The sequence below is a fragment of the Chryseobacterium sp. HNCC26DJ240 genome, from assembly GCF_057180485.1.
Genome location: NZ_JBXUGK010000003.1, coordinates 403,701 through 461,371, shown reverse-complemented (window position 1 = coordinate 461,371; position 57,671 = coordinate 403,701). Strand labels below are relative to the sequence as shown.

The following is a 57,671-nucleotide window of genomic DNA, read 5'->3' as shown; positions in this document are numbered from 1 at the left end:
CGATAAGAATAACATTTTTACCTTCTACATCCCCGATAAGGAACATTTCTTCTACAACATTTGCTTTTTTACGTTCTTTGTAAGCGATTACTACGTCTGCACCAAGGTGTCCTGCATAGTTTTTAGCTCTTTTGGCACCTCCCATATCCGGAGAAGCAATGGTAAGATTTTCTAAATTGAGATCTCTGATGTAATCTACAAAGATTGTAGAGGCATACAAATGATCTACAGGAATTTCAAAGAACCCTTGAATCTGGTCTGCGTGCAAGTCCATCGTCATAATTCTTGTTGCTCCGGCAGCTGTTAAAAGATTAGCAACCAGTTTTGCCCCAATTGGTGCTCTTGGCTTATCTTTTCTGTCCTGTCTTGCCAGACCAAAGTAAGGAAGAACAACAGTAATACTCTTAGCCGAAGCTCTTTTTGCAGCATCAATCATCAGAAGTAATTCTAAAAGATTGTCTGCCGGCGGAAATGTAGAAGCAATCAGAAAAACTCTTCCTCCTCTCACAGATTCGTCTAAAACGGGTTCAAATTCTCCGTCACTGAACTCCTGGATGATAATTTTTCCCAATTCCTGCCCGTAATGCTCGGCAATTTTTTCTGCCAGCTCCTTGCTGGTTCTTGTAGAAAATAGGTAACTTAACTGATCGGCCATTTTTACATTTTTATAGATTTGCAAATTTAAAAAAAAACCACAAGAATCAATCCTGTGGTTTTCATTTTTTATTTCTTCCTTTTTTTATGGGAATGTAACCCCTGAATACTTATTAACATCTACCTGTGGTAGCGTCGATCTGTATTTTTTGTTAATAGATTTAATAAACTCATTGGCAACAATAGCATACCCTCTACCTGTAAGGTGAACACCATCCAATGAGAACGCACCACCAGTTACAAATGTAGCTGTATATTTCACACCATTCCAGGAGATTCCTGATTTTGAATTTAATTCAATCATCTTTTCATTCATATCAACAAAAGCCAATTTATTAGCATCCGCTAAGCTTCTGATGGTCGTATTATAAGCGGCGGTTGCCGTTAAAACTTTCGCAGCTTCAGCTTCAGTTAATACCAATTTATCTTCCAAAGGCATCGAAGTACCACCTCCCGCCTGAGGAGTAAGCACAGTACTTGCTGTAAGAAGGATGAAATCTTTTGAAGTAGTTTGTCTGTATTTCGGAAGAGCTCCCGCCGCAGATAAATCTTTATCAACAATTACAGCTCCGTTGGCAACAGCTCCTGCTGTAAATTTAATCAATCTTCTTTGGTACTCTGCATCATTGATTGCTCCAGCAGCCTTTGCCTGAGCAAGACCAGCATTATATGTAGCGTATCCTCCGTTCAGTTGTGTAACCTGTGCATCTGTAAGATTGGTAAGTGGCATTGCTGGTACTCTTGTGAAGAAAGGAACATTGGTAACATTAGGAATATTAGCCACTACTCCTTTTCTGGTTGTGCCCGTAGGAAAAACTGTATTGATTAAGGCTGTATAAGTATTTGTAAAACCAACACCTACAGCACCATCCACAGGTGTAATAGGATTTGAACCATCACCACCTGTCGTTGCGTAACCTAATACATCATTATTTCCTATCCACAGAGAAACGAAAGTTGGATTTTGTGCTAATGCATCACCCACAACCGATGATGTCGCAGGCGATGCAGCAAATCTAAGGAAATAAGGATTTGCGGTACCTGTAAGCAGGTTTGCAGGATTTCCATAACCAGGAAATAACAAGTGAGAAACTTTCGCACCCGGAACCCCCATATTTTGATAAGGCCCACCAGATGCAACATTATCTAAAGCAGCAGCAGGCGCATTAGCAACTGGGCTTAACGCTCCACCTACCATTTTCAGCTCAAGTTTTCCAGGGAAACCAGGTAAATTATTAAAACCTCCTACATTATTTGGCATCAAAGGCTGCTTAAACTCACCTCCCCCTGCAAGCTTCATCTGCATCGCAATCATGCTCGGGAATGATTCATTTTGTCCTCCGGAATATAATGTTCCGTCACGGTAACCTGAAGTAAGTGAATTCCCTAAAGAGATAAATTTAGAAAAATCTGCTTCACCTTTCGAAACTACGATATCTTCTACATCGGTATCAAAATCTGTCTCGCAGCTTGTCATGAAAAGCAACGCCGAAACAGCAATTGTAGATATTATTATTTTTTTCATAATTAAATTTTAAAAAGCATTATAAGATAAACCTAAACCGAAATAGAATGCCTTAGCTTTCGCCTGACCATAAAAACCTAAAGTTTTATTTTTCACATCTCTGCTCTGTGGCATTACATATCCTCCCGCTAAGTCAACTCCGAATTTATTAAGTTTAAATCCTAAACCACCGGTAAATACATACGAATTAAATGAAGGTGTTTCCGGAATAAAGTTTTCATCTGAGTAAGGAGATTCATCATAATAAGCCCCTAAACGACCAAAAATCATATTTGAAAAAGCGTACTCAGTTCCTAATCTCACGGTTTTAGCATTTCTGAAATTCTTAGGAGCTACCAAAACTGTAGGATCTGCCTGATTTCCAATTGGTGCGTTCGCAAAATCTAAAGTCAGCTGGCTGTATCTTTCCCAACCGTGGTAATTGAAGTCAGCTGAAATCAACCATTTTGGTGTTACTTTATACGTTGCACCTAATGTAAATTCTGCTACAAGAGGCAGTGTTGCTGTAAAACCATCCTGGCCAGCCGAATTCAAGCCCAAAAGCGTATTAACCGTATTCTGCGAAGGTACTGTAAAGGTTGCTGTTCCTTTTTTAGCTTTCATATCAACAGGCGAACGGTAAGCAATACTCACGTCAAATTTAGGATCAGGTCTGAAATAAAAACCCAAACCAAAACCATGACCGCTGGCTTTATCATCATTGATATTAACGGTTCCTCCAAACTGTGTTACCGCTTTATCCCAATCTACGCTTCCTTTGGCATAAATATAACTCATACCGAATGACATCCAATCTGCCATTTTATAAGAAACCATTGGTTGAAAGTAGAAAGCTTTTAATTCTAATTTTTGTACCATTTCTCTACCTTCCCAATCGTAAGGATACTGAATTGTACTTCCGAAGGGTGTAGAAAAACTAAACCCTACAGATAATTTCTCAATAGGCTTGAAAGCGATTGCAGCATAGATTGGTGTTCCCAAAGGATTATCTGTTTCAGTACTCTTCAATGTATTTAAATTTTGAAAAGTAACCGTATTACTTGCTCCGAATCCTCCAGCTACGATACTGAGCTTGTTAGGAATAAATGACATCCCAGCAGGATTAAAGAATGTAACACTCGCATCTTCCGCATGGGCACTGGTATGTGCCATTGCCAATTGTCTTACTCCCTGTAGCGAAACCCTGAAGCCTCCAGCATAAGATAAGACCCCAGCCAGTAAAGCCGTTGATACTAATATTTTTTTCATAGGGGTATTATTATTAATTAAGTCAAATATAAAATTATTTTACTAACGCTTGTTAATAAAAGTATAATTTTTAAACATTATGTTAAAAGAAAACTATGTTTAAAATAACAATTCCACTTAAAGTAGAGTTAAGTAGTTATTAACAAAGCTTTTAAGATTTGGAAATAAAAATAATTGCGCCTCCGTTTAAACTTAAACATTTAACATCTATAATAATTGTTATTTTTGGAATTATGTAAAAATAAAAATCGATAAATTTGCAGATTAAATTAATATACAATATATGAGTTGTGGATGTAAAACGTCCGGCGATTCTACCCACTCTTGCGGACCTAAAAAAACCGCGAGTGGCTGCGAAAATGTAAATACCTGTGGTAATAGTTATAAATTAAGTGTTTTCGACTGGTTGTCTAATGTGCAAAATCCTACATCAGAACGATGTGATTATGTAGAAGTTAGATTCAAAAATGAGAGGAAAGCGTTTTTTAAAAATGTAAACAGTATTCCTTTACACATAGGTAGCGTAGTAACGGTAGAATCAAGCCCAGGGCATGATGTGGGTGTAGTAAGTCTCACCGGCGAATTGGTAAAAATTCAAATGAAAAAAAAGAGAGCTTCCGAAGATGTTGCTCTTAAAATATACAGACAGGCCAACCAAAAGGACCTTGAAGTATGGCAGGAAGCCAGAAAAAAAGAAGAACCGATAAAGGTTGAAGCCAGAAAAATCTCTCACAGACTTGGTCTTGAGATGAAAATTACTGATGTTGAATATCAGGGCGACTCTTCAAAGGTTACTTTTTACTACACCGCCGAGAGCAGAGTAGATTTCAGGCTTTTGATTAAAGAATACGCTTCTACTTTCCGTACGAAGATTGACATGAAGCAGATTGGCTTCCGTCAGGAAGCTGCGAAAGTGGGTGGTATCGGGTCTTGCGGTAGAGAATTATGCTGTTCGACATGGTTAACAGATTTTAGATCTGTGAATACCAACGTTGCGAGATACCAGCAATTGAGTATTAACCCTCAAAAACTCGCCGGACAGTGTGGAAAATTGAAGTGTTGTCTTAATTACGAGCTCGACAGTTATTTGGATGCGTTAAGCCACTTCCCTTCTTCTTCAACTACTTTAGATACTGAAAAAGGAAGAGCTTTCTGTATAAAAATCGATGTTTTCAAAAAGAAAATGTGGTTTGCCTACGTTGATAATTCAATGGCTTGGTATGATTTCGATATCGATTTAGTAAAAAAACTGATTGCTCAAAACAAAAAAGGTGAAAAAGCACCTCCTTTGGAAGATTTAAAAGTTCCGGATCTTGCGGTAGCTTCCGTAGATCTTATTCAGGAAAACAGTGTTGACCGTTTCGAAAAGAAAGGAAGAAACAACAGAAACCGTAATCAGAATCAGGGTCAAAACAACAATCAGAACAGAAATAACGGACCGAAAAATAAGCCTCGCGGTGAAAGACAAGACCGTCCGGAAAGAGCTGAACGACCTGAGAGAACGGAACGCACGGAACGCACGGAACGCTCTACAGATGAGCGAAATTCTGAAAGAAATTCTGGAAGAAATCAACAGAACAGGAACAATCAGAATCAAAACAATCCAAGACCTCCAAAAAATCAGCAACCAAAAGTTCATGCTGAAAAAACAGAACGTCCGGAAAGAGTTGAAAAGGTTGAAAATGCTGTAAATTCTGATAAACCAAAGCTTCAGAATCCGAATAAAAAGAATTTTAAGAAGAAATATCCTCCAAAAAAAGACAACAATAATAACAACAATAATGCATAAATTTTTAGGTTTATTAGTTTTTACCCTGTTCATCAGCTGTGGTTCTTCGTCTGAAGATATCATGATGAATCCCGTAAACGGAAAATGGAACAGAAAAACAGTGCAGAAATACAATGTGAATATTTCTGACAATCAAAATCCTAAAAATATTATATTTGTTGTGAGAAACAACGACAGTTATCCTTACAGCAACCTCAGGTTTATTGTTGATTTTAAGGATCTTCAGACCAAAAAAAGTAATGTTGACACTTTAAATTATATCCTTGCAAAGCCTAACGGTGAGTGGCTGGGAACTGGTTTTGGAGATACAAAAGAAACTTTGTTTCTGTATAAAGTAAACTACAGATTTCCGAAGAACGGAAAGTATGAAATCAATGTTACGCAGGCTATGCGAAATGATAATCTGCAGGGCATTGAAGATTTAGGAATAAAAGTAGAAACGGCAAAACCGTAATCATACATGGAAGAAAATAAAAACATTTCCGGAGGCAAAGGAAAAACTTTTCCGCTTCCGCCTAAAAAAAAGAAAGATACCGGCTGGAAAAGATGGGTAAAATTCGTCTGGATTGGTTTCTTAGCTGTTGTTTTAGGAATTTCAGGTTTATTCTTTGCAGTTTCCCAAGGATTTTTGGGAGAAATGCCGGATGTAAAAGAGCTTGAAAATCCCGATATTTTTGTTGCTTCAGAAATCATTTCCTCAGACGGTGTGGTTTTGGGCAAATTTGAAAAAGAAAAAACCAAGCCTATAACTTATCAGGACTTACCTCCTCATCTGATTTATGCTTTATACGCTAAAGAAGATGAAAGATTTACAGAGCATTCAGGGGTTGATTTACAATCTGTTTTGAGAGCAATTGCATACCGAGGTGAGAGAGGTGGTGGATCTACCATTACCCAACAGCTGGCAAAACTTTTGTTCACTAAAAAAGCTTCTCAGAATAAAATCGAAAGAGCTTTTCAGAAATTGAGAGAATGGGTCGTGGCTGTAAGTTTAGAAAAGAGATATACTAAGCAGGAGATTATTGAGCTTTATTTTAATAAATTCATATTTGGAAATAATGCCAGTGGAATCGAAATGGCCTCTAAAATTTACTTTAACAAAAGTGCTTCTCAGCTAACCTTGCCGGAATCAGCAATGTTTGTCGCAATGCTTGAAGCTCCAACAGCAAATAATCCACTTAGAAATCCTGAAAGAGCAAAAAGCAGAAGAAATGTTGTGCTAGATCAAATGTTAAAGACAAAATACATTGATCAGGCAACTTATGACAAAGCTTCTTCCTCTGAAATTTCTTTAGATTACCACCCAATTAAAGATGTAACCGAAGGATATTCTGCATATTTTAAAAATTATTTAAAGAAGGAAATCGGCAAATATCTTGATGATTACGAAAAAGAAACGGGCAAGAAGCTGAATCTTTACAAAGACGGATTAAAAATCTATGTTACTTTGGATTCTAAAATGCAGAAATACGCAGAAGAATCAATCAGAGAGCACCTTACAGATCTTCAGAAAAGATTTGACGCCGAGCAAAACAGAAGAAAAAACAGACCTTTCTATTACATTAACGATGAGCAGATAAACGACATCATGATGAAAGCTGTGAGAAACACCGGAAGATATAAACTTCTGAAAGCTGACAATGTGCCGGAAGATTCTATTATGATGGAATTCCACAAACCAATCAAAATGTCAAGATTCACATGGAATGGTGAAGAAGAAGTAGAAATGTCACCCTGGGATTCTATCAGATGGCACAAACAGGTAGCACAGGCAGGTTTAATGTCTGTAGTACCCGGAACAGGTGAAATTAAAGCCTGGGTAGGTGGTATCGACTGGCAACACTTCCAATACGACCATATTAAACAAGGGAAAAGACAGGTAGGATCTACCTTCAAGCCTTTCGTATATGCAACTGCAATTATGAAACTGGGAATGACCCCTTGCTCAACAGTATCAAATGCTACATTTACAAAGGGAAGCTACAGTGTACCAGGAAGAGGAGGAATGCTTACTTTAAAAGATGCATTGGCACATTCTCAAAACCCTGTTGCATTAAGACTGGCTGAAATGGCCGGAACGCAAAGCGTTATTCAAACAGCAAGAGATCTTGGTGTAACTCAGGATATTTCTACAAGTCTGCCAATGGCGTTAGGTGCATCAGACATTACTATTTATGAAATGGTGGGTGCTTACAGCACTTTTGCCAACTACGGAAACTACAACAAACCGGAGATGATCTGGAGGATTGAAGATGCCAACAACAGAGTAATTAAAGAAATTAATGCAGAACCTAAAGAAGTAATGAATCCTAATTATGCTTACACAATGATCGAATTGATGAAAGGTGTGGCACAATACGGAACAGCTTCTGGCGAATTGGGAAGAAAAGGAATTTCTAAAGCCGTAGAAATAGCCGGAAAAACAGGTACGACTCAAAATAACTCAGATGGTTGGTTTATGGGAATCACTCCTAAATTAGCTACTGGAGCATGGGTAGGATGGGAAGACAGAGCCGCACACTTCCTAGGAACAGGTGAGGGACAGGGCGCAAAAATGGCATTGCCAATTTGGGCCATCTATATGAAGAAAGTTTGGGCAGACAAATCTCTGAAAATTTCACCTGATGACAAATTCGTAAAACCATCAGAATGGAAAGACGGATGTACCAATCTTAAAGGCTTAAGTACTGGTTATGGCGATGAAGGGGGATTACAGACCATCGACGAGATCAAAAATCCAAGACCTGCCGAAAACAATAACAAACAGCCTGGCAGAAAAGAAGAAAATGTAAACGAGAATTTGAATAAGTCTGAAGAAATCGACTTTAATAAATAAGAATGCTCAACTATAAATATAGAGACCTTCCATATCGGGAGGTCTTTTTTTATGAAGTTTTTGGTTAATTTTGAACCATGAATCTCAATCAGATAAAACAACCTTTCACAGAACAGTTTCCGGGAGATTTTTCCGGAAACACCATGCAGCGACAGACACCAAAAATGCTTTTCTCCACCGTTGAACCTTCAGGTTTTGAGAATCCTGAAATGATTTTATTTAATCAAAAATTATCTGATGAAATCGGTTTGGGGCAGTTTAATGAAAAGTCTGATTTAAATTTTCTCGTAGGAACAGATTTGCCTCAAAATATAAAAAGCTACGCAACTGCCTATGCAGGACATCAGTTTGGAAACTGGGCAGGACAACTCGGTGACGGGCGTGCCATTTTTGCAGGAGAAATTGAAAATAATGAAGGTGAAAAATTTGAAATTCAATGGAAAGGAGCAGGCGCAACACCTTATTCAAGACATGCTGACGGAAGAGCTGTTTTGAGATCATCTGTTCGGGAATATCTGATGAGTGAAGCCATGTTTCATTTAAAAGTTCCAACAACGAGAGCTTTAAGTTTAGCTTTGTCGGGAGAAAATGTAGTTCGCGACATCATGTACAGCGGAAATCCTCAATACGAAAAGGGAGCAGTAGTCATCAGAACGGCCGAAAGTTTTTTGAGATTTGGGCATTTTGAACTTCTCGCAGCTCAAAAAGAAACGGAAACTTTAAAAAAACTTCTCGATTTTACCATTGAAAATTACTTTACTGAAATAAAATCTGAAGGTGAACAGAAATATCAGGAATTCTTTAAAACAGTTTGCACAAAAACGGCAGATTTGATGGTTGAATGGTATCGCGTAGGATTTGTACACGGTGTGATGAATACCGACAACATGTCAATTTTGGGTTTAAGTATTGACTTTGGACCTTATTCAATGTTGGATGAATATGATTTAAATTTCACTCCAAATACCACCGATTTACCCAGCAGAAGATATTCGTTTGGAAAGCAGGGACAGATTGCACAGTGGAATCTCTGGCAACTCGCCAATTCGTTGTTTCAGGTGATTGAAGATGAAAAATTTTTAGAGAAAACTTTAAACGAATTCGGAACTTATTTTTGGACAAAACACGATGAAATGTTGTGCAGAAAATTTGGGTTTGAAAAACTGATTTCCGGCGATGACGATTTCTTTTCTCAATGGCAAAGCCTGATGCAGGAACTTTCATTGGATTACACACTCTTTTTTAACCAACTTGAAAGTCATTTGAACCAAAAAATAACATCTGAAAAGCTTCAAAAAATTTCTTACGGATTGATTGATGACGAAAATCTTGAAAAATTCAATGTTTTTTTATCTGAATATGAAAAAAGAGTATCAAAAAACTCAATTTCTGCCGAGGAATCAAAAAAGCTTATGCAGGAAAACAATCCGAAGTTCACTTTAAGAAATTACCTTTTGTATCAATGCATCGAAGAACTGGAAGAAGGCAAAAAAAATTTACTAGAAAAACTGATTATCGCTTTGGAAAACCCTTACGAAGAAAAATTTCCTGAATTTTCGGTTAAGCGTCCGGATGGCTTTGAAGGCGTGGCGGGCTGTTCGATGCTTTCGTGCAGTTCATAATTTTAAATTTAAACCATCAGACTTCGTAAAACATTTTTGTAAATCTTACTTTTGCAGAAATATTACTGAATGTCTATTAAATCAAAAATCATTCATTTTTTTAAAATGATTTTCCCTTCTACATTTTTAGAACTGGGAATTTTCATTTTTTTCCTTGCAGCTTACGGGATTTTCGGAACTTTTTTGGCACAGCATTACAAAATTGTCTTCGACGGCAGAATTCCTTGGGATGCTTATTTTAGTTTTGACAACAAAGCAATTGTAATGACAGGCGGTAGTTTTGAAAGACACCCGCTTTCGTGGTATTTTTTTAACTGGATCAGAGAATTTATTTTCCTTTTCACCAATGGAAAAATGGGCATGGAATTCAGACTTTTTCTGGTTTGGATCAGCAATTTCATTGTGAGTTTAAGCATTGTTCAGGTCTATAAATATTTAAAAAATATTGTTCAGACTCCACTTTTAGTCAATTTACTTTTGGTGCTGTTTTTCAGTCTTTTTTCAACGTGTATTCTTTTATCATTCACTCCTGAAACTTACACATATACGTTGCTTTTGCTTACCGCATTCAATTATTATTCAGCAGTAAAACTAAAAAAAGATGGTAAAATCTCGGGGCTTTCACTTGTTTTAGGCTCAAGTATTGTCGGAGGCCTTACGGTTACGAATATTGTTAAAATTTTCATCCCTGTTTTATTTGAAAAAGGCCTTTTCAAAAACTGGAAAAAATTCGGATTTGCTGCTTTGAGGGTTGGGATTTCCAGTATAGTTTTTGTGTTGCTCTATTTAAACAGAATCAATTTTAAATACGAAAATATTCTTTCAAAATCGGGCGAGCAGTACGAAAAGTTCTCAAACGTAAATTCCACTCCGGTTTGGGATATGATTTATTCTTACTTTTTCGGTGGAAATATTTTATTTCCGAGCTTTTTTATCAGAGAAAAACACAATATGCAGGGTTTTTACTACAAAGCTTTGTTCATGGATGTTTATACTTCTGCTGTTCCGTATCTCTTCATCGGATTACTGCTTGTTTTTATATTTTGGAGCTATTTTAGGAATTTTAAAAACAAACTTGTGCAGTCCCTGATGATTTCCTTTGCTGTTGACATCGCAATTCACTGCATTTTCAGATTCGGACTTCACACTTCTTACATTTACGGTGGTCACTTTGTTTTCGTATATCCAATGTTGCTTGGGTGGCTGTTTTTCTCATACAAAAATCAACCGAAAATGCTTTCACTTTTAGGTTGTTCAATCGTTATAATGACTATTTATTTAGGCTTCAATAATTTCTATCGAATGACAGAATTTTTCGAATTTGTAAACCGATATTACTAATAAAAAAACGTCTGCAATTTTACACTGCAGACGTTTATATTTTCAGATAAATCTTTCTTATTTGGCTTCAGAACAGAAAATTCTGTACTGAACGGAATTCGCAGATTTGAAATATTCTCTTACTCTTGATAAATCACTTGATGCGCTTTGTTTTGAGAAATAACTTCCTGCTAAAATTTTATAGTTTGGTCTTAAAGAAGCATCAGTTTCCACTTTCAAATTAGGAAATCTTTTTCTGAAATAGGACTTTACTTCATTAGCTTCTTCATTCGATTTTACAGTAGTAATAAGAATTTTAAAACCTAAAATTCTTGGGTTTTTTGCACAGATTTCAGCTTTTGTCAGTTCACGGCTCGGAACATAAACTTTAGCCGGTTTTTTTACTTCACTATCGGAATCTTCAAAAGACTTCCCGTACGTAGTTTTCTCACAACGCTCTTCCAGATTAGCTAAAGCCTCATTAACTTTGGAATCCATCGTTAAGGTAAGCTCGGTTCCTGAGATTGTATCTTTCTTTACAACTTGCTGTGCATCAATATTGTTGATACCGCAGAATACAAGAATAGAAAGTGTAGCAATAATTTTTTTCATTGAAAACCTTGTTTCTGCAAAGTTATAAATAATAAAAAACATAGCAAGCATGGTTATTTAGAATAGTTACAAATTAAACTGAAATGACATTTTCCCTTTTACAGCAGTCGTTAAAATCTTCTTAAAAATCTTATTTTTGCGGAATTGATTACATATTCAATATTTACTAACATAAGATAATTTAAATGATTAGTTGGAGAAAGCATTATAAAAAAGGGCTGATTGCGATAGGTTTATTGCTATCAACAAGTGCTTCAATTTACGGGCAAGACGGCGATCCTAAAAATGGTGAGAAGCTTTTTAAGGCAAACTGTACAGCATGTCACGCGTTGGGAAAACAGGTTATCGGACCTGATTTGAAAGGCGTTGTAGACAGACTGAAAACTGAACAAGGTTTAGATACAGATTGGCTTCACAAGTGGATTAAAGACAACAAGGCACTTAGAGCTTCAGGCGACAAGTATGCTAATGAAGTTTTTGAAAAGTTTAACAAAACTGAAATGTTACAGTTTCCGAATCTTACAGATAAGGATATTGATGATATTTTAGCTTATACAACCAATCCTCCTGCAGAAGAGCCAAAAGCTGAAGCAGGTGCTGGCGCAGCCAATGCAAACGGAACAGCAGCTGCTGCCCCTGTTGACAAAAGCGTAACCACAATCATGATTATTTCTCTTTTGGCAATTGCCGGACTTTTAGTTTGGATCTTGCTTAAATTGAGACAGTTGGTAAAACTGGGTCAGTCTGACGAATTATCTGATTACAATCAGTCTAAAGTAAAATCTTTCAGCGAAATCTACGAAAAATACCACATGGTGGGTAAAGGACTTCTTGCAATTCTGGCAATCCTTGCTGCTTACGGTGTTTGGAACTGGGTAATGTGGATTGGTGTTTACAAAGGATACAAGCCGGAACAACCTATCTATTTCTCTCACAAAATTCACGCTGGAGAACAGAAAATCGACTGTCAGCTTTGTCACTCAAGTGCAAAATACGGTAAGGTTTCTGAAATCCCTTCAATGAACGTTTGTATGAACTGTCACAGAACTATTTCTGAGTACAACAAAGATCATTACATGGAGCCAGGAAAAGATAAAGCATTCTATGACGGAGAAATCCAGAAAATTTATGCTGCTACCGGTTGGGATCCTGCTACACAGCAATACACAGGTAAAACAACTCCTGTAGAATGGACGAGAATTCACAATATGCCGGATTTCGTTTACTTCAACCACTCTCAGCACGTTGTGGCTGGTGAAAAAGCAATCATCAATTCTTTCAACAAGAAAAATCCTGATAACAAAATCGATGTAGTCTGTAAAGCATGTCACGGTAAAATTGATACTATGAACGTCGTGCAGATGGCTAATGATTTCACAATGGGATGGTGTATCGAGTGTCACAGAACTACAGAAATAGATATGACCAACGGTTATAATAAAGATTACTTCAAAAATCTACACGATAAGTTGAAAAAGCAATATCCTCAGGATGGCGGTAAGATCACGGTAGATGCAATTGGAGGTCTTGAGTGCGGTAAATGTCATTATTAATAACTAAAAAATTAGAAGTATAAATGGCTTCAAATAAAATACAATTCAGAAGTATTCACGAACTTAAAGACCCTGCCTTAAACGGTAAGTTGGCTCTTAAAGAGTTCCAGGAAGAAATTCCGGTAGAAGATTTTCTCGACAAAGCGGAAACCAGCGATGCAAGTACAACCAGAAGAGATTTCTTAAAACTTTTAGGTTTCTCAACTGCAGCGGTTACGTTGGCAGCTTGTGAAGCTCCGGTAATCAAAACGATTCCTTATGTAGTCAAACCACACGATATTATTCCTGGGGTTCCAAATTACTACGCTTCAACCTATTTTGACGGTTTCGATTTCGCCAGCGTTTTAGTAAAAACAAGAGAAGGAAGACCAATCAAAATTGATCCAAACCCGGCAGCTGGCGATTTAGGTAAAACTAACGCAAGAGCTCAGGCAGCTGTACTTTCATTGTACGACAATGATAAAGTAAAGCAACCGAAACTTGACGGGAAAGACGAAACTTTCGATAAAGTTGATGATTTCGTTATTAAAGGATTAAACGAGGCTCAGGCTTCAGGTAAAAAGATTGTTCTTTTATCTCAGTCTTTCGCTTCGCCTACTTTCAAAAAATTATTTGCTGAATTTAAAGCTAAATATCCGACTGCAGAGTTGGTAACTTACGATGCTTTCCCTCACAATGCAGCATTAGATGCTGCTCAGGAAGTATTCGGAACAAGAGCTTTACCGGTTTATGACCTTAAAGGTTCAGAATTGGTAGTAGCTTTCCAGGCAGATTTCCTAGGAGATTTTAATGCTTCAAGCCTTGAAACTTCTTATGCTTCTGCTAGAACTCCTGGAGCAACAATGTTGAGACACATTCAGGTTGAATCTAATATGTCTTTGACTGGTGCTAACGCCGATTCAAGATACAGATTAAAGCCAAGTGCGGTAAACAAAACTTTGGTAGAAGTTTACAACGCTATCGTTGGAGGAACTGCTCCGGCTGATAAAACTGCGGCAGAAATCGTAAAAGAACTTCAGGCTAAAGGAAGCAAAGCTGTTGTATTTGCTGACGGTTCTAAAGCGGCTCAGGTTTTAGCTCACTTAATCAACCAAAAATTAGGTTCTGTTGCTTTCACTGGTAAGGCAAACTTCCTGAAAGAATTTGACAAAGCAAAATTTGAAGATTTCTTAGGATGGGTAAACGGTGGACAGGTTGGTGTTTTAATCACAAACAATGTAGATCCGATTTATTCTTACCACAAAGGTCAGGATTTCAAAAAATCTTTGGCAAAAGTACCGTATATCGTTGCTGTTGCCGACAAGAAAAACGAAATGTATAAAGCAGCGAAAGCTGTAATTCCTGTAGCCAACTGGTTGGAATCTTGGGGAGATATGGAACCTCAGACAGGTGCTTATACATTAATGCAGCCAACAATCCAGAAAATCTACAAATCAAGACAGATTGAAGAATCTTTATTGGTTTGGAAAAATGGAAAAAACAATGCTGCCAATAACTATTACGATTATTTAAAAGCAAATGCAGGTTCACTTTTAGGAGGAACTTCATTCAACAAAGCTTTATACAACGGTTTTGTAGCTTCTTCTAACGCAACAATGCTTTCTTACGCTGGCGGAAACGCTGGTCAGGCATTAGCTGAATTAGGAAACTTCAAACCTGCTGAATTAGAATTGGTATTGTATACCAAGACTGCGATGGGAGACGGAACTCAGGCAAACAACCCTTGGTTGCAGGAATTACCGGATCCTATTACAAGAATGTCTTGGGATAACTACCTTACTATTTCTCCTAAAGATGCTGACAAATTTGAGATTAAAAATGATCTTAATGCTAGAATGCAGCTGGACGGTTCTTTAGTAACCCTTACAGTAAACGGAGTAAAATTAGAAAACGTTCCTGTATTCGTACAGCCAGGTCAGGCAGAAGGATCTGTAGGTCTTGCGCTTGGTTACGGTAAGAAAAACTCAGGAGCAACTGCTGATACAGGAGTGAATGCTTACCCTTTATTCGACGGTTCAAACCTTGTTGTTTCAGGTATTAAAATTGAAAAGACAGGAGAAGACCACGAGTTTGCCGGAGTACAGCTTCAAAATACTTTAATGGGTCGTTACGAAATCGCAAAAGAAGTACCTTTGGCAGATTTCATCAATGTACCTTTCGATGATGAGCACAGTGGATGGAACAAGCCTTTGGAATATCACACGATCAGTGGAGCACTTCCAGCAGGTAAAATTGACCTTTGGGATGCTTTCGACGATACAGACGGACCTCACTTCAACTTATCTGTTGACTTGAACTCTTGTACGGGTTGTGGTGCATGTATCATCGCTTGTCAGGCTGAAAACAACGTTCCTGTAGTAGGAAAAGAAGAAATCAGAATGTCCAGAGATATGTATTGGTTGAGAATTGACCGTTACTATTCTTCAAAAGATACTTTAACTGTTTATGATGGTTTAGCTCAAGGAAAAGCTGTTCCTGAATTGTACGGAAGCAAAGTTCTTGGAATCGAAGGATCTTTAGAGAATCCAGCAGAAAATCCTGACGTAATCTTCCAGCCGGTAATGTGTCAGCACTGTAACCACGCACCTTGTGAAACTGTTTGTCCGGTAGCGGCGACTTCACACGGTAAGCAGGGACAAAACCACATGGCTTATAACAGATGTATCGGTACAAGATATTGTGCAAACAACTGTCCTTATAAAGTAAGACGTTTCAACTGGTTTACTTATAACTTAAATGACCGTTTTGATTTTAATCAAAACAATGATTTAGGAAGAATGGTATTGAACCCGGATGTTGTTGTAAGAACGAGAGGGGTAATGGAGAAATGTTCTATGTGTATCCAGGAAACTCAGGCTACAATTCTAGCTGCGAAGAGAGAGAACAGAAGAGTAACAGACACTGAATTTAAAAATTCTTGTGCTTGTGCTGCTGCTTGTTCTACCGGAGCAATGACGTTTGGAGACATGAATGACAAAGAGTCTGAAGTTAGAAAATTATATTCCAGCAACAGAAGATATCATTTACTTGAAGAGATCGGCACAAAACCAAACGTGTTCTATCATGCTAAAGTAAGAAACAGAGTAGAAAAATAAAGTTATAAATAATAAATAGGTAAAAAATGTCAGGACATTACGAAGCTCCGATAAGAGAACCTCTAATTATTGGTCACAAAACTTATCACGATATCACTGAAGATATTGCAAGACCTATAGAAGAAAGAGCAGGAAAACTATGGTGGGTATCACTATATGCAGCCTTAGTTCTATTCATCTACGGATTTGGCTGTATCGCATACACTATCGGAACAGGTATTGGGTCATGGGGGCTTAACAGAACTATTAACTGGGGTTGGGATATTACCAACTTCGTATGGTGGGTAGGTATTGGTCACGCCGGTACGCTGATCTCAGCAGTATTATTATTATTTAGACAGAGATGGAGAATGTCTGTAAACAGATCTGCAGAGGCGATGACGATCTTTGCGGTTGTACAGGCAGCTTTGTTCCCGGTAATTCACATGGGTAGAGTTTGGGTAGGATATTGGGTATTCCCTCTTCCTAACCAGTTTGGTACACTTTGGACCAACTTCAACTCACCTCTATTCTGGGATGTATTTGCAATCTCTACTTACTTCTCTGTATCTACAGTATTCTGGTTCATAGGTTTGATTCCTGACTTTGCAATGATCAGAGACAGAGCAAAAACGCCTTGGACTAAAAAAATCTATACATTACTATCTTTCGGATGGGGTGGAAAAGCAAAACACTGGCAGAGATTTGAAGAAGTATCTTTGGTTTTGGCAGGTTTGGCAACTCCACTTGTATTCTCGGTACACACTACGGTATCATTTGACTTCGCAACTTCAGTTATTAAAGGATGGCACTCTACGATCTATCCTCCTTACTTCGTTGCGGGTGCGATCTTCTCAGGATTTGCAATGGTACAGACGCTTTTGTTAATCGCAAGAAAAGTATGTCACCTTGAAGACTACATCACAATGTATCATATCGAAATTATGAACATCGTAATCGTATTGACAGGTGGTATGGTAACTGTAGCTTATGCAACTGAATATTTCATCGGATGGTATTCTGGTTCAAGATATGAAGACTTTACTTATCTTTCTCCGGGTGCTGCAGTAGGACCTTACTGGTGGGCATTCTGGGCATTGATTATCTGTAACCTTGTTGTTCCTGCATTATTCTGGTTCAAGAGAGTAAGAACAAACATTATTGCTACATTTATTATTGCTTTAATTATCAACATCGGTATGTGGTTTGAGCGTTTTGACATCATTGTAATCAACCTTTCGAGAGATTACCTTCCAGGATCTTGGACGATGTTTAAACCAACCATTATTGACGTTGGAGTATATTTAGGAACAATCGGATTCTTCTCTGTATTATTCTTATTATATGCAAGAACATTCCCTGTAATTGCACAGGCTGAATTGAAGAGTATCTTAAAAATTTCAGGTGAAACCTATAAAGTAAAAGAAGGAGATGAGCACCACTAAAATTGTATACGGACTTTATGCTGATGACGACGATTTAATGAACGGCGTTAAAGCATTCAACGATAAAGGGATCTCTATAAACGAAGTTTATACTCCTTTCCCTGTTCACGGCCTTGATAAAGCTTTGGGATTAAAGAAAACAAGAATTTCTGATGCCGCATTTATCTTCGCACTTTATGGTGTAACCATTGGTATTACTTTATCATGGTACATCATGAACCACGACTGGCCACAGAATATCGGTGGTAAGCCGGCATTCACATGGGTAAACAACTTCCCGGCTTTCATCGACCCGATGTTTGAATTGATGGTTTTCTGTACTGCTCACATGATGTCATTAACTTTCTTTGTAAGAAATAAAATGTATCCTGGAGCTCCGGCACAGAATCCTGATCCAAGAACTACTGATGATAAATTCTTAATGGAATTTGTAACAGACGATGTGGAATCTGTGAAACAGCTTCTTATTGAAACTGGTGTAGAAGAAATTACTGTAAAAAATCTTCATACTGAGACGGAAGAAAAAGAAATAACTGTAAAAGATGCTTAAGATGAAGAATAATATTTTAAAAATCACAGCCGTTTTGGGTCTTTCAGCAGTATTGTTTACTTCTTGTGGACCGAAAGATAATACACCTTTGGTATATTTCCCGGATATGTATTTTCCTGTGGCTTATGATCCTTTGATGAAGGCTCAGGATGCTTATTCAGATCATGAAAATGAAATTCCTGCTTTTGTAAAAAATAACGGTGCAACAGGTCTTTCTCCTGTAGAAGGTTCAGTTGCTCAGAATAAAGACGGTGTTTTCGCTGAAGGTAAACTTCCGAAAAATCCTGACGAATACAACGCTGGTTATGATGCTGCTAAAACAGTAAATGCATCACCTTTGAATCCTGCAAATGCTGAAAAGGATCTCGAAAGAGGAAAATTCTTATTTGAGCGTACCTGTGCTGCATGTCACGGCCCAGGTGGCGACGGGCAAGGGCCAATCGTTCAGAGCGGTGCTTATTCTGGTGTACCAAATTATGCAGACAGAGAAATCACTGTAGGATCTGTGCATTATGTATTAACAAACGGTAGAAATGCCATGGGATCTTATGCTGGACAGCTAAACCCTGGCGACAGATGGAGAGTGGCAATGTATGTGATGAATGCTTTCAAAAAAGGAGCACCGGCACCTGCAGCAACTCCGGCGGCTACACCAGCAGCAACTACTGAATCTACTGAAACTAAAAAATAAGAAAAGAAATGTATAGTTTTTCACCAAAATTAAAATCAACTTCTCTCATACTTCTTGTTGTAGGTTTGGTTCTTTTCGCAGCCGGTTATTTCATGAATAGCGGTTTATCTACTGAGAAAATAGAACACATGATGGAAGCAGTACATGCTTCAGGTCATGATGCACCTACGCATTCAAGTCAGCAGGTGGGTCCTCAGGATCACGAAGCTCACCTTGAGCATGCAACAATGCAGATTCACAACTCACCATTGGCATCTATTCATTTTGTAGCTGTATTTTTCTTCGGAATCAGTGCTGCAGTATTGTTTTTCTACTGTATTCAGCATGCAGCTCATGCAGGATGGCCAATTATCATCACGAGAGTAATGGAAGCTATTGCTTCATACATTCCTTACGGTGGAGCAATCCTAATCGTGATTATGCTATTAAACATCTTCCACCAAGGGCATTTATTCCACTGGATGGATCCGGATTTAACAGACCCAAAATCTGCACATTTTGATGTAATATTATTTGAAAAGAAAATTTTCCTTAATATTCCTTTCTACGCAGTAAGAACATTTATTTATGTTTTAGGAGCATCATTCTTTGCTTGGAAACTGAAAGCTCAGTCTAAAAAAGTAGACGATACAAAATCTTTGGTTGAGTATCAGTTCCTTTACAGATGGGCAGTTGGTTACATCGCATTCTTCGGATTTGCTTCTGCAGCGTGGGCTTGGGACTGGTTGATGTCTATTGACCCTCACTGGTATTCTACAATGTATATCTGGTATTCAATGGTAAGCTGTCTTTCAAGTGGTGTAGCGGTTATTATTTTACTAAGTGTTTATCTTAAGAAAAATGGTTTCCTTCCACAGTTTAATGACAATCACTTACATGATTTAGGGGTATTCCTTTTCGCAACAAGTTTACTTTGGACGTATACATGGTTTGCACAGTTCATGTTATACTGGTACGCAAACATTCCGGAAGAGGTAAATTACTTCTTCGGAAGATTCCAGCACTATTCTCCTACTTTCTTACCGATGTTGGTATTCAACTTCCTTTTACCTTTATTGGTATTGGTGAGCAGCAGCATCAAGAGAAATTACAAAGTGGTAACTACAATGGCTTGTATCGTAATCTTCGGTCACCTTTTGGATTATTTCAACATGGTAATGCCGGGAACAGTGGGTCCATTCTGGAAAACACCTGAATTGCTATTATTGGTAGCCGGAGCGGTATTATTTGTAGTTGGATTATTTATGTTTACAGTGCTTTCAGCATTATCTAAACTGAAATTAATTCCTACAGGTAACCCTTACCTACACGAATCTGAAATTTACGAATATCCTTTCTAAGGTTTCGTTACAGAATAAAATTACAAAAGACTGGTCTTCGGATCGGTCTTTTTTTGTTGGAAGATGGAATCTAGGAGATGAATACTGGAATTTGTGATGATTCAGTTCAATCTTTAAACCATCCTCACTGCCATAGAATTCAATTTTAAAAGCAACAAACGCACGACTTTTAAGTTTCTACACACAAAACTCATTTGGGCATTTGTGGCAAAAAAATAAAATAAGCGAACCGATTGTTTTTATTTTTATAAACTTGCCATTATTCGAAAATAAAAAAATCCCTTCAAAGTAAAACTCCGAAAGGATAAAATTGAAACAATATAAAAACTTTTAAAATCCTAATTGAAAAATCCTGAGTAATTCTGTCTGCAGCATTACTTCATTTTTACTATTGATTAAATTATAATTTGCCTGAAGCCATCCGTTTCGCACTACAAAAAAAGTGTAGGCATCCATCAGACCCTCTTTATACTTCTCTTCAGATTTTTGAAAAGACAACCTCTGATTATCAAAATTGACTTCCAAGAGATGATACTTTTCCTGAGCATTCATATACTGTGCTTTGATTGAATTGATGCTTTTCGTTAAATCATTTACAATCAAATCTTTTTCATAGGTTGCATTGATAGTATTCAATTTTGCAATTTCCACATTGGTTTTTACCTGTAATTTGTTGAAAACCGGAATATTTAAACCAAAATATAACTGCTGATTTTTATTTCTGTTAAACTGTTGCGGGAAAGAATCAGCAAATTGTCCCAACGTTTTGTTGTAGAAACTTGACCATGTGTATGATCCGTTTAAAGTTGGTAAGTAAGCGGATTTCGCAATATCAACATTTTTTTGCTGCGCTTTTATTTCATTTAAAACTGCCAGATAAGCCGGATTTTTTTCCAAAAGACTGGTCACGAAATTGGTTTCTTCAAAGCTGATTTCAGCCGGATTTTCTTCAGTCATTACAAATTCCAAAGTATCACTTGTAATCGCCAGTGCATTCAGAAGATTAATTTTGGAAAGATCTCTTGCGTTTTTTGCTGAAACCCATTGTTCCTGCATTGTTCCGAGATTTGCTTTGATGTCGTAAATATCACTTTTCGGCCGGTTTCCGATTTCAACTTCTTTTTCTGTCCGTTTAATCTGATCCTGAATTCCCGAAAGTTGGGTCTGCAGAACTTCCAGCCAACTTTTGTTGTTTTGATAGGAAAAAAACATCTGAATCACATTCATTTTAACCTCATTCTGTGTCTGTTTCAATCTGTAAGTAGAACTTTCTTTATTAATTTTAGATAAAGAAATATTGAGGAAATTTCTCCAGTTCAGTAACTCCCAATTAGCCTGAGCATAAAAATTGTCACTTTGTGTATTAATAGCCTCACGCTGGTTATTTTGAGGGTTAATACCGTTTCCAAAATTATAATTGTGACTTACACCGGCATCAATAGAGGGCAAAAGCATTCCTTTGGCAGCTAAAATCTGCTGGTCATTTTTTCTGATGTTGACTGTAGATTGCTTAATCAACGGATGGCTGGACGAAGCATAATCAAGACATTGCTGCAACGTCCATGTTTCCTGCGCCGGAAAAAGATTTATAATTAATATGAAGAATAGTTTTTTCATTGCTTTTTTATTGTTGAATGTTTAACTGATGAAGTTGCGGGTTTGTAAGCGAAAACACCCATCTTCCAACTCCCAGCTCCCACCTTCCAACTCCCAGCTCCCAGCTCCCACCTTCCAACTCCCAGCTCCCACCTTCCAGCTTCCATCTTCCACCTTCCATCTTCCCACTCTTACTCATATTTCAGATATTTAACCAAATTGATTTTTGTAGCACGGTAGGCTTTAAAACTCACCACTACAAAAGTTAAAATTAAAAGTAAAAACAAACTTAAAACGTAGGGCCAGACAGGCATATCAATTCTGTAGGCAAAGTCTTTCAGCCATTCATTCATTGCATAGTAACTCATCGGAATGCTTAAAACCACTGCAAGAAAGCAGATCAGCAAAAATCTTTTCGTCAGATCCCAGACAATGGCTTTCTCGTCTGCACCTAATGTTTTTTTGATGGCGACATCTTTTAGTTTTTGCTCGATTAATAACGAGGACAAAGCGAATAGTCCCAGCAAAGCGATGACCAAAACCACGATATTTAAAGTAGTGAACAAGGTCTGCTGTTTTGTGAATTTATCGAATGTTTTGGCAAACTGTTTATCTACAAATTCATATTCGTAAGGATAACCGGGCTCCACTTCTGTAAGCCAGAATTCTTTGATGCGTTCCAGAGTTCCGTTGATGTCATTGCCGGAAAGTTTTATCTGAAGATTCTGCACATTATTTTTAGACCAGTTTCTGTCGAAGTTAAACATCAGGATCGGACTTACAGGTTTATCTACACCAGTCACATAAAAGTCTTTTACAACTCCGATTATTTTATATTTTTTCTTCTCTTCCCAGCCAGGTAACACTTCTTTACCTAATGCCTGGGATGGATTCCAACCCATTTCTTTTACGAATGTTTCGTTGGCAATCGTACCCGAAATCGTATCGGAAGCATATCTTAAATCTAAATCCCTTCCGGCAACAAATTTCATTTTATAAAATCTGAAAAAATTATAATCTACACCGCCAACGCCTACAGAGCCAATGCTTTTGGTAGTATCCGTCGCTTTTTTTACAGATGACTGATTAACCAGGCCATTTCCAATATTAAAAACTGAGCCTGTAATCTCTTCTACACCTGCGATTTTTGAAACTTCATTTTTCAGTCTGATGTATTTCCTGAAATTATAGTCGTTGTTCCAATCACTTTTTTTGAATTGAAGTCTGATCACCTGATCGCCTTTAAATCCTAAATCTTTATTCATCATAAAATTAACCTGCGTGTGGATAATCATTGAGCAAATAATAAAGAATGAAGAAATGACCAGTTGCATGGCAAGGATAGAATTTCTCAGCCAGACACCGTGTCGGCTTCTTGCAAAATTACCTTTCAGGGTATTGATTGGTTTGAAATTGGAGAGATAAAGTGCCGGAATTAATCCTGAAACCAAAGAAAAGACAAGAAGCAATAATCCTGTGTAAACATAGAGACGCGGGTCGTTGAGTTTGATTTCCTTACCCAAAAACTTATTGTAAGTTGGTAACAGCAGCTCAACCATAGCGAAAGCAATGATATACGCCACAAAACATATCACAAAAGTCTCCAGCAGAAACTGCATAATCAATTTCGTTTTTGTGCTGCCAATTACTTTTCTTACCCCCACTTCTTTAGCTCTCTGGGAAGCCTGAGCTGTTTTTAAATTAATCAGATTGATTCCCGAAAGGAGTAAAATCAAAGCAGATAAACTCAATAAAATCACCAGCGATTTTTTGTCGCCTTTTTCTACGCCTTCACTTTTGGCATCGAGCTTCATTTTGCTGATGGGTGTGAGATGTACTACAGCACGGTTTTTCTCATCATATTTTTCTCCCCATTTCTCTGAAGCAATTTTTTCCTGTGCAGACTGTTGGTCTGAAAGTTTTTTCTCCAGATGGGCGACGTCAGTTCCCGGTTTCAGTTTAAAATATCCTACGTAGCTGTAGTTTGTCCATTGAAGATTAGATTCGCCGGGATTATCCAAAGCAGGATTCCGCATTACAAAACCTGGTTTAAAAACGCTGTTGCTTTCAGGATTTTTATAAACTGCCGTTACAATCATAGGCTGTGCATTCGATTCGTCGAGCGTTATGGTTTTGCCGATACAGTTTTTATACTCGTCCCCAAAAAGTGTTTTAGCGGTTTCTTCTGAAATTGCAATTTTTGACTTGTCGCTGATCGCATTTTTCAGGCTGCCTGCCACTTTTTCCATTGGGAAAAAATCAAAAAAAGAATCCGAAGCCCTGCAGGATGAAACAAATGCCGATTTGCCTTCCGACATCAGACGGATTTTGTAATTTCCCCAAAGGTTGGCGATGGCAAAATCTTCAATCTCCGAAAATTTTTCTTTAGAAACAGTGAGTTCGGGAAAGCTCGAAACGACCATCATTCCGAATGAAGCATTTCCGTTTTCCACAAGGTAGATATTGTCTTTATTGGGATTCCATTCTTCATAGGATTTTTCGTCCTGCCAGTGGATGAAAATTAACAGGAAAACACACAGACCAACACTCAATCCTAAAATATTGATGATGGTGGAAAGCCAGTTTTTTCTGTAATTGATGAATGCTATTTTGAGCCAGTTTTTGAGCATAATTGAAAGGTGATTTTTGGGTTGGAAGATGGAAGATGGATGATGGAAGTCTAAGTACAACGCTAAAAAACTTTCAGTTCCCCTGATCAAACTTCCATCTCTTCTCGTTTCAGATATTAATAAGATTCCATAGGTTTCACCTGCGGCTACTCACATTGAATCCTTCGAATTCTTTTATTCATACTTAAGATATTTAATCAGATTAACTTTGGTGGCCTGATAGGCTTTGATGCTTACGACCGCAAACGTTAAAACCAATAATAAAATCATACTTAACAGGAATGGGAGAACCGGCATATCAATTCGGTAAGCGAAATCTTTCAGCCATTCGTTCATCAGATAATAACTTATTGGAATACTAATGAGAACGGCAATCAATGTTAGCCATAGAAATTGTTTCGTCAAACCAACTATCAAAGTTTTGTCTGAAGCACCTAATGTTTTTCTGATAGCGACGTCTTTTAGTTTCTGTTCAATCATTAATGAAGACAAGGCGAATAATCCGAGCAATGCTACCATTAAAACCATTGCGTTAAGGATTGTGAAAAGGGTTTGCTGTTTTTGATATTTTTCAAAGGTTTTAGCAAATTCTTTATCTATGAAATAAGATTCAATAGGATAACCTACTTCTACATTAGTCTGCCAAAATTTTCTGATTCTTTTCACCGTGCCGTCAATATCATCCGGTTTTATTTTAAGTTGAATATTATAGACATTGTACCGTTTCCAGGATGTGGCCCGATAATGAAAGAAAATCATAGGTTCTACATTGGTTTTCAAACTTTGGATATTAAAATCTTTCACAATGCCTACAATTTTATACGGCTTTTGATCAAAACCCGGACGAAATTTATTTTTAAAAGCTTGCGTGTCATTCCAGCCAAGTTGTTTCACAAAAGTTTCATTTACTAAAACATTATCTATCGTATCAGAAGATAATTTTGGATTCAGCCATCGTCCTTTTTGAAGTTTAACGCCCATAAATTTCAGGTAGTCATAGTCCATCGAACCGTGTTGTGCGTAGATGGTTTTTTCCATATAATCCATATTAGAGTTGCTATAGCGATTTACTCCCGCGACTGCTTCTCCATAAGAAACATCTTCTACACCCTGTATTTTTCGCATTTCATTTTTAATACGCTCATATTTAAGCCAAGGCTGAGCTGTATTTTCACTGAAAACCACCATAAAAACCTGTTTCCCATTAAAACCAAGATCTTTATTCATCATGTACTTCACTTGAGAATTCACAATTAAACTTGCGATAATAAAGAATGACGAAATGACTAATTGTAAAGTCAAAATTCCATTTCTTAACCAAATTCCTTGTCTGCTTCTGGCAAAATTTCCCTTCAAAGTTTCTATAGCTTTAAAATTCGCCAAATAAGTTGCAGGAATCAAACCCGAAATCAGTGTAACTGCCACAACCATCGCAAATGAATAGAAGTAAATACGCCAGTCATTCATTACAATTTCTTTATCAAAGAACTTGTTGAAATTGGGTAGAAGTATTTCGGTTAACGCCAATGAAAGCAGATAAGAAACAAAACAAATGACGAAGGTTTCTAATAAAAATTGCAAAATCAACTTAGGTTTCGTACTTCCGATGGCTTTTCTTACGCCGATTTCTTTTGCTCTTTGGGAAGATTGTGCGGTTTTCAGATTGATAAAATTGATGGCTGATAAAACGACGATCAAAACAGAAAGTGTAAACAGAATCATCATTGTTTTAAAATCTCCTGTTCCAAACCAGTACGCTTCACCGTGAAGTTTCATTTTGTCTATTGGCGTCAATAAGCTTCCCTGCGGACCATACAGATCTAAGTATTTTTGAGGGGTAACACCTGCACCCTGTGCATTTATTTTTGCCCTGTACATAAAAACATCATTAAATAGTTTCTCCTGAACTATTTCTGTGTCTGCTTTTTTATCTAACAAGAACAGGCAACCATAATTGAAATTTCCCCATGCCTCTTTATCATTTTTCATTTGTTCATAAGGTAAAAGCACAAACTCCGGTTTGATGACGCTGTTTTCTCTTGGCATTTCGTAGACAGCAGTTACAACATAAGTTTTGTTGTCGAATTTTATACTTTCTCCTGCCACATTAGTCTTACCAAAGAGATTTTTTGCGGTATTGGTTGAGATAGCAAGAGCGTTTTCATTCTTTAAAGCATCCTCAAAACTTCCTGAAACGAGCTTGAAAGGAAAAAAGTTGAAAAAATTCTCAGAAACCGTCATTCCATCTTTTTGATAAGCAGTTTTGCTTTTGGTTTTCATTTTGAAACCCATCCCAGAACCGCTGAACAAAACATAGTCTTTAATTTCCGGGATCATTTTCACTGCACGTTCTGCAATTGGATATGAAATACTCGGACTATAAGTATTTTCCTTTTTATTGTGTTGCTGAAACGCATAGATTTGGTCTTTCTTCGGATTCCATTTTTCATAGGATTCTTCGTCATTCCAATGCATCAGGATGAGCATAAATCCGGTCAGACCAATCGTCAATCCAAATAAATTGATGACCGTGGAAAGCCAGTTCTTTTTATAATTAATGAAGGCAATTTTGAGCCAGTTGTTAAGCATAATTGTTGATTTTGTCCGAAGCCCGAAGCAGGAAATCGGAAGATTTGTAAGCAATATTTATTCGGTTTTGAGACTTCGGGCTTCCGTCTTCCATCTTCCAACCTTTTTATTCAAAATTCTTAGCATCCGCTTTTTCGAAAACATCTTTTCTTTGAGAAGAATGTTCTTCGCTGAAAATCTCCCCGTCTTTCATATTGACAATTCTTGAAGCATAACCTGCATCGTAAGAAGAGTGCGTTACCATTGCGATGGTAGAGCCTTCTCTGTGCAGTTCTGCGAGAAGATTCATTACTTCATTTCCGTTGGAAGAATCGAGGTTTCCTGTGGGCTCATCGGCAAGAATTAATTTTGGTTTTGTGACTAAAGCTCTTGCAACCGCTGCTCTTTGCTGCTGACCTCCGGACAGTTGTTGAGGATAGTGTTTTGCTCTGTGGGAAATATTGATTTTCTCCATAATTTCTTCCACTCGTTTTTTTCTTTCTGACGAGGAAATACCGTTGTAAATCAGAGGCAATTCGATATTTTCGTAAACCGTTAACTCATCAATCAGATTGAAATTCTGGAAAATGAAACCGATATTTTTCTTTCTGATATCAGATTTTTTTCTTTCACCTAAATTTATAGTTTCAGTATCTGAAAATTGATAAGAACCGGAAGAAGCATTGTCTAAAAGACCTAAAATATTAAGAAAAGTAGATTTCCCACAACCTGAAGGCCCCATTATCGCTATAAATTCACCTTCTTTGATGTTGAGACTTACATTATTTAAAGCGTTGGTTTGAACGTCCTCAGTCTTATATACTTTTGAAAGGTTTTGAATATTAATCATTATAATTTTGTTTAAAGTTTAGAATTTTATGTTTATATTTTTACACGTCTTTTTTATTTCAGAATTAAATTTCATTTGTGAATTTCTTTGAATTTATTTTTGAATATTTAAAATTTCATACTTTTTCAGTTCAGAATAATCTGAAGTAATCACGGTTTCGCCCTGTTTCAATCCGGAAACAACTTCGTAGTACAAGGGGTTTTCTCGTCCTAAAACGATATTTCGCTTTTCGGCTTTGTTATTTTTCATTACAAAAATCCATTTTCCGTTCGTGTCTTTGTAGAAATTCCCTTTCGGAATCATCATACTTTGTGTGTCGGCAGAAAGTTTCAGTTTTACCCCGAAAGTCATCCCTATTTTTAAAGTAGAAATTTTCGCATCAATGAAATTGAGTTCTACAGAAAACTGTCCGTCTTTTACTTCCGGAAGAATTTTCGTGATGATGACTTCGTATTCTTTTCCGTTGTTGTCCAGCGTACCTTTGATTCCGTTGGTCAGTTTATTAATGTAATATTCATCCACTTTTGCAATCAGTTTGTAGCCACCCATCAAATCGATTTTCCCAATACTTTCTCCGGTGGTTAAATTTTGTCCCAGCGAAATACTGAATGACGACAATCTTCCCGAAGCCGGCGACATGATGAGGAAATTATTTTTGTTGGAACGAAGAATATTCAGGCTTTTCTCCATTTGACTGATGGAATTATTGATTGCTGCAAACTGCGAATTTCTCGATGTTTTTTCGCTGTTTGCTCCTTTTTCAACAATTTGTTTTCTCTGTTTTTGATAATTTAAACTTTGAAGGGCAACATCATAATCAGTTTTTTTCCCAATTTCGGCATCGTAGAGCCTTTTTTGAAGATTAAAACTCTGCAAAGCGGTGTTATAATCATTTTGCGACTGCAATAATTCTTTGTCCTGATTGAATTCCTGATTTTTTAATTCCAAAAGTGAACTTCTCATCTGGCTGATTTGCTGCATAATTCCCGTTTCCTGATTCAGATAATTAAATTCAGTGTTGGGATTGTAAACCTGAGCAATCGGCTGACCTTTCGTCAACATTTGTCCGTCTTCTGCAAAGATTTCTTTTACTGCACCGCCTTCCAATACATTTACAAGTGATGAATTGAGAGATTGGGTCTGAGCCGTCAGCATCAACATATCTTCAAATTTCCCTTTTGTAACTTCATCAATTGTAATGTCTTCCCTTTTTACATTGTATGTTTTTTTCTGATTAATAAAATACCATCCAAAAACCGAAATCGCGATAGCAGAAACAATCACAATTGAGATTAATTTTATTTTAGAATTCTTTTTTACTATTTTCGTATCCATATTTAGATAACTATTTTATCTACAGTAAATTACACAACATAAATGCCGAGAATTTACAATTATATAACTCACTGTAAATGTGATTAAATATAATTTTATTAATTTTAAAACTGTTCATTATCGAACACTTTTTGTACAAAAATGAACATATTTTGGTTGATGGTTTTTACTTATCAGTTGGTGGTTAATCAATATTTGTAAGGCTACGCAGTGTCGAAGCCTTTTAATTAAGTCATTTTAGACTTCAAATTATAAAAATGCGAAAAAAAGAAGCCCATATTTTAATTGTAGATGACGACGAGGATGTTTTGTTTTCGGCGAGAGTCTGGCTCAAAAAGTTTTTTACGGAAGTGACTTGTCTTAATCAACCGAAAAATATTTTAAAGTTCTTATCTGAAAAGCAAGTCGACGCCATTCTTCTCGACATGAATTTCCGGAAAGGTTTTGAGAACGGACAAGACGGTTTGTACTGGATGCAGGAAATAAAAACGCTCGAACCTCAGCTTCCGATTATTCTCATGACCGCTTACGGCGAGGTGGAATTGGCAGTTGAAGCTTTGAAAAACGGTGCTTCCGATTTTATTTTAAAACCTTGGAATAACGAAAAACTATACGCTTCGGTAAATCTCGCTGTTGATATTTCAAGAAAAAACAAAAAGCTCAATCAGTGGGAAAATGTGAGCATTAAAACCAATCAATATCAGCTTGAAACACAGTCTTCTGCGATGCAGGAAGTGATGAATCAGATTGAAAAAGTAGCTCCGACCGATGCCAATGTTTTACTGTTAGGCGAAAACGGAACCGGAAAGTATGTTTTGGCGGAACATATTCACGAGCTGTCTGACAGAAAAAACCAGCCGTTTGTTCACATCGATTTGGGAAGTCTCTCTGAAAATTTGTTTGAAGCAGAATTGTTTGGTTACAAAAAAGGTGCTTTTACAGATGCTCATCAGGATTACGCCGGAAAAATTGAAAATGCACAGAACGGAACGGTATTTTTAGACGAAATCGGCAATCTTCCGCTTCATCTCCAAACCAAATTATTGAGTTTAATTCAAAACAGAAAATTGTCGAGAATTGGAGAAAGCAAAGAACGGATTTTAGATGTGAGATTCATTTTTGCCACCAATGAAAACCTTAAAAAAGCAGTTTCAGAAAACCGTTTCAGAAAAGATTTATATTACAGAATTAACACGGTGGAACTGCAAATTCCGGGTTTGAGAGAACGTTTGGAAGACATTTCAGATCTTGCCGGGTATTTTCTGGAAAAGTACAAACAGAAATATCACAAACCTGACTTGGTTTTAAATGAAATTTTAATTTCAGAACTAACCAACTATTCCTGGCCCGGAAATATCCGTGAACTGGATCATTCCATCGAACGCAGCGTAATTTTATCCAACGATAAAAATCTTAAACTGCTCATGCCTCAGGATGAAGAATCGGAAAACACGATTACAAATCTCAACATTGAGGAAATGAAAGAGATCCTGATCAAAAAAGCATTAAAAAAACACCGCGGAAATATTTCCTCAGCAGCCGAAGATTTGGGATTATCCAGAGCGGCTCTGTACAGAAGGATGGAGAAATTTAGTTTGTAGAAGACGGAAGTTGGAAGATGGAAGTCTGCAGTTAAAGTGTTATTAAGATTTATGATCAGTTCTAAAGGAACGATTTAATAAAGGATAGGATAAAATCATATCATAAAATTTAAATTGTAATGTACAAACAACGATTAATCTGGCTATTATTTATTCTTATGGCAATCGCCAGCGGAATTTTTGCCTACGATTTTTATGCTCAAAACAAATGGATTAACTGCATTTTATTTTCATCAATAAGCTTGGTTTGTATTATTTTGGCTCAAACTTCTGCCTTATCTTATGTTCAAAAAACAGAAAAACTGATTTTGGCAATTCAGAAAAAGGATTTTTCGCTTTTCCCGAGAAATGATGAAAACATCCTGGTAAATAATGCTGTGAAACTTTATTATCAAAGCAAAGAAGAACATCTTTCTTTCTCATCATACAAACTTTTGTATGAAGAAATTCTCAATCAACTGGAAATTGGTTTGATGATTCTTTCAGAAAAAAACAATAACTGGGAAGTTTTTTATGTGAATCCTAAATTTCTGGAAATTCTGCAAATTCCAAAGTATAATTTGTGGAATCTATACGAAAATAAAACACCGGATTTTTACAAAATCATTGAGCAAACCAAGTATGAAAACTCTCAGGAATTTTTTGATATTTCGATCAATGAAAATTCAAAACAGTCCTTTTCTCTAAGAACCAAAAAAGTTCAGAATCTTAAAAACCGTTTCTGCATTATCAGTTTAGAATCAGTTCAGAAAATTATTGAACAAAAAGAAAAACTGGCGTGGAACAATCTGATGAAAGTAATTTCGCATGAACTTCTGAATACTTTAACGCCTGTCAACAGCTTGATTCAAAACCTAGAATACATTGCCAATCAGGACATTATTGAAGAAGAAGATCAGCAGGACATGAAAGAAAGTCTGATGGTCATCAATTCAAAATCAAAGCAGTTGCTCAATTTCGTGGATGATTATCGGCAGGTTGCAGAATTACCGAAGCCTGTTTTTAAGAACATTTCATTAACTCAAATCGTGGAATCCGCCCTCCTTTTTCTGAAACCCGAATTTGAGAAAAATAGTATTATAATAATCAATTCTTTGGAAAATCAAACCATTTTCGCCGACGAAAAGATGCTTGAACGATGTTTAATCAACCTTTATCTCAATGCAATTCACGCCGTTTCAGAAAGTGCGGAAAAAGTAATCAAAACAGAAATCAAAACCCTTAATAACCGTGTTATTTTAAGTGTGGAAGACAGCGGAATTGGAATTTCAAATGAAATTAAAGACAAGATTTTTCTTCCGTTTTTTACTACAAGAATCAGCGGTTCCGGAATTGGTTTGACGCTGAGCAAAAGCATTGTGGAAGCACACAAAGGTTATCTCAATTACAAACCTCTGGAACGGGGAAGCCGTTTTGAGATTTGGTTTACGTAACGAAACCCATTCTTAAAAGACTGATTGTTTTTTAATGACGTCAGGCAACTATTTAAGGTTTCGGCCGTCTTTATTATAGATATTAAAAACAAATAAACTATGAATTTCAAAATTAAAACTTCTCTTCTGCTGCTTTTTGTACTGAATTTTTTCTTTGCCCAAACCATCACTTTCGTGTCTGAAAGAAGCGGGCAACCACTTACCAAAGTCTCTGTTTTCGGCAAAGATGGAAATATTGTTGGCTTTTCTGATATTGACGGTAAAATTGAAAAATCTGCAATTAAACCTGAACAGGAAAAGTTTAAACTTATCTATGACAATTTAGTACTGGCAGAGCTTTTTTATGCCGAGATCAATAAAGATGTTGTAAAACTGAATGATAAAGTAAGAGAAATAGAAACTGTTGTCATTAAAAAATCAAAGCCTGCAAAATATCTTTTCATCAAAGGAAATTTTAATGCTTATGTGACGGTCAACAATATGCTCAACTGTTATGTAGACGGTGTTGCTACCTATGTTTTTGATAATAAAACAAGAAAAGTAAAAGATATTCATGTTGAACAGTACCGAATCTTCCGTCTTGAAAGTGCTACAAATGAAAAGAAAGAAACCGGTTCGTGGGATTACAACTCATGGATGGAAATGCCAAAAATGAAGAATGTTGGAAATTATGAAGACTATCAAACCAGAAGATTTAAAATAAAAGAACTTAAAGGCACATTCAAAGACGAGATTGAAGTGACGGGAGAAGCCTTTCAGGAAAAAGAACTTGCTTTCTTAGGATACAGAATTTTTGATATGAAATCAATTATGAACCTTTCCTTTGAAAAAGAATCTAAAAAACAGCTGAGAGATTTTACGGAATACAACGAAATTATGTTCGTAAAACTTAAACACAAAACCGAAGCAGATTATAATCAGGTGATTGTTTACAAAAATTTTCATCCAACTGAATTGGATTTTGGAGATAAAGACAATGTGCAGGAAGTAAAATACAACAAAAACCAAAGCAATTACAGCGCAAAATACTGGGAAGATCCTTCATTCCCGAATATGCAGACCATTTTCAGCTCTTTCTTTAAAGATGATTTGAAGGAAAAACAAAACGCAAAATAAAAAAACGCTCATATAAAAGGTTTTATTTAAATTTGCAACAAACCACGGTTCTATGAAATCGCTGTGATTTGGAAACACAAACATCAATAAAATACAGCGATTGCATAACGTGTCCCGATTATTCGGGATGAATTTTAAAAAAAATAAATACCTACATATGAAAAAGGTTAGATTCTTTTTACTTATTGCCGGTCTCGCACTGTTTACAGCCTGTAAGAAAGACCATGTAGACGCAAGTTCCACACAGTCTTTGCAGTCGAGCATTAATGATATGACGTCGAGTCTCAATACACTGCAGCAGGTAAAATTCAATGAAGCTTTATATGTACTTAAAACTTTCGGTGTAGAAGCTGATGGTGATATTAACGAACTCAAAGCTCTGGGCAAACTGATCGACGGAAAAAAAGTACCGGAAATTCTTGCTCTCGCCGATCAGGTAGCGCAGAAAAACAACATGGATTGGTCAAGTACCGCTCCCCCATCTTTAGGCGAAATGGATATTTTCGGAGATCTGAATCCGAAAGAAGTTGACTCTAACGATGTACGTGCAGGTTCTATCAACCTTATAACAAAATATTCGGGAGATACGGGAAGTGGCCCTACTGCCGTACAAATCATCCCGAAACTGGTAGATGCATCAGGAAATCCCGTTTCTTTCAGTGGAGCAACTCTAGAGACTACTTTGGAAGTTTTTAATAATGGCGTGAAGCTTTCTACCGCAAAAAATATAATGGTAGATAATAATTTCAAAGGATTTTATCTAAAATTCTCTTCGCTTTCGGCAGAAAGGGTGACAGATGGTAAAATTGATATCACGGTATCGGTAAAAACCTCTGCGAAGACTTTAAAAATGACAAAAATCGGTCTGGAAATCAATCCATCTGCGTTGAGAATGCCAGAACCTCCAAAAATTGATTCAACAAGCGTTACAGATCCTACAATGGTGGATCCAAATATTCCAACCGGAACACCTACAGATCCGGCTACAACAGCGCCAACGACTCCAAAATCGCCATCGGCAGATCCAAAATCTACCGTGAGTAAATTTTTGAATAACGTAAGTTCACAAAACCTCAAAGCCGCATTTGATGCATCAAGCAACCCAAGCTGGGGAAGTTATGACGCATTTTCCAATACAACTTCCGGTTTTGGAGCGGTGAAAAATGTTTCAGTGAAAAATATCAGCACAAACGCTTCCACACCAAATTCGGCAAGTGTAAATGCTACTTACGATGTTACTGATAAAAGTGGAAAAACAACAGCCCTGAAAGTAACTTTCGGACTGAAAAACGTAAACGGAGACTGGAAAATTTCAAGCTACAAAATCAATCCTTAATGGCTTCTGAAGACCTGATCAAAAGATTAAATGAGACGATAGAAAACATTCCCGATTTTCCTATTGACGGAATTCAGTTTAAAGATATTTCGACTATTTTTCTCGATCATCAGCTTTACAAAGATGTGATTAAAGATTTTGTACAGTTCAGCAAAGGAAAAATCGATGCCGTCTGTGGAATTGAAAGCCGTGGCTATCTTTTCGGAATTGCGATCGCCTCAGCGTTGGAACTTCCTTTTATTTTAATCAGAAAAGCAGGAAAACTGCCGCCACCAGTCATTTCAGAAAGTTACAATCTCGAATACGGAAGTGCTGTGATTGAAACCAGAGAAGGACAGATCAAAAAAGGACAACGCATTCTGATTCACGACGATCTTTTGGCTACAGGCGGAACCACGGAAGCTGCTGCCAAATTAGTTGAAAAACAAGGAGCGACTATTTCGCAATTCAGTTTTCTGATTGGGTTAAAAGACCTTCGTGGAGATGAGAAATTAAAGAAATTTGATGCGGAAATTTACCGCATTTTAGAATATTAAAATTTAAAACTAATAATACTCGCAAAGTATTTTGTAAATCATTCAGAAACAATTAAATTTGCAGTTCAATTTTTAAGAATTTATGGCAAAATTGGGAAATAAGGCTCCGAACGAGCAGGAAGGTAAAGAAACAGTGGAATTCTTTAAAGACCTTGACAGAGAAGCTTTAAACACAGAAAGATTCCTTGAAAAATATTCAAAACCATTGGGTATCGCTTTTGGCGTGCTTGTTTTAGGTGTGTTAGGGTTTTTCGGATACCAGCAGTTTGTGGTAGCTCCAAAAAATGCTGAGGCGGTAAAAACATATCTTTCTGCACAGAAAAATCTTACAGAAGGTAAAGATAAAGAAGCTTTAGGTGGAAAATCTGCGGCTAACCCTGGATTTTTGGGAACTTACAATGAGTATTCTTCTACTAAAGTGGGCAAACTGGCTGGTTACAATGCAGCTCTTTTAAAATTCAAAGAAGGAAAATATCAGGAAGCTTATGATCTGATGGATAAATTCTCTTCAGACAACAAAACTTTAGAAGCAATGAAATATGGTGTGATGGCAGATGCACAGTCTGGTTTGAACAAAAACACTGAAGCTTTAAGCCTTTTAGATAAAGCAGTTTCTGCATCAAATGACCCTTATACAACGTATTATTTTACAAGAAAAGCAGGTATTTTGGCTTTAGGTCTAAAGAAAAATGCAGAAGCTAAAAAATATTTTACTACTATCGACGAAAAATATCAGGATTACGACAACGGAATGTCTGATTCTTACATTGAAATGTCTAAATATTTAAACTAAAACATGGCAACAGTTAATCTTTCAGATTACAAGCCACTTCATATATCCAATGCCGAAGATTTTTCTATCGGCATTGTTTTTTCTGAGTGGAATGACTTTGTAACCTACAATCTTCGTGATGCAGCACTTGAAATTCTTGAGAAAGAAGGTGTAAAAAAAGAAAACATCAGACTTTTTTCGGTTCCCGGAGCTTTTGAACTGAATTATGCGAGCATGCAGCTTTGCAAAGAACGTAAATACGATGCAGTGATATCAATAGGATGCGTTATCCGTGGGGAAACTCCTCATTTCGATTTTGTGTGTGACGCCGTAGCTCAGGGAATTAAAGACTGTAATATCTTAACCGATACACCAACTATTTTCTGCGTTCTGACAGACGACACCAAAGAACAGTCGATTGCAAGAAGCGGCGGAGACCTTGGAAATAAAGGCGTTGAAGCGGCGGTAACAGCTTTAAGAATGATTGATTTTAAAAAGAATCTTTCGGACAAAAAAGGAAATATTGGTTTTGGAAATTAATTCCTAAATCTTTAAAAATAAAAAAGGAGCTTTTTACAGCTCCTTTTCTTTTATATACAGTTTATTCTGATCAATTAAATGGGGCACAAACCGACTTTGATTATTCGTAATTAAATTGACACTTTCTCTGATGCCGATTCCGGCAGCTTCCTGACCGATGACCCAACTTCCGATTACAGGATGATTTCCGTCGAAGTTTGGAAGGTCAAACAACTGCTGATAGATGAAACCGTTTTTGCCATAATCGCCTTCATTTTTCTCCAACAGAACACTGTTTTTGTGAATACTTACATTCGCTCCTTCTCTTGAATAGATTGGTTTTTTTACGAAACTCGTTAGAGTTCTCTGTTCAAAATAACACTCCAAAAGATAGGGGTGATTTGGATACATTTCCCAGAGAATCGGCAGGATTGCTTTTGAAGAAAGAAGTATTTTCCATGAAGGCTCGATCCATTGAGATCTGAAATTGTTTTTAACCAGTTTTTCGCCAAAACCGTCATCCAGAATCCATTCATAAGGATAAAGTTTGAAAATATATTCCATTACACTTCGGTCAGCCGCAATAAATTCTCCCGCATCTTCCGCCCAGCCAATATCCTGAATTGGAATAAATTCAGTTTCAAAACCAGCCTGTGTAGCACAATCCCGCAGGTATTCCACATTGGTAACGTCTTCAATATTCGTTAGCGAAGCAAAATAAATATAATGTGGATCCATGTATTTTTTAAGATAAATCCAGTAATCCACCAGTTTTTCATGGATAGAATTAAACTGATCTTTCCCCGGAAACATTTCCTGCAACCAATACCATTGGATCACCGAACCTTCGTAAAGAGATGTCGGCGTATCAGCATTAAATTCAAGAAGTTTTAAATTTTTCCCATCAAAACCTAAATCAAATCTGCCGTAAATCGAAGGATGATCTTCTTCCCAGCTCGTCACGATATATTTTCTGAAATATTCAGGAATATTAAATCTGTCCCAAAGGTTTTTATCAATCACATAATCTACAGCTTCCAGACACATCTGCCACAATTCTGCAGTTGCCCTTTCGATGGTGTTCACTTCATCCATGGAAAGTTCGTAGTAATGACTTTCGTCCCAGTACAAATCTTCCATAGAATGATAGCCAAAACCTAAATTTTCAAGCTTGTGTTCCCAGTTTTTCCTGAAGGGTGATGCAATTCTTTTCATTTTTAAATTCTAAGATGATGCCCTGAAACCGCTTCTGCCCATTCCGCCTCTTACAACATTTCCTTTGTATGTGCTTCTCCCTATATTCGATTTTGAACTGATGGCATCGCTGTAATATCCTGATCTTTGGTATGCCCCGTTACTGTAAGCTCCATACGGTCTGAAAGCATGATACAGCAAGAGCCCCGTCATAAAACCATGCGACCTCGAATAGGAAGCAGTGGAATCTGAACGCATATACACCTTTTTTTCATTTTGTCCCTGCACTTTTGCTGGCTCCTGAGAACATGCAGCGAGAATTCCGGTCACAAAAAGCAGTTTTATAGATTTTGATTTTTTCATTACTGTACCGTGATATAAAATTCGTAATCTTTCTTCACTTTGGTATTGTGCTCATTTCCATTGGCATCTTCCACCATCTGCAGAGAATCGCCCAACGCAGGAATTGTATCTCTTTTGATAATTTCTTTGAAAAGTTTATTGTCTTTCCAGATTTTGTGTTTGGTAATCAAAACATCTGCAGAATCAATGTGCTGCACAGAAAGTTCTGTTTCTACAGACGCTTTTTTGTCTACATTTTGTACCTCATCTTCTTTCTCTTCGGTTTCTTCACAAGCTACAGTAGCCATCAAACCAAAAATCAGAAGACAGAATTTAAATTTTCTCACTTTCGTTATATTTTTCTACAAAAATATTATTTAAAATTTTAAATTTACCTAAAAAATTAACAGATATGAAATGGACAAACGACAGAAGTGACAATGTAGACGACCGAAGAGGTCTGGGCGGTGGAGGAATGGCCGTGGGCGGAGGTCTTGGAACCATTATCATTGCAGCAATTGTTTTCTTTCTGGGAGGTGATCCTTCCGCAATTCTTTCTTCAGGAGGAAGCTCTCAACAGCAGACCGAACAGCGTCAGCTTTCAAAAGAAGAACTTCATATAAGAGAATTCATCGAAATGCTTACTGCAGAGAACGAACAAACCTGGCAGAAAATTTTTGCAGAAAATAATATGCAGTATAAACCTGCAAAAGTGGTTTTATTTGAAAAGAATACTTCATCAGGTTGTGGAACGGCACAGGCTGCCATGGGACCTTTTTATTGCCCTGCCGATCAATCGGTTTATATGGATATGAGCTTCTTCAACGAACTTCAGTCGCAGTTTGGAGCCAAGGTTACAGAATTTACCATTGCCTACGTTATGGCTCACGAAATGGGACACCACGTACAAAATCTTCTCGGAGTTTTAAATGAAACCCATAACGCCAGACAAAGCGGCAAATATTCTGAATCTGATCTCAATAAAATATCTGTAGCCACAGAACTTCAGGCCGATTTCTATGCCGGGCTTTGGGCAAGATATTCTAACGAAAGAGAAAGTTTCTTAGAACCCGGCGATCTTGAATCTGCCGTGGAAGCCGCAGAAGCTGTGGGCGATGACAATATCCAGAAAAGATCTCAGGGATATGTGAATCAGGAGAGCTTTACACATGGTTCATCAGCACAGCGTAAAGAATGGTTTATGAAAGGCTACAATTCCGGAGACATCAGACAGGGAAACACTTTCCAGCAAGTAAAATAAATTTAGAACTTTGATTAAATAATAACCTGTGGAATTTTATGTTCTACAGGTTTTTTTGTGCTGCAAAAGTTCCTTGATTTTTATGAGTACAGCCTATCTGGCACTCTAAATTTATTTTTACAGTTGTAAATATCTCCCACTTCCACTTTGTTCATGGCAAATATCATTTATTTTTTTCTAAATTTTCTTCAGATAAATTTTAATGATATGAACTTCTGAAAATTTACTGTTTTTATCGTCTTCAAAATTTAAAAACTATCTTTTAAAATGTTCCCATTTTTGAGGAAAACTGTAATTTTCTAAAAATAACCTATTGGAATTTATAAAAAAAATAACACGTCAAGTTCTGTCGTCACCCTCCTCTACTTTTGCTCCATAAATAACAAATTTATGGACAAAGTAACATTACAAAGAATTGAAAAGCTTCACCCATCAGTAAGGGAAGAAGTAAAAATGATTATTAAAGAATGCGATGACGCATTAACGGGAAGAGCGAAAGTAAGAATCACGCAAGGTTTACGAACTTTTGAGGAACAGGAAAAACTCTACGCCATCGGAAGAATTACATCAGGAAATAAAGTCACCAACGCCAAAGCCGGACAAAGTATTCACAATTACGGATTAGCCGTTGACATCTGTATGATCATCGACGGAAAAACAGCAAGCTGGGATACCGTGAAAGACTGGGACAATGATAAAATTGCCGATTGGTATGAGTGTGTAAAAATATTCGCTAAATACGGCTGGGACTGGGGCGGAAACTGGAAAACATTTAAAGATCTTCCTCATTTTGAAAAGAAGAATTTACAAACAAAAAACAGTTTGATAAAAACGAGTTGGAGAATACTAGCGAAGTTGCATAGAGATAAAGAAGGGTATGTAATTTCTTAATCATCATTAGCATCTTACATATTTTTAAACACGTCAAGTTCTGTCGCCTACCCCATCTACCTTTGCTTTACCAAAGAAAAAAGCAATGAAAAAGATCGCAATATTAAGTTTAGACGGCGGGGGAATCCGAGGAATCATTACCTGTATTATTTTGCGCTATATAGAAGAGCAGTTACAGCTACACGATAAACCGGATGCAAAGCTTGGAGATTATTTTGACCTCATTGCCGGAAGCAGCACAGGAGCTTTAATAGCTTCAATTATATTATGTCCTGATGAACACCGGAAAGCAAAATATTCCATTCAGAAAGGTTTGGAATTGTATGCTGAAAAAGGAGGAGATATTTTTCAGGTTTCGTTTTGGGAAAGACTTGTAAATCCTTTCGGACTTTTAAATGAAAAAATATCTGAAGAATCTCTCAAGAAAAATCTGAACGACTTCTTTGGAAATCTGGAACTGAAAGAATTTATAAAACCCTGTCTCATTACGAGCTACGACATTGAAAACAGACGAGCAAAATTATTCAATTCTTATAACGCCAACAGCAAAGCGGACAATTTTTATGTCAAAGATATTTGCAGGGCCACTTCGGCAGCTCCTACTTATTTCAGTCCGGCTCAGATCAAATCGATGTACGGACAGATTTTCAGTCTGATTGACGGAGGAATGTTTGCCAATAATCCTGCTTTGTGCGCGTATGCTGAAGCGAGAAAAATTCCATTTGCTGAAGTTCTGAAAAATCATCAGAAGGCCAACTACCCTACAGTGAATGATATGATTATTGTTTCCGTAGGAACCGGAGTTGAAGCAAAACCTTATTCATACCGAAAAATGCAGAAATCCGGGAAAATCGGTTGGATTAATCCTATTATTGACATTCTGCTTTCTGCCAATGCTGAAACAGTAGATTATCAGCTTGCACAGATGTTCGAGACTCTGGGTCAGAGAAATCAGAAGAATTACTTCAGAATCAATCCTTCACTGAAAAATGCATCATCAGCAATGGATAATGTAAGAAGATCTAATATTGAAAATCTGATACAGGCAGGTATGAGCTATATTAATGATAATCGGGAAAACTTAAATCAGATTGTGCAGAAATTGATCAGAAATAAAATATAATCAAAAAAGCTTATAAACATAAATTATAAGCAAATTAGATTATATTTTAAACTCTCTGATAATTATTTATAATACGTCACGTTCTGTCGCTTTACGGGAATATCTTTAACAGAGAAAATAAAGCACAAATTAAATATTTAAACCTTAGAAAAGATGAAAAAATAAATTTAAAAAATAAAACACGCCAAGTTCTGTCGCCTTTCAGCTATACCTTTGAAGTATAAACAAAGTACAAAAAAGATTTCCAAAAACCTTTCTGATCGCCTTTGAATTCACCATTCACAAAATGCTGAACAGCCAGAATTATGTCAAAAAATTAAATAAAAGATCATGCAAATTAAAAATTAAGGTGGACATCCGAAGCCGGAAACCACCCTAAAAAATAAGGCTAAAATATGAATAAACTCTAATAAAAAGAGACTTCAAAATTTTAATCTTAAAAACCTTCAACAAAAATATGAATTAATGAAGACAGAAGAAAATAATAATAGCAATTTTAGCAGCGGAGGCTCTTCCTTTTGGGAGAAGATGGTTTCGTTCTGGCATAATAACAGAGATTTCGGGCAAACGGAACCTTTGTGGAAAAAGAAAGCCGATCTGGTAAACGGAACAGTACCTGCCACACAGCTTCCCAGCTACGTAGATGATGTTATCGAAAGCGATACATTACAAAACCTGCCTGCATTCGGTGAAAAAGGCAAAATATACATTGTAACATCCGACAGTACACAGTACAGATGGAGCGGATCGGCTTATATTCAGATTAACTCAACAGAGTTTCAAATGACTACCAATACCAATCAATCGGTCAATGGAAGAAAAACATTTTACACAATTGGTGGAAATGACTCCAATAACAATAAACTGAAGATTTATGCAGAAGATGGTTCTTTACCTGGAGTAACTTTTTCCAAGCACGGTAATTCAGAGGGACAATTGAGATTCGAAAGTGAAAATTTTCATTTTATTAACCAAGCTGGTTCAAACTATATTCCCATAAATGCATCAGGATTCAAAAAAGCATCTTCAAATAATGATCACATTTTACTAGGCGGCGGAGGTCATAAATCTGTGAAAGATTTTGCTAAAAATTATGAAAGACTAGGTAACACTGATTATAATTCTTACGCGTTTATGCCATTAGCCAAAAGTCAATACAATATACCTTTTGAAGAAGACACTTCAACAGTTTCCGGAGACTTCATTCTTTCAAGATATGCAGGAACCATTGATTTGGAAAGTATAGGCGTAGGCAATGCTTTCGAAGTTTTTGAATTAAATTTTAAAAATGGTTTATGGAATGGTGACCAAAATATGAATCAGTATCATGCTTCTATTTTATATAAAAATGGTAATAATCCTACAGGTGTAAAATTAGCGAGAGCAACAGTAAATGGTATAAATTACATAGGTTTAAAATTTACTCCAGATATAGACAAAAATGTATTTTTCAAAGGCTATGCCTCTAAAATAGATATGATGAAAGTTTATGTTTATTTCAATGTTGACGCGGGAACAATTAATTCAGAAATAGAAAATTCTATTGTTGAAATACCATTTAACTCATCTAATAACTCTTTATATTGGAATAATGAAAGATTAGCGTTGACGAGTGAAATTCCTGATGTTTCTGATGTTATTTTATCAAATACACCTCAACAAATTAATGCTAATAAAAATTTCGCACAAACTGCTGATGTTAGATTTTATGGTAACGAAAGCAATGAAGTTAGAGTTTGGAGAGACTCCACAAGTGCGGGTGTTGATGGTGTGGTATCAGGACATATTTTAAACTGGTATGGCACAAGATGGAAAGTAGGAAATGCGAGAGCTGGTGATAGTAGTAGCGCTGGGTATGGTTTTTATTTTTCTGATGATGATGGAAATACCTATAACAAAAAAGCTTTTATATATCGTGACGGAAATATTTATGGTACAGGCTTCATAGGCAGTCAATTAAGAACTTTACAAGGTTGGAACTTAGCTCAACTTACTGATGCAACCTATTTAGCAAATTCTGGACATAGTACTTATATTCAAAGTTCTGCCGGCTTGTTTCATAGTAGAGCTGGGGTAGGTTCTTATGTTATTTGGGACGGTTATAATTTGCCACAATCTAAAATTGATGAAATTTCAACAAAAGTAACTGCTTATAAGCAATTACCTCATCTACCAAATACATCGGTTGAAAATAAGTGGGTTTTTTATAAAGTTCAAGGAGGTACAGGTGTAGGAACTCCAAGAACTTACAAGAGATTTGATGAAAATAATATTATTTTTCAAGGAGTTGTTAATGAAGGAGTAAACTTAGTAACAGGCGATAACGGAAATAATTATACAGGTTTGTTAAGAACTGTCTTATACTCAGCAACAAACAAAACTATATCATTCAGTTTTACTCATGATGATGGATGTACAATTTACATCAATGGAGAGCAGGTTTATTCTAATGGAGGTTATAATTCGGGAGCAACTGCTACTTTTGACATTGATGCTGGTTATTCAACGATTGACTTCATTTGGGATGAAGGAGGCGGAGGTGACGGCGTAATGGATATTAACCCAACCATAGGTTCACAAGTAGATAATATTTATTTACCTCAAATTGTTGATTTGGTAAATAATAAAGTTCACGCTATTAATGGTGAAGAAGGTGACGGTACGTACTTTAATAATTTTGGAGGAAAAACACAAATAGGTTCAATTAAGGATGACGATAACGTATGGTGGAACGCAATAAATATTCAGCACAGAAATGGTTTAGGTGATGGTAATTTATGGGGTGGCCAATTAAGAATGGGAATGAATGGTAATTTAGAAAAATTACAATTCAGGCAAGAATATAATGGTAGTTATACCGAATGGAAAACAGTATGGAATTCAGAAAACTTGAATCCTGCGGATTACCAGCCTGCAGGTGACTACATCTCATTTAGTACCGATATCGGGACATTTTCAGATAGAATGTTTCAAACTTATTTTAGTTCTTACACGCCAGATGGTTTATTTTCGGCACCTGCAACGCCTTTAAAAACATGGACTCCAGGCGGTAAGAATATCCTTTTGGGATATAAAGACTATGGTAGTGGCCAATATTATCCAAGAATAGGTTTTAAATCTGAAACAAACTGGAGTTTAGGCCCGATTGCGGATTATTTTACCATTGGTATTAATAACGATGGCAATGAAATCTTTAAGATAACCAACTCATCGGCCTTTATCAATAATTCAGAAATCTGGCATGCAGGAAATTTCAATCCGGAAAGTTTATCAGATGCATTAAAATCAATTGATTTTATATTTGATGGAAGCCCAATAGATCTACATGACTTTACTACAGGAAAATATCAGTTTAATATCTTGGTAAACGCATCTGCGGATATTGATCTCAGCAATTTCAAAAGAGAAGACTCCATTATCGTTAGAAATCCTCATTCTTTTTCATTAGGTATTCAGATCAATAATTCGGGAAATTACATCGGGCTTAAAGAAAACTCTACTACTATGTTCTATATGAGCAATGATGGAAGAATTGTTATGACCATGATGGGGCATACTGAAATTGTAAACTAAATAATTAAAAAAAATAAAACACGTCAAGTTCTGTCGCTTTTCAGTCCTACTTTTGAAGTATAAATAAAGCCGGAAAGGAATCCCCAAAAACTTACTAAAATATTAAAAATTCATCATTCAAAGAATGCTGAACAGCCAGAACTATGTCAAAAAATAAATTTATGCTTAATAAAAATTCTGGTGGATATCGATAGTCTGACACCACTAAAAAAAATAAGACTTAACTGGAAAACCATTCTACTAAAAAGAACTTTCCAAAAATCTTAATCTTAAAAACAAAAACAATTTTAAAATGTCAACAAATTTAAACAACAACAATTCTTCACAGACTCTTTTTAGGTTTGCAGCAATGAGAAACCCTGAATTATCAGATCCTAAAAACAAAAACAGAAGATTTGTCTTCAGAAGCCCACAAGTGAAAAGCACAAGTAAGATTGATCCATTGGTAAATTCTACTACAAGCTTACAATCTTTATTCAAAAACCCTTCAGCAATTAATGGTTTTACTGTACATTCTGAAGATTCATTAAAAACTCTTTATCCTGATTTTTATGATTTCGCAATCTGGGTTGCGAGAAATAAATCAACCGCTACTAAAGAAGAGTTTGATAAACAAATTGAACTGTGCAAAACCCATGGCTCTTTAGCCGTTACTGAAGTTCTTTGGGATAACCTTACTTATCAAGTAGTAACTCAAAAAGATTTTTACGCAAAAGAACTGATCATGCAGTATCTTCATTTAGCTCACATTCTTGAAAATTATGATACTTCAGAAGAATCATATCAGGATATGATTAAAGCTAGAGTAGTTTTACCGAAAGAACTATTTAAAGTTTCACAATCAAATGCTCTTCAAACTGGTATCTCAACAACCCAGAAAACGGTCTATAATGACCAAGCAATGAAGTTTGCAGAAGCTACGATTAGTCTGAAAGAAAATCAGGATCTTGTAAATTCTTTGTCTAAATTAGAAAAGACGTACAAGAAACAATACGACGAGGCGTACAAATCGGCTTACACTGCATATGAAAGAGAAACAAAACCAGCTATTCAATCTATTCGAAGAGAAGCTGCTGAAGCAGACCGAAAAAAACAGATTTTAGAAAACAGAATCAATTATCTTACTCAATTAAGTGTTGCAGATCCTGAAAAATTCTATGCAAATGCAGAGTTAGATATGGAGTTACACCGTATCAAAGATGAGATTATGCACATCACTGTTGCAGAGACAGAAATTCCTGATTTTGAATTTAGTTTTAATACTTCGGAAATTGATGCTGCAAAATTAGGCAGAACAATGAGTATCCAGGATCAAAATGCTTTGAACAAATTATTTGGAACCTCTTCAGTTACAGAAGCTTTAGCCGGAATCACCACTTTTGACGAGCTGAATCAAACTATTGCTACAAATAATCAGGTTCTACAGCAGGCTGTACTTACGAATACAGTTGTCAATCAACAAGTATCCGCAATTGTAGGAGGAGTAGTTATTCCTGTAAACAGCCTAAATGTTAACAATCAGGTTATTCCATTTTTTGCAAGAACTTGGCGTGCAGGTATGAGCTTTAACACTTCTATGATTGTTACTAGCGATATTAATCAGCCTAAACATATTATTAGTGGAAACTATAAAATTACAGATCCTAATCAGCAAGTAGTTGCAAACGCTACTTTAGCTTATACTTATGGTGCGCCGAATGTAACAACATTATTTAGTGGTACAGAAAATCTTTCAAGTACAACATTAGATAAATATGAAATACTATCCTTAGAAGGCGAGGTTACATTAAACGATGGATTGGTTTATATCATGAAAGCAATACTAAATGTAACATCAAACAATACATATAAATTTGAAGGACCAGGAACATTTACACGCAAAGATCGAGGAAACGAAGAGCCAGAAAATCCAACTAATCCCGGAAATCCTCAAACGCCAGCGAATCCTGGAACGCCAGTTGAAACTGGAGCTTTTATCCCTTCAGGCTTTGGAATGAAAAACATTGGTGTAGCAGATTATCTTAAAGTAGAGCAAAGCACTTATTGCTATGTGGAAGGAGACGTTGCTCACATCGAAAACATTATGGCGCGTGAATACAAAGAACGCTCCACAAGAAGATTAAAAAGAAGTGAATCTCAAACTACAAAGTCTACAGAATCTGAAAAAGAAAAACTGACAGATACTACAACTACAGAAAGACATGAAATGCAGAGTGAGATTTCCAAAATTATGCAGGAATCTAGGGACTTTGCGGCATCTACAGGATTTAACGCAAACTACAAGGTTCCAAATGGAGGTCTCAGTTTTAATGTAGCAGCAAGTTATGCCACTCATAACTCCAAAGAAGAAAGCAACAGACAGGCTGTAACTGAAGCAAAAGATATTACAGCAAGAGCTTTAGACAGAATTGTTACAAAAGTAAAAGAAGAACGTATTGACAAAGTTTTAGAGGAATACGAAGAAAACAACAAACACGGTTTCGACAATACCAAAGGTAATAGTCATGTTGTGGGAGTGTACAGATGGGTAGATAAAGTAGTAAAAAACCAAATCTACAATTACGGTAAACGTATGATGTTTGAGTTTATGATTCCTGAGCCAGCAAAATTACATTCTTTAGGGGTAAAAATGATTGATGCTTCTACACAGATAGTAAAGCCAATTGATCCTAGAGAATCGTCTACGATGCAAACTAAAGATTATACAGCATTATTTGATGAAGCTAAGTTAAAATTTTGGCTCAGTAAGTATAATGTCGAAATTGATCAAAAGCCAGAAAATGAAATTAGAGTCACCAAAGCAATGAGTGTTTCCAGAGGAGAAACTAATGGCGAAATGGCTGCAAAATCAGATTCTATAGATATTCCTGAAGGTTATGTAGCTAGTGGTGGTTGGCTAAATGCAACCCACTTTTTCCAGCCATCTAAATATGAATGGACTCATATTGTAGTAACGGTTGGAGATGTTAGTAAAGGAATAGGATTACCACAATCCCATTTAATGATAAACGAATCATTTACTTTTCAGAAAAAATACACACAGAAAGTAGGCTTTGCATTTGAAAGTGCCGATACAGCAGGGGTTACAATAAGTGTATCTTTAGACTGTTTTCTTTCTAATGAAGTCAAAAATGCGTGGTTCCAAAAAGCTTTCAACAAAATTATCGAAGCTTATGAAATTGAATTAGAAAAATATAACCAAGCTTTAGCAGAAGCAAAAGCTTTAGGTGTACAAATTAAAGGTTCAAATCCAGGCTTCTACAGAAAAATTGAAAATACCATTTTAAGAAAAAACTGTATTTCTTATATGATTGATCAGAATACGAATGCCGCACTTACTTTTGGTAAAGGAAAATATCACAACAATGGTTATACTTCTGGAGATGAAACGTTCTTAAATACCGATATTAAAGTTGATTCTTCTTTAGATCAATACGCTGCTTTCGTTAAATTTATGGAACAGGCTTTCGAATGGGATATTATGAGCTACAATTTCTATCCTTTTTATTGGGGAGAAAGAAAAAGATGGTCAGAACTTTATCAGTTTGATGATAATGATCCTACATTCAGAGCCTTTATACAGTCTGGTATGGCTAGAGTGATTGTTACAGTAAGACCTGGCTTCGAAGAAGCAGTAAGACACTTCTTGTCAACCGGACAAATCTGGAATGGCGGTGAAGTTCCTGTAATCGATGATCCATTATTCTTATCTATTGTAGACGAAATGCGTTCTGCTGTAGGCGAAAAACAAGGTGAGCCTTGGAGAGAGAAAATTCCAACCTCATTGACAATTCTTCAGGCAGATTCTATCGGTTTAAAAGTAGAAAAAGCTTTGCCTTGCAACTGTGAACCGGGAGTGAAATTTGACGATCAGCTGGGAGAAATGTGCGGAAGCAATTTTGCGCTCAACAACAACCAGATTGGTCAGTCATCTGACAAATGGGTGCAGATTAGTTTTAATGAAATGGATAATGTGTCTTTTGCTACAGTAAAAGATCTTAGGGATAACCTTACTTTCCCCAGAACATATCAGTGTTTAGGAAATACCATTGAGGTAGATTATTCATCATCATGGGCAGAAGGAGATTCTTCAGTGAAATTTTATAAAGCTCTTGCTGAAGAAATTTCTCAGATTGAAGGTGTTGAAGCTTATCCTACAGGCGAAAACGGAATTACTTTCAAAGTAAATGCAAGACTTATCCCAAGTTTTGATTTCTCTGAAATAGGAGCAGATCCTGTACAGCAAAAACTGGCATTCTCTACAGATGCAGATACTTATGTAAAAGTAACTTCTCCTCATCTTGATTTTGGACTTTCAAGAGTCTTAGATAAAAACGGACAGGCACTTTCTTACGACGAGTATAAAAATCAGGCTCCATTAAGCAAATTTTTAGTCTAACACTAACTTTTTTTAAGTTAAAACCTGAGGTTATCGGGCAGCATGTGAAAGTGCTGCCCTGTAATCTTATGCTAAAAAAATAAAATATTAATGACTAAAAAACAAATAAAATGGAAAATTTTAACGACGAGTTCGGAGATTTATTCGGATATAAAATTCTTTCTTTTGAGGAAATAAGTAATGGCTTTGAAGGGAATAAAAATCCTTTGCAGGGAAAAATAAGGCGGTCTTTTGAAGAAATTTCGTATGATAAAAAATTTGTTGAAAAAGGAATTGGTTACAAGTGTACAGATACTCAAGGCGATTTTTATTCTGCCAATATGGAAGTGATTAAGCTTGTAAATGATTTGACAGATAGTACAAATGAAAAGTTCTTTTTCTACTATCAAAATTATACTTTAAATAACCCGAAAACTGAAGGAGGAATTAGTCCAACAGTAATTTCTTCAACATCAACCACATTTGTTCCAGAAAAGTATTTTTATTATACCAAAGGGAACGAGGAAAAGTCTGCTTTATTAACTGTGGAACTTAACAAAAGAGCCTGTTTTGTCAGCTTAAAAGACTATGGAAGGATATTTCATCTCAATCCTGAAGAAAAAGAAATGTATTTCCAACTCAGCTTTGTTTACACCGATTATTTGGATAAAAGAGATTTCAATGACACGACAGGCAAATATGAACTGGAAAAAGAGTATAATGCGGTTATTATCAGTACATCTGATGCTGATGGATACGTGGCTTTATCTCAAAAAATAAATCTTAGAAGCAATTCAAAAAATGAGATCATTACGCTTTTCACAGATAAAGTAAAAAAAACCTTGGATCCTGCAGCACTGAATTTCTTGTACAAAAACATGCCGGATTTTGTAATAGAAAGCTTACTTGCTAAACTGGATGGAAAGTTTGATAATGAAATGATTATTATCAAAGATAAAAAAACAGGAGAATCCAGAACGGTAAGTGCCTCTCAAATGCTTGTTTGGGAACATTTGGAAAAGCTGGTAAAGTATGATGATAAAGGTGCTTTTAGCTGGGCAAAAGACTCCAGTGGTGCATTAATTAATTTGTTGAAGGTCTTCAAAAACAGTCGGTTTCTTTTCGAGAGTTTTAAAAGTAACCAAACAATGGTAAAGCGAATCTTCAACAACATGAACAAAACCTCGGTAGTAGACGGCAAAGAATGGGGCAACAAAACCCTGTTTGCCAATTTTATTACAGCTCTCTGTATAGATAATTCTTTTGAAGGTTTAAGAATTCTTGATCAGGAATTTACCATAGGAGAAGATTATGCAGTCTCTTCGGGAAGTATGTTTCAGGATGAGAAAGACAATGAGTTTTTCTTACAGCAAATGAAAAAGAAAGCAGAAAAGAAAACAGTGTATACTCCGGGTATGATGCCAGGTATTCCGGGAAAGTCCGAGGAAATAACATCTTATTCTCTTGAGGAATCTGAAGAAGGAAATCTGTATCATCCTATGGATATTGTACACATTAAGTATCCCGATCTTAAAGAACCTCCTTTCCCATTTACATCTGCGATAGGCATTAAAGCCTTTGCCGAGGAGAGAGATCAGCAGCTGAGAGAAGATGCTGTAAGGATAGGTTTTGATGTATTGGCTATTGTTTTGGGAGTTGTATTTTTCCCGGCTGGAGGAGCGGTAGGAATAGCTGCAGAATCCATAGGTATCGGTCTTGCTTTAGCAGATATTGGCATTACTGCCAACAGAGAAGATATTGAACGAAATCCCGGCGGTAAAGAATTTTTAGATGCTTGGAACAACGTCTATTTAGTCGGAGGATTGGGTTTTGCATCTGTAGCAATTGTTGAACAGGTTTTTGCAAAAAGTGTATTCTGCTATCTGAAAGCACTGGAAAGCAAAAGTCTCCTTTTAGAGGCTTACGAGCAAAGTCTGGGTAAAATTTTGCTGCGAAGAGAAATTCTTACTTTTGCAGGGAACACACTGAAACCCAATACCGAAATAACCGTAAAGATTTTAGCTTACAACAGTGATAAAATCCCTAAAGCTACGGCTTTTGCCTTTGGTAGATTAGAAAGAAATCTGTTACCATTATATAAAGCTGGAGCAGTTGTTGTGGAAATAGGTGAGAAAGAATATGCATTGGTATATAAAGGTGAAAGGATTTTACAAGATTTTTATAATGAAAAATGGACAAGGAGTTTTTATAAGGAGCTGAAGAAGACGTTTAAATACCCCGAAAAATTGAAGGTGTTGTTGGAAGAAACCCTTATTAATAGAAAAACTTTATCTTTAGTAGACGAAACTCTTTTGGGGAAAACCCCAGAAAAAGGCATTAAAATGGTTTTTGATTTAAAAGATGGTTTTGAGAAAACAATTGGACAACTAATTAGAAACCAAGAAAAAGCTGATAAGCTGGTTTACAGCATAAGCATAAACGGCAGAACAGAAAAACTAAATTGTTTTACCCGTTTATTGGATGCAAATACTGCAAAAGCAAACCGTTTGCCTGTTTTTGGAGAAGAAAAAATGTTAATGGGTGATTTTAATATTCCAAAAACCATTACTGATAAATATTCAGGTTTAGGAGATTTGATGCTTTCCGATGCCGTGGCTTTCTATAAAACCAATAAAAAATTTGGTCAGATAGATGGTGTTATCGGTTGGTGGAAGAAGGCAAATATGTATGAAGACTACGGAGGACAATCTATTAATTTAACCAAGTTTTGGGAAGCGAGAAAAGCGGGCGAAAGTATAGAAGATGCCGCTTTATCTACTTTTACAGGTTCTAAAATGAAAAAATTAGGCTTTGGAAAGGTAAGGTATGATATAGGTAATGTTAAAGAAGATCAGGTAATTGTTAATTTTTTAAAAGATAAATAAAATGAAAATCACATTTAGCAATGCAATAAAATACAATCAGGATCATTTTGATTTTATTGCCAACAAAAATAATAAATACATTTATGGTTCGGAGTTTACATATTCGGATGAGGATTATTTGCAAGTAATTCGTAAATCTATACCGCAATATATTAAGGAAGAAGATTTTAAGGATGTTCCTTTAAGTGGAGAAGAAATTGTAGCATTTAATAAAGCAGTAGAGGAGCAAATAGAATATTGGCTGTCTTTAAGAGTTCATATTTCTATAAAGGAAGGCACAGATACTGTGGTTTACAAAGGAGAAACAATAGAATTGGATATTCGCCCAATAGATATTAATGATAATGACAAAGCAATACGAGATTTGTTAGAACTTCATGAAATCATAAAAGAGTGTTTGGCAAATGAAAAGCCTTTATATTTAAGTATTTTTAAAGAAGATTAAATTGTAACCCCCCCCCGCTGCCGCACGAATTGGTGAATTTGATCAGATTTTTCATAATAAACGAATTTTTATAGAAGATAAATCCTCGCTGCCGCACGAATCCTTTCGTGTGGCTTTTTCTTAAAAAAAACCAATTTCTAAAATTGTGTTATTTTTTATCTTTATAAAAACATAAAATGATGAGTAGAAATTACAAATTCCATAATCCCGAAGGTTTATATTTCATAAGCTTTGCTGTCGTAGGCTGGCTGGATGTATTTATTCGAAATGAATACAAAGACCTATTTCTGGAAAGTGTAAGATTCTGCCAAAAGAACAAAGGCTTAGAAATTCATGCGTGGTGTATCATGTCTAGCCATGTGCATTTAGTTTTCAGAAGTATAAATGGGCAGAAACCAGAACTTCTGATTGGCGATTTAAAAAGATTTACAAGCAGAGCAATTGTACAAGCCATCAAAGAAAATCCTAAAGAAAACAGAAAAGAATTCTTACTAGATTTCTTTCTTAAAGAAGGTTCAAAAACTTCAAATGTAAGCCAATATCAATTTTGGAGACATGAAAATAAGCCCCCCCTACCGCACGAATCCCTTCGTGTGGTAGCAGGGGATATCTTTGAATACCTAAATGATTTAATAAAAAATAAATAATATGAAACCTAAAATAGAAATAGTGGCTAAGACACTTCTTCGCCAAGAAAAAGAAATATTGAAAAATGCAATTAATAATATGGACGGGTGGGATGTGGATTCTTGTCGTTTAAATTTGGTGAAATGGCTATATGAAGTATATAATGACAAAAGAGCTATCAATACCGAATATTTTAAAGACCATTTTCTTTTGAACAATCATAAAAAAACTATCTATCCTATTTTTTTTAAATTCTGTCCTGAAGTTTCAGATGTTTTTAAGCTTATGGGGGATAAAATAGTTTTCAACCCTTTGTTATCTCAAGAAGAAATAAATGAACTTATGAAATATGTAGGAACTAGATACAAGCCTATGATATTATTTAAAGGTCCACGAAGGGATTAGAATTAAAATGAATATTAAAAAACTTAATATCCACTGCCGCACGAATCCCTTCGTGTGGCTTTTTTTTAAACCAACTTCTAAAATTGTATTATTTTTTATCTTTATAAAAAACATAAAGATGAGTAGAAATTACACGTTTCATAATCCTGAAAGGTTATATTTTATAAGTTTTGCTGTCTGAGCCCGGCAGCAGAAACGAATACAAAGGCACTTTTTTGAAAGCTTAATAATATTCAAAAATTTATCCACAAAAAATAAAACACGACACCTTTTGTCGCATTAAGCCAATATATTTGTGGTAGTAAATTTTAGTAATAAGATTGCAGACCAAAAAACAAATATCAGATGAAAAAAGATTTTTACCTGGCAAGATATGCTTTGATAATAAAGAAATTAGAAACCGCTCCGGCAGACTATTCCCAGCTTGAAGATTATCTGCTGACCTCTTTCGAGTTTCAGGATGCAGGCGTACAAAGCTATTCCATCCGTACTCTACAGAGAGATATCCGTGAGATTTCAAGACTTTTTAATCTAACCATTCACAACAAAAAGAAAGGCGACAAAAGATATTACATCGATGGCCGCCCTGATATGGAAGTTGATGAATACAACCAGAAATTATTAGAAACTTTTCAGGTAAACAATGCCATTAACCAACGACCGGATTTTGCAGGAACCGTCTTTTTTGAAAGCAGAAAACCATCGGGTGTAGATCATTTTTATGATCTCTTCTTTGCTATCCGCAACAAACGAATTGTTGAGTTTGAACATTACAATTACAAGAATAAAGTAATGACTTCAAGAAAGGTTCATCCATTGGCTTTAAAACAATCTAAAGACAGATGGTATCTCATTGCGGTAGACACCAATGATAAATCGCTGAAATCTTTCGGCTTAGACAGAATAAACTATCTTGGTGTTTCAGATAAAACCTTTAAAGAAAAGTATAAATTTGACCTGAGAGAGCATTTTCGCAATGCTTTCGGTGTGATGAATCTCTCAGAACAAAATCCGGAAAAAATAATACTGAGATGCAGCCGTCATCAGGGAGAATATATCAGAAGTTTTCCGCTTCATCATTCTCAGAAAGAGATCAGAGAAACGCCGGAAAAAATCGATTTTGAGTTTTTCCTGCATCCCACTTACGATTTTATGCAGGAAATACTTTCTTACGGCAAAGAAGCGACGGTCATTGAGCCAAAATCTTTTGCTAATCAAATTTTACAGCAGCTGCAGGAAACTATAAATGGATATTTAAAATGAAAATGAGCTGCTCCTACATATAAAATTCAATTTATTTTAATTAACATATATATTTAATTTTGTCGATTTTATTTAAAGTTTCATCAAGGCTCGTAAACACTACATTTTCACACAACAATAATCGCAAAAACCTGATTTACAGCACCTAATTTAAAATTTTAAACCCTTGCACTTAATAGGTTTTAAACTTTAAAAAGTATAATTTTGTTTCCACAAATAAGTTTTTTAAGCATATGTACGCTTTAGTAGATTGCAATAATTTCTTTGTTTCCTGTGAGAGAACGCTCGATCCGAAACTTGAAAATCAGCCCGTTGTTGTTTTGTCCAACAACGATGGATGCGTTGTGTCTCGGAGTAAAGAAGCAAAAGATTTGGGAATTCCGATGGGAGCTCCCGCATTCAAATATAAAGAGCTTTTTAAAAATCATGATGTAAAATGTTTTTCTGCAAAATTTGAACTATATAACTTTAAAAGTCAACAGGTTATTGCAATTGCAAGTTCTTACGTTTTAGAATTTGAAACCTACAGTATCGATGAATTATTTTTAAATCTCACAGGCTTTAAATATATCAATATACAGGATTATTGTCTTGAGATTCGAAAGAGAATCAAAGATGAAGCGAAAATCCCCGTTAGCATAGGTATAGCTCCTTCAAAAACATTATGCAAAGTTGCCAATAGAATTGTAAAAGAGTTTCCGGAACAATTCAGTGGTGGAGTATATATTTTAGATACTCCCGAAAAGATTGAAAAAGCCCTAAAATGGCTCAACATCGGCGATGTCTGGGGAATAGGTCGCAGATTAAGCGCAAAAATGATGGACCATGGCGTGCATAAAGCCTGGGATTTGCTTCAAAAACCTGAAATGTGGGTTCGTAAAATCATGGGAATTCATGGCGTAAGGATGATTAATGAACTGAAAGGAATCCGCCATCTCGAATTAGATTCGCCTTCACCAAAAAAATCTATTGCGGTAACGAGAAGCTTCATGCAGATGTTAACAAAAAAAGATGAAGTTCGGGAACGGGTAGAAACCTTCGGGATGTATTGCTCTGAAAGGCTAAGAAAGCAAAATACCTGCTGTAAAATGATAACGGTTTTTGTGCAGACTAACCGTTTCAGAAAAGATTTGCCGGAATATAGGAACGCCAAAACACTGATTCTTCCCAACCCTACCAATTCGTCAATCCTTATTGGCAGAGCAGTGAATGATCTGTTTGAATCTATTTTCGAGGAAGGATTTCACTACAAAAAAGCGGGAGTAATCGTCAATGATTTTGTTCCTGAAGATCAAAGATTGATTAATCTGTTTGAAGAAGATACTCAAAATCAGCATTTACCTGTGATGAGAGCGATGGATGCGATGAATAAAAAGTATGGTAAAGATAAAGTACGTCTCGGAAGCATGAGTGGACAAAACACCTGGGGAAGAGCAAAATTATCTCCGGAATATGAAGCTCTTTTAAAAAACAACACACTTCCTGAAGCAAATTTCAGGTTTCATTAAAATACTCTTGCTTTACTTCATCAGTCTTAAAAGAGACTCAGCTTTTGGTTTAAACCAGATAAAAGATGGGTAAGCATGACCTTCTGATGAGATCGGTTTGCCGAGAAATAAATTTTAAAAAAAAAAAATTACTTTGCTCTTAGAAAAAAAGCAAGTTTATATAAATCAAGATTTTTGATGCTTGGTTTCTTTGAAAAAAGATTTGATTCTATTTTCTTTTCGAATATTGAAAAAACGAAAAGAAATACCGATTTCATGCAGAATTTCTCAAGAATTGCCGCTGTTTTATACAATCTCATACTCTTTAAATATTTTAGATTGTTCTTATCTTTTGCAAGGATTGACAGCGATTTTGCCGCAAGTTTCAATTTATTCAAAAACACCGAATTTGGTGTATCATCGTAATGAAAAACCGGATTTTGAAAAGCTAAAAATTCTACAGCGTTTTCTTCAAGAAGTTTTGAAAAAATATAATCCTCATACCCGTACTGTTCAAGATTTTCATTGAATTTAAATTTACGGAATACATCTTTCTTAATAACAAAATTAACCGTTTTGAATACTGAAAAATCAGTGGATTTGTCTCCGAAGAAAATTTCTCTCTCCGCAGAATATTGGTTTCTTAAGGTTTGTGCAAATTGTTCTACAACGCAAAAACTTCCATACATCAGAGCTAACTCTGGATTTTGCTGTATCGTTTCTAAATATTTTCCAAGAAAATGATCAGACATCATTTTTACGTCACAGTCTAAAAAAAGAAGATATTCTCCCTGAGCATAATTCAAAAAAAGATTTCTGATTTTTGACCGTCCCACATTTTCACCAAGCGGAACAAACACATCCGTAATATTTTGAATTGCAGAATTTAAACTAAAAAACTGTTTATTAGAAAAATCATCAATTAAAATGATTTCGGCAGAGAGATTTTGCCTTTCGATTTCCTTTTTCAGTCCGTAAACCAATTCACGAACATCAAAATTATAAACAGGAATACAGACCGAAAGCTTTACCATTATTCTTAAATCTTTTCAACAATCTGCATTACTTTGAGCTCTTCAAGGCAGGCCCAGTCACCACGGTAGCATTCTTTGTCTCCAAAAACGGAGCACGGGCGACAGGTAAGATCTGAAACCTGCACTACATCGTTTTCACTTTGCCCGAAGCCCAAAAATCCCGCTAAAGGATGTGTAGAACCCCACACCGAGATGCATCGCGTTCCCACCAC

The 57,671-nt window shown here is 36.2% G+C and carries 44 protein-coding genes (2 of these 44 cut by a window edge); 29 read left to right on the top strand and 15 right to left on the bottom strand.

The annotated features are described in order from the left end of the window. The 3 genes from AC2A1G_RS08245 to AC2A1G_RS08235 form a co-directional block, all read right to left on the bottom strand. Window positions 1-655: the 5' portion of a ribose-phosphate pyrophosphokinase gene (locus AC2A1G_RS08245; protein WP_484046438.1), read on the bottom strand. 284 nt of this gene lie to the left of the window's left edge; only the first 655 of its 939 coding nucleotides appear in the window; it begins with the start codon at window positions 653-655; its stop codon lies beyond the left edge, outside the window. Window positions 656-739: 84 nt separating this feature from the next. Continuing rightward, on the bottom strand, window positions 740-2,179 hold the full coding sequence (locus tag AC2A1G_RS08240; protein WP_484046437.1) for a G-D-S-L family lipolytic protein: 1,440 nt from the start codon (window positions 2,177-2,179) through the stop codon (window positions 740-742). 9 nt (window positions 2,180-2,188) lie between these two features. Beyond that, window positions 2,189-3,427, bottom strand: coding sequence for an OmpP1/FadL family transporter (locus AC2A1G_RS08235; protein ID WP_484046436.1), 1,239 nt, complete (start codon window positions 3,425-3,427; stop codon window positions 2,189-2,191). 283 nt (window positions 3,428-3,710) lie between these two features. Between AC2A1G_RS08235 and AC2A1G_RS08230 the strand changes: the two genes are divergently transcribed. The 5 genes from AC2A1G_RS08230 (at window position 3,711) to AC2A1G_RS08210 (ending at window position 11,015) form a co-directional block, all read left to right on the top strand. Then, complete coding sequence (locus tag AC2A1G_RS08230; RefSeq protein ID WP_484046435.1) at window positions 3,711-5,216, top strand: PSP1 domain-containing protein; 1,506 nt, start codon at window positions 3,711-3,713, stop codon at window positions 5,214-5,216. Then, on the top strand, window positions 5,209-5,670 hold the full coding sequence (locus AC2A1G_RS08225; RefSeq protein ID WP_484046434.1) for a gliding motility lipoprotein GldH: 462 nt from the start codon (window positions 5,209-5,211) through the stop codon (window positions 5,668-5,670). Before AC2A1G_RS08230 ends, AC2A1G_RS08225 begins: the two co-directional genes overlap by 8 nt. Before the next feature lie 6 nt (window positions 5,671-5,676). Next, window positions 5,677-8,052: a penicillin-binding protein 1A gene (locus tag AC2A1G_RS08220; RefSeq protein ID WP_484046433.1), complete on the top strand. Its 2,376-nt coding sequence runs from the start codon at window positions 5,677-5,679 to the stop codon at window positions 8,050-8,052. 77 nt (window positions 8,053-8,129) lie between these two features. Continuing rightward, a complete protein-coding gene (locus tag AC2A1G_RS08215; RefSeq protein ID WP_484046432.1) occupies window positions 8,130-9,674 on the top strand; it encodes a protein adenylyltransferase SelO in 1,545 nt (514 codons plus the stop codon). Between the two features lie 69 nt (window positions 9,675-9,743). Beyond that, entirely contained in the window at window positions 9,744-11,015 is a 1,272-nt protein-coding gene (locus tag AC2A1G_RS08210; protein ID WP_484046431.1) for a DUF6080 domain-containing protein, read from the top strand. Window positions 11,016-11,072: 57 nt separating this feature from the next. Here the strand turns inward: AC2A1G_RS08210 and AC2A1G_RS08205 are convergent, their stop codons facing one another. Then, complete coding sequence (locus AC2A1G_RS08205; protein WP_484046430.1) at window positions 11,073-11,606, bottom strand: SPOR domain-containing protein; 534 nt, start codon at window positions 11,604-11,606, stop codon at window positions 11,073-11,075. A 185-nt stretch (window positions 11,607-11,791) separates the two neighbouring features. On the opposite strand from AC2A1G_RS08205, the gene AC2A1G_RS08200 reads away from it, so the two are divergent. The 6 genes from AC2A1G_RS08200 to AC2A1G_RS08175 are packed head-to-tail and all read left to right on the top strand — an operon-like array spanning window position 11,792 to window position 20,259. Continuing rightward, entirely contained in the window at window positions 11,792-13,159 is a 1,368-nt protein-coding gene (locus AC2A1G_RS08200; protein ID WP_484046429.1) for a c-type cytochrome, read from the top strand. A gap of 23 nt (window positions 13,160-13,182) precedes the next feature. After that, window positions 13,183-16,254 (top strand): TAT-variant-translocated molybdopterin oxidoreductase, encoded by a 3,072-nt coding sequence (locus tag AC2A1G_RS08195; RefSeq protein ID WP_484046428.1) that lies wholly within the window; start codon window positions 13,183-13,185, stop codon window positions 16,252-16,254. 26 nt (window positions 16,255-16,280) lie between these two features. Further along, window positions 16,281-17,678 carry an NrfD/PsrC family molybdoenzyme membrane anchor subunit gene (gene nrfD, locus AC2A1G_RS08190; protein WP_056027805.1) on the top strand — a complete coding sequence of 466 codons (1,398 nt, stop codon included), beginning with the start codon at window positions 16,281-16,283 and terminating at the stop codon, window positions 17,676-17,678. Continuing rightward, a complete protein-coding gene (locus AC2A1G_RS08185) occupies window positions 17,665-18,228 on the top strand; it encodes a DUF3341 domain-containing protein (RefSeq protein WP_484046427.1) in 564 nt (187 codons plus the stop codon). Before nrfD ends, AC2A1G_RS08185 begins: the two co-directional genes overlap by 14 nt. Continuing rightward, on the top strand, window positions 18,221-18,919 hold the full coding sequence (locus tag AC2A1G_RS08180) for a c-type cytochrome (protein ID WP_484046426.1): 699 nt from the start codon (window positions 18,221-18,223) through the stop codon (window positions 18,917-18,919). Before AC2A1G_RS08185 ends, AC2A1G_RS08180 begins: the two co-directional genes overlap by 8 nt. A gap of 8 nt (window positions 18,920-18,927) precedes the next feature. Next, on the top strand, window positions 18,928-20,259 hold the full coding sequence (locus tag AC2A1G_RS08175) for a quinol:cytochrome C oxidoreductase (protein ID WP_484046425.1): 1,332 nt from the start codon (window positions 18,928-18,930) through the stop codon (window positions 20,257-20,259). A 330-nt stretch (window positions 20,260-20,589) separates the two neighbouring features. On the opposite strand, the gene AC2A1G_RS08170 is transcribed toward AC2A1G_RS08175, so the two are convergent. The 6 genes from AC2A1G_RS08170 to AC2A1G_RS08145 all read right to left on the bottom strand — a co-directional run bounded on the left by AC2A1G_RS08170 (window position 20,590) and on the right by AC2A1G_RS08145 (window position 29,238). Beyond that, entirely contained in the window at window positions 20,590-21,876 is a 1,287-nt protein-coding gene (locus AC2A1G_RS08170; protein ID WP_484046424.1) for a TolC family protein, read from the bottom strand. Window positions 21,877-21,883: 7 nt separating this feature from the next. Further along, window positions 21,884-22,054, bottom strand: a complete 171-nt coding sequence (locus AC2A1G_RS08165) for a hypothetical protein (protein ID WP_484046423.1) — start codon at window positions 22,052-22,054, stop codon at window positions 21,884-21,886. Then, window positions 22,047-24,485 (bottom strand): ABC transporter permease, encoded by a 2,439-nt coding sequence (locus AC2A1G_RS08160; RefSeq protein WP_484046422.1) that lies wholly within the window; start codon window positions 24,483-24,485, stop codon window positions 22,047-22,049. The genes AC2A1G_RS08165 and AC2A1G_RS08160 overlap by 8 nt, the downstream gene beginning before the upstream one ends. A 174-nt stretch (window positions 24,486-24,659) precedes the next feature. Then, window positions 24,660-27,074: an ABC transporter permease gene (locus tag AC2A1G_RS08155; protein WP_484046421.1), complete on the bottom strand. Its 2,415-nt coding sequence runs from the start codon at window positions 27,072-27,074 to the stop codon at window positions 24,660-24,662. A 106-nt stretch (window positions 27,075-27,180) separates the two neighbouring features. Then, window positions 27,181-27,903, bottom strand: coding sequence for an ABC transporter ATP-binding protein (locus AC2A1G_RS08150; protein ID WP_484046420.1), 723 nt, complete (start codon window positions 27,901-27,903; stop codon window positions 27,181-27,183). A 93-nt stretch (window positions 27,904-27,996) separates the two neighbouring features. After that, a complete protein-coding gene (locus tag AC2A1G_RS08145; protein WP_484046419.1) occupies window positions 27,997-29,238 on the bottom strand; it encodes an efflux RND transporter periplasmic adaptor subunit in 1,242 nt (413 codons plus the stop codon). 257 nt (window positions 29,239-29,495) lie between these two features. On the opposite strand from AC2A1G_RS08145, the gene AC2A1G_RS08140 reads away from it, so the two are divergent. From AC2A1G_RS08140 to ribH, 7 genes are all read left to right on the top strand, one after another. After that, window positions 29,496-30,839, top strand: a complete 1,344-nt coding sequence (locus tag AC2A1G_RS08140; protein ID WP_484046418.1) for a sigma-54-dependent transcriptional regulator — start codon at window positions 29,496-29,498, stop codon at window positions 30,837-30,839. Between the two features lie 119 nt (window positions 30,840-30,958). After that, window positions 30,959-32,272, top strand: a complete 1,314-nt coding sequence (locus AC2A1G_RS08135; RefSeq protein WP_484046417.1) for a sensor histidine kinase — start codon at window positions 30,959-30,961, stop codon at window positions 32,270-32,272. Between the two features lie 99 nt (window positions 32,273-32,371). Then, on the top strand, window positions 32,372-33,388 hold the full coding sequence (locus AC2A1G_RS08130; RefSeq protein ID WP_484046416.1) for a hypothetical protein: 1,017 nt from the start codon (window positions 32,372-32,374) through the stop codon (window positions 33,386-33,388). 157 nt (window positions 33,389-33,545) lie between these two features. Next, on the top strand, window positions 33,546-34,724 hold the full coding sequence (locus AC2A1G_RS08125) for a hypothetical protein (RefSeq protein WP_484046415.1): 1,179 nt from the start codon (window positions 33,546-33,548) through the stop codon (window positions 34,722-34,724). Further along, complete coding sequence (locus tag AC2A1G_RS08120; RefSeq protein ID WP_484046414.1) at window positions 34,724-35,260, top strand: adenine phosphoribosyltransferase; 537 nt, start codon at window positions 34,724-34,726, stop codon at window positions 35,258-35,260. Before AC2A1G_RS08125 ends, AC2A1G_RS08120 begins: the two co-directional genes overlap by 1 nt. Before the next feature lie 82 nt (window positions 35,261-35,342). Beyond that, the gene (locus tag AC2A1G_RS08115) at window positions 35,343-36,053 is read left to right on the top strand and encodes a YfgM family protein (protein WP_484046413.1); all 711 of its coding nucleotides are present in this window, start codon (window positions 35,343-35,345) and stop codon (window positions 36,051-36,053) included. A 3-nt stretch (window positions 36,054-36,056) separates the two neighbouring features. After that, window positions 36,057-36,572 (top strand): 6,7-dimethyl-8-ribityllumazine synthase, encoded by a 516-nt coding sequence (gene ribH, locus AC2A1G_RS08110; RefSeq protein ID WP_484046412.1) that lies wholly within the window; start codon window positions 36,057-36,059, stop codon window positions 36,570-36,572. 33 nt (window positions 36,573-36,605) lie between these two features. Here ribH and AC2A1G_RS08105 read toward each other — a convergent pair whose 3' ends face one another. Genes AC2A1G_RS08105 through AC2A1G_RS08095 form a run of 3 tightly spaced genes read right to left on the bottom strand, consistent with a single transcriptional unit; the run spans window position 36,606 to window position 38,434 of the window. Then, window positions 36,606-37,766 (bottom strand): glutathionylspermidine synthase family protein, encoded by a 1,161-nt coding sequence (locus AC2A1G_RS08105; protein ID WP_484046411.1) that lies wholly within the window; start codon window positions 37,764-37,766, stop codon window positions 36,606-36,608. Between the two features lie 9 nt (window positions 37,767-37,775). Continuing rightward, window positions 37,776-38,108, bottom strand: a complete 333-nt coding sequence (locus AC2A1G_RS08100; RefSeq protein ID WP_484046410.1) for a hypothetical protein — start codon at window positions 38,106-38,108, stop codon at window positions 37,776-37,778. After that, complete coding sequence (locus tag AC2A1G_RS08095; RefSeq protein ID WP_484046409.1) at window positions 38,108-38,434, bottom strand: hypothetical protein; 327 nt, start codon at window positions 38,432-38,434, stop codon at window positions 38,108-38,110. The genes AC2A1G_RS08100 and AC2A1G_RS08095 overlap by 1 nt, the downstream gene beginning before the upstream one ends. Window positions 38,435-38,499: 65 nt before the next feature. Here AC2A1G_RS08095 and ypfJ point away from each other — a divergent pair, with 65 nt between their 5' ends. The 11 genes from ypfJ (at window position 38,500) to AC2A1G_RS08040 (ending at window position 56,446) form a co-directional block, all read left to right on the top strand. Beyond that, window positions 38,500-39,348, top strand: coding sequence for a KPN_02809 family neutral zinc metallopeptidase (gene ypfJ / locus AC2A1G_RS08090; protein ID WP_484046408.1), 849 nt, complete (start codon window positions 38,500-38,502; stop codon window positions 39,346-39,348). A gap of 390 nt (window positions 39,349-39,738) precedes the next feature. After that, window positions 39,739-40,239: a M15 family metallopeptidase gene (locus AC2A1G_RS08085; protein WP_484046407.1), complete on the top strand. Its 501-nt coding sequence runs from the start codon at window positions 39,739-39,741 to the stop codon at window positions 40,237-40,239. An 85-nt stretch (window positions 40,240-40,324) separates the two neighbouring features. Further along, window positions 40,325-41,362, top strand: a complete 1,038-nt coding sequence (locus AC2A1G_RS08080) for a patatin-like phospholipase family protein (RefSeq protein ID WP_484046406.1) — start codon at window positions 40,325-40,327, stop codon at window positions 41,360-41,362. A gap of 465 nt (window positions 41,363-41,827) precedes the next feature. After that, complete coding sequence (locus tag AC2A1G_RS08075) at window positions 41,828-44,935, top strand: hypothetical protein (RefSeq protein WP_484046405.1); 3,108 nt, start codon at window positions 41,828-41,830, stop codon at window positions 44,933-44,935. Window positions 44,936-45,227: 292 nt separating this feature from the next. After that, window positions 45,228-49,334 (top strand): hypothetical protein, encoded by a 4,107-nt coding sequence (locus AC2A1G_RS08070; protein ID WP_484046404.1) that lies wholly within the window; start codon window positions 45,228-45,230, stop codon window positions 49,332-49,334. A gap of 110 nt (window positions 49,335-49,444) precedes the next feature. Next, complete coding sequence (locus tag AC2A1G_RS08065) at window positions 49,445-52,198, top strand: hypothetical protein (RefSeq protein ID WP_484046403.1); 2,754 nt, start codon at window positions 49,445-49,447, stop codon at window positions 52,196-52,198. 1 nt (window position 52,199) lies between these two features. Next, window positions 52,200-52,643, top strand: coding sequence for a hypothetical protein (locus AC2A1G_RS08060; RefSeq protein ID WP_484046402.1), 444 nt, complete (start codon window positions 52,200-52,202; stop codon window positions 52,641-52,643). A 179-nt stretch (window positions 52,644-52,822) separates the two neighbouring features. Further along, window positions 52,823-53,290 (top strand): transposase, encoded by a 468-nt coding sequence (locus tag AC2A1G_RS08055; RefSeq protein ID WP_484046401.1) that lies wholly within the window; start codon window positions 52,823-52,825, stop codon window positions 53,288-53,290. Window position 53,291: 1 nt separating this feature from the next. Continuing rightward, entirely contained in the window at window positions 53,292-53,675 is a 384-nt protein-coding gene (locus AC2A1G_RS08050) for a hypothetical protein (RefSeq protein ID WP_484046400.1), read from the top strand. Between the two features lie 345 nt (window positions 53,676-54,020). Continuing rightward, complete coding sequence (locus tag AC2A1G_RS08045) at window positions 54,021-54,938, top strand: helix-turn-helix transcriptional regulator (RefSeq protein WP_484046399.1); 918 nt, start codon at window positions 54,021-54,023, stop codon at window positions 54,936-54,938. 233 nt (window positions 54,939-55,171) lie between these two features. Beyond that, the gene (locus AC2A1G_RS08040) at window positions 55,172-56,446 is read left to right on the top strand and encodes a Y-family DNA polymerase (RefSeq protein ID WP_484046398.1); all 1,275 of its coding nucleotides are present in this window, start codon (window positions 55,172-55,174) and stop codon (window positions 56,444-56,446) included. Window positions 56,447-56,574: 128 nt separating this feature from the next. Here the strand turns inward: AC2A1G_RS08040 and AC2A1G_RS08035 are convergent, their stop codons facing one another. Next, the gene (locus tag AC2A1G_RS08035; RefSeq protein ID WP_484046397.1) at window positions 56,575-57,459 is read right to left on the bottom strand and encodes a glycosyltransferase family 2 protein; all 885 of its coding nucleotides are present in this window, start codon (window positions 57,457-57,459) and stop codon (window positions 56,575-56,577) included. A 5-nt stretch (window positions 57,460-57,464) separates the two neighbouring features. Next, window positions 57,465-57,671: the final stretch of a glycosyltransferase family 9 protein gene (locus tag AC2A1G_RS08030; protein WP_484046396.1), read on the bottom strand. 759 nt of this gene lie beyond the right edge of the window; the window shows 207 of its 966 coding nt (coding positions 760-966); the start codon falls outside the window, past its right edge; the stop codon is at window positions 57,465-57,467.

What these genes read in the sequence shown, in the direction of transcription:
- AC2A1G_RS08210 (WP_484046431.1), top strand. Translation starts at nt 9,744, where the DNA reads ATGTCTATTAAATCAAAAATCATTCATTTTTTTAAAATGATTTTCCCT.
- AC2A1G_RS08205 (WP_484046430.1), bottom strand. Translation starts at nt 11,606, where the DNA reads ATGAAAAAAATTATTGCTACACTTTCTATTCTTGTATTCTGCGGTATC.
- AC2A1G_RS08220 (WP_484046433.1), top strand. Translation starts at nt 5,677, where the DNA reads ATGGAAGAAAATAAAAACATTTCCGGAGGCAAAGGAAAAACTTTTCCG.
- AC2A1G_RS08100 (WP_484046410.1), bottom strand. Translation starts at nt 38,108, where the DNA reads ATGAAAAAATCAAAATCTATAAAACTGCTTTTTGTGACCGGAATTCTC.
- AC2A1G_RS08075 (WP_484046405.1), top strand. Translation starts at nt 41,828, where the DNA reads ATGAAGACAGAAGAAAATAATAATAGCAATTTTAGCAGCGGAGGCTCT.
- AC2A1G_RS08105 (WP_484046411.1), bottom strand. Translation starts at nt 37,766, where the DNA reads ATGAAAAGAATTGCATCACCCTTCAGGAAAAACTGGGAACACAAGCTT.
- AC2A1G_RS08230 (WP_484046435.1), top strand. Translation starts at nt 3,711, where the DNA reads ATGAGTTGTGGATGTAAAACGTCCGGCGATTCTACCCACTCTTGCGGA.
- AC2A1G_RS08125 (WP_484046415.1), top strand. Translation starts at nt 33,546, where the DNA reads ATGAAAAAGGTTAGATTCTTTTTACTTATTGCCGGTCTCGCACTGTTT.
- AC2A1G_RS08035 (WP_484046397.1), bottom strand. Translation starts at nt 57,459, where the DNA reads ATGGTAAAGCTTTCGGTCTGTATTCCTGTTTATAATTTTGATGTTCGT.
- AC2A1G_RS08055 (WP_484046401.1), top strand. Translation starts at nt 52,823, where the DNA reads ATGAGTAGAAATTACAAATTCCATAATCCCGAAGGTTTATATTTCATA.
- AC2A1G_RS08160 (WP_484046422.1), bottom strand. Translation starts at nt 24,485, where the DNA reads ATGCTCAAAAACTGGCTCAAAATAGCATTCATCAATTACAGAAAAAAC.
- AC2A1G_RS08195 (WP_484046428.1), top strand. Translation starts at nt 13,183, where the DNA reads ATGGCTTCAAATAAAATACAATTCAGAAGTATTCACGAACTTAAAGAC.
- AC2A1G_RS08185 (WP_484046427.1), top strand. Translation starts at nt 17,665, where the DNA reads ATGAGCACCACTAAAATTGTATACGGACTTTATGCTGATGACGACGAT.
- AC2A1G_RS08145 (WP_484046419.1), bottom strand. Translation starts at nt 29,238, where the DNA reads ATGGATACGAAAATAGTAAAAAAGAATTCTAAAATAAAATTAATCTCA.
- AC2A1G_RS08150 (WP_484046420.1), bottom strand. Translation starts at nt 27,903, where the DNA reads ATGATTAATATTCAAAACCTTTCAAAAGTATATAAGACTGAGGACGTT.
- AC2A1G_RS08080 (WP_484046406.1), top strand. Translation starts at nt 40,325, where the DNA reads ATGAAAAAGATCGCAATATTAAGTTTAGACGGCGGGGGAATCCGAGGA.
- AC2A1G_RS08170 (WP_484046424.1), bottom strand. Translation starts at nt 21,876, where the DNA reads ATGAAAAAACTATTCTTCATATTAATTATAAATCTTTTTCCGGCGCAG.
- AC2A1G_RS08175 (WP_484046425.1), top strand. Translation starts at nt 18,928, where the DNA reads ATGTATAGTTTTTCACCAAAATTAAAATCAACTTCTCTCATACTTCTT.
- AC2A1G_RS08135 (WP_484046417.1), top strand. Translation starts at nt 30,959, where the DNA reads ATGTACAAACAACGATTAATCTGGCTATTATTTATTCTTATGGCAATC.
- AC2A1G_RS08060 (WP_484046402.1), top strand. Translation starts at nt 52,200, where the DNA reads ATGAAAATCACATTTAGCAATGCAATAAAATACAATCAGGATCATTTT.
- ypfJ (WP_484046408.1), top strand. Translation starts at nt 38,500, where the DNA reads ATGAAATGGACAAACGACAGAAGTGACAATGTAGACGACCGAAGAGGT.
- AC2A1G_RS08070 (WP_484046404.1), top strand. Translation starts at nt 45,228, where the DNA reads ATGTCAACAAATTTAAACAACAACAATTCTTCACAGACTCTTTTTAGG.
- AC2A1G_RS08225 (WP_484046434.1), top strand. Translation starts at nt 5,209, where the DNA reads ATGCATAAATTTTTAGGTTTATTAGTTTTTACCCTGTTCATCAGCTGT.
- AC2A1G_RS08200 (WP_484046429.1), top strand. Translation starts at nt 11,792, where the DNA reads ATGATTAGTTGGAGAAAGCATTATAAAAAAGGGCTGATTGCGATAGGT.
- nrfD (WP_056027805.1), top strand. Translation starts at nt 16,281, where the DNA reads ATGTCAGGACATTACGAAGCTCCGATAAGAGAACCTCTAATTATTGGT.
- AC2A1G_RS08130 (WP_484046416.1), top strand. Translation starts at nt 32,372, where the DNA reads ATGAATTTCAAAATTAAAACTTCTCTTCTGCTGCTTTTTGTACTGAAT.
- AC2A1G_RS08040 (WP_484046398.1), top strand. Translation starts at nt 55,172, where the DNA reads ATGTACGCTTTAGTAGATTGCAATAATTTCTTTGTTTCCTGTGAGAGA.
- AC2A1G_RS08140 (WP_484046418.1), top strand. Translation starts at nt 29,496, where the DNA reads ATGCGAAAAAAAGAAGCCCATATTTTAATTGTAGATGACGACGAGGAT.
- AC2A1G_RS08045 (WP_484046399.1), top strand. Translation starts at nt 54,021, where the DNA reads ATGAAAAAAGATTTTTACCTGGCAAGATATGCTTTGATAATAAAGAAA.
- AC2A1G_RS08085 (WP_484046407.1), top strand. Translation starts at nt 39,739, where the DNA reads ATGGACAAAGTAACATTACAAAGAATTGAAAAGCTTCACCCATCAGTA.
- AC2A1G_RS08215 (WP_484046432.1), top strand. Translation starts at nt 8,130, where the DNA reads ATGAATCTCAATCAGATAAAACAACCTTTCACAGAACAGTTTCCGGGA.
- AC2A1G_RS08240 (WP_484046437.1), bottom strand. Translation starts at nt 2,179, where the DNA reads ATGAAAAAAATAATAATATCTACAATTGCTGTTTCGGCGTTGCTTTTC.
- ribH (WP_484046412.1), top strand. Translation starts at nt 36,057, where the DNA reads ATGGCAACAGTTAATCTTTCAGATTACAAGCCACTTCATATATCCAAT.
- AC2A1G_RS08180 (WP_484046426.1), top strand. Translation starts at nt 18,221, where the DNA reads ATGCTTAAGATGAAGAATAATATTTTAAAAATCACAGCCGTTTTGGGT.
- AC2A1G_RS08165 (WP_484046423.1), bottom strand. Translation starts at nt 22,054, where the DNA reads ATGAGTAAGAGTGGGAAGATGGAAGGTGGAAGATGGAAGCTGGAAGGT.
- AC2A1G_RS08065 (WP_484046403.1), top strand. Translation starts at nt 49,445, where the DNA reads ATGGAAAATTTTAACGACGAGTTCGGAGATTTATTCGGATATAAAATT.
- AC2A1G_RS08120 (WP_484046414.1), top strand. Translation starts at nt 34,724, where the DNA reads ATGGCTTCTGAAGACCTGATCAAAAGATTAAATGAGACGATAGAAAAC.
- AC2A1G_RS08050 (WP_484046400.1), top strand. Translation starts at nt 53,292, where the DNA reads ATGAAACCTAAAATAGAAATAGTGGCTAAGACACTTCTTCGCCAAGAA.
- AC2A1G_RS08115 (WP_484046413.1), top strand. Translation starts at nt 35,343, where the DNA reads ATGGCAAAATTGGGAAATAAGGCTCCGAACGAGCAGGAAGGTAAAGAA.
- AC2A1G_RS08235 (WP_484046436.1), bottom strand. Translation starts at nt 3,427, where the DNA reads ATGAAAAAAATATTAGTATCAACGGCTTTACTGGCTGGGGTCTTATCT.
- AC2A1G_RS08155 (WP_484046421.1), bottom strand. Translation starts at nt 27,074, where the DNA reads ATGCTTAACAACTGGCTCAAAATTGCCTTCATTAATTATAAAAAGAAC.